Annotated in this window: 29 protein-coding genes and 3 pseudogenes; 14 read left to right on the forward strand and 18 right to left on the reverse strand. The window is 47.3% G+C overall.

The annotated features are described in order from the left end of the window. Positions 1-61: 61 nt before the first annotated feature. The 6 genes from HMPREF0670_RS09110 to tig all read right to left on the reverse strand — a co-directional run bounded on the left by HMPREF0670_RS09110 (position 62) and on the right by tig (position 10,600). A complete protein-coding gene (locus HMPREF0670_RS09110) occupies positions 62-1,627 on the reverse strand; it encodes a hypothetical protein (RefSeq protein ID WP_009230866.1) in 1,566 nt (521 codons plus the stop codon). Between the two features lie 46 nt (positions 1,628-1,673). Further along, positions 1,674-2,630 (reverse strand): PorV/PorQ family protein, encoded by a 957-nt coding sequence (locus HMPREF0670_RS09115; RefSeq protein ID WP_009230867.1) that lies wholly within the window; start codon positions 2,628-2,630, stop codon positions 1,674-1,676. Between the two features lie 11 nt (positions 2,631-2,641). Beyond that, positions 2,642-5,401, reverse strand: a complete 2,760-nt coding sequence (locus HMPREF0670_RS09120; RefSeq protein WP_044078025.1) for a S8 family serine peptidase — start codon at positions 5,399-5,401, stop codon at positions 2,642-2,644. Positions 5,402-5,434: 33 nt separating this feature from the next. After that, the gene (locus HMPREF0670_RS09125; protein WP_044078026.1) at positions 5,435-7,039 is read right to left on the reverse strand and encodes a BACON domain-containing protein; all 1,605 of its coding nucleotides are present in this window, start codon (positions 7,037-7,039) and stop codon (positions 5,435-5,437) included. A 39-nt stretch (positions 7,040-7,078) separates the two neighbouring features. Next, the gene (locus HMPREF0670_RS09130) at positions 7,079-8,698 is read right to left on the reverse strand and encodes a BACON domain-containing protein (protein ID WP_009230870.1); all 1,620 of its coding nucleotides are present in this window, start codon (positions 8,696-8,698) and stop codon (positions 7,079-7,081) included. A gap of 540 nt (positions 8,699-9,238) precedes the next feature. Further along, entirely contained in the window at positions 9,239-10,600 is a 1,362-nt protein-coding gene (tig, locus tag HMPREF0670_RS09135) for a trigger factor (RefSeq protein WP_009230871.1), read from the reverse strand. 512 nt (positions 10,601-11,112) lie between these two features. Here tig and HMPREF0670_RS09140 point away from each other — a divergent pair. Together HMPREF0670_RS09140 and HMPREF0670_RS09155 are read left to right on the forward strand one after the other, a co-directional pair. Beyond that, positions 11,113-11,790: a hypothetical protein gene (locus HMPREF0670_RS09140; protein WP_009230872.1), complete on the forward strand. Its 678-nt coding sequence runs from the start codon at positions 11,113-11,115 to the stop codon at positions 11,788-11,790. A gap of 1,967 nt (positions 11,791-13,757) precedes the next feature. Further along, positions 13,758-16,115: a carboxypeptidase-like regulatory domain-containing protein gene (locus HMPREF0670_RS09155; RefSeq protein ID WP_009230873.1), complete on the forward strand. Its 2,358-nt coding sequence runs from the start codon at positions 13,758-13,760 to the stop codon at positions 16,113-16,115. A gap of 270 nt (positions 16,116-16,385) precedes the next feature. Here HMPREF0670_RS09155 and HMPREF0670_RS15310 read toward each other — a convergent pair whose 3' ends face one another. Next, a complete protein-coding gene (locus HMPREF0670_RS15310) occupies positions 16,386-17,393 on the reverse strand; it encodes a FecR family protein (RefSeq protein ID WP_009230874.1) in 1,008 nt (335 codons plus the stop codon). A gap of 630 nt (positions 17,394-18,023) precedes the next feature. On the opposite strand from HMPREF0670_RS15310, the pseudogene HMPREF0670_RS17095 reads away from it, so the two are divergent. Continuing rightward, a pseudogene (locus HMPREF0670_RS17095) lies at positions 18,024-18,402 on the forward strand (group II intron maturase-specific domain-containing protein); the annotation flags it as partial. A 125-nt stretch (positions 18,403-18,527) separates the two neighbouring features. Here the strand turns inward: HMPREF0670_RS17095 and HMPREF0670_RS09170 are convergent. The 3 genes from HMPREF0670_RS09170 to HMPREF0670_RS09180 all read right to left on the reverse strand — a co-directional run bounded on the left by HMPREF0670_RS09170 (position 18,528) and on the right by HMPREF0670_RS09180 (position 23,668). Then, a complete protein-coding gene (locus HMPREF0670_RS09170; protein WP_009230876.1) occupies positions 18,528-20,126 on the reverse strand; it encodes a hypothetical protein in 1,599 nt (532 codons plus the stop codon). Between the two features lie 118 nt (positions 20,127-20,244). After that, positions 20,245-20,454: a hypothetical protein gene (locus HMPREF0670_RS09175; protein ID WP_009230877.1), complete on the reverse strand. Its 210-nt coding sequence runs from the start codon at positions 20,452-20,454 to the stop codon at positions 20,245-20,247. 895 nt (positions 20,455-21,349) lie between these two features. Continuing rightward, positions 21,350-23,668, reverse strand: coding sequence for a TonB-dependent receptor domain-containing protein (locus HMPREF0670_RS09180; protein ID WP_009230878.1), 2,319 nt, complete (start codon positions 23,666-23,668; stop codon positions 21,350-21,352). A gap of 360 nt (positions 23,669-24,028) precedes the next feature. Here HMPREF0670_RS09180 and HMPREF0670_RS09185 point away from each other — a divergent pair. From HMPREF0670_RS09185 to HMPREF0670_RS09220, 7 genes and pseudogenes are all read left to right on the forward strand, one after another. Beyond that, a pseudogene (locus HMPREF0670_RS09185) lies at positions 24,029-24,784 on the forward strand (helix-turn-helix domain-containing protein). Between the two features lie 1,865 nt (positions 24,785-26,649). Then, positions 26,650-28,512, forward strand: a complete 1,863-nt coding sequence (locus HMPREF0670_RS09195) for an alpha-L-fucosidase (protein ID WP_044078031.1) — start codon at positions 26,650-26,652, stop codon at positions 28,510-28,512. Positions 28,513-28,948: 436 nt separating this feature from the next. Then, positions 28,949-30,271 carry an MFS transporter gene (locus HMPREF0670_RS09200; protein ID WP_044078032.1) on the forward strand — a complete coding sequence of 441 codons (1,323 nt, stop codon included), beginning with the start codon at positions 28,949-28,951 and terminating at the stop codon, positions 30,269-30,271. Positions 30,272-30,520: 249 nt separating this feature from the next. Then, entirely contained in the window at positions 30,521-31,495 is a 975-nt protein-coding gene (locus tag HMPREF0670_RS09205) for a glycoside hydrolase family 130 protein (RefSeq protein WP_009230884.1), read from the forward strand. A 303-nt stretch (positions 31,496-31,798) separates the two neighbouring features. Then, positions 31,799-33,427, forward strand: coding sequence for a beta-N-acetylhexosaminidase (locus tag HMPREF0670_RS09210; RefSeq protein ID WP_009230885.1), 1,629 nt, complete (start codon positions 31,799-31,801; stop codon positions 33,425-33,427). Positions 33,428-33,566: 139 nt separating this feature from the next. Continuing rightward, positions 33,567-35,627, forward strand: a complete 2,061-nt coding sequence (locus HMPREF0670_RS09215) for a family 20 glycosylhydrolase (RefSeq protein ID WP_009230886.1) — start codon at positions 33,567-33,569, stop codon at positions 35,625-35,627. Between the two features lie 541 nt (positions 35,628-36,168). Continuing rightward, a complete protein-coding gene (locus HMPREF0670_RS09220) occupies positions 36,169-37,788 on the forward strand; it encodes a sialidase family protein (RefSeq protein WP_009230887.1) in 1,620 nt (539 codons plus the stop codon). Positions 37,789-37,881: 93 nt separating this feature from the next. Here the strand turns inward: HMPREF0670_RS09220 and HMPREF0670_RS09225 are convergent, their stop codons facing one another. The 7 genes from HMPREF0670_RS09225 to HMPREF0670_RS09260 form a co-directional block, all read right to left on the reverse strand. Next, a complete protein-coding gene (locus HMPREF0670_RS09225; protein WP_009230888.1) occupies positions 37,882-38,490 on the reverse strand; it encodes a GNAT family N-acetyltransferase in 609 nt (202 codons plus the stop codon). After that, complete coding sequence (locus HMPREF0670_RS09230; RefSeq protein ID WP_009230889.1) at positions 38,478-38,645, reverse strand: hypothetical protein; 168 nt, start codon at positions 38,643-38,645, stop codon at positions 38,478-38,480. The genes HMPREF0670_RS09225 and HMPREF0670_RS09230 overlap by 13 nt, the downstream gene beginning before the upstream one ends. A gap of 1,419 nt (positions 38,646-40,064) precedes the next feature. Further along, on the reverse strand, positions 40,065-41,156 hold the full coding sequence (locus HMPREF0670_RS09240) for an ABC transporter permease (protein WP_009230890.1): 1,092 nt from the start codon (positions 41,154-41,156) through the stop codon (positions 40,065-40,067). 217 nt (positions 41,157-41,373) lie between these two features. Next, positions 41,374-42,477 carry an ABC transporter permease gene (locus HMPREF0670_RS09245; protein ID WP_009230891.1) on the reverse strand — a complete coding sequence of 368 codons (1,104 nt, stop codon included), beginning with the start codon at positions 42,475-42,477 and terminating at the stop codon, positions 41,374-41,376. Next, complete coding sequence (locus HMPREF0670_RS09250) at positions 42,474-43,934, reverse strand: ATP-binding cassette domain-containing protein (RefSeq protein WP_009230892.1); 1,461 nt, start codon at positions 43,932-43,934, stop codon at positions 42,474-42,476. The genes HMPREF0670_RS09245 and HMPREF0670_RS09250 overlap by 4 nt, the downstream gene beginning before the upstream one ends. After that, positions 43,931-44,824, reverse strand: a complete 894-nt coding sequence (locus HMPREF0670_RS09255) for an HlyD family secretion protein (protein ID WP_009230893.1) — start codon at positions 44,822-44,824, stop codon at positions 43,931-43,933. Before HMPREF0670_RS09255 ends, HMPREF0670_RS09250 begins: the two co-directional genes overlap by 4 nt. A gap of 311 nt (positions 44,825-45,135) precedes the next feature. After that, on the reverse strand, positions 45,136-46,422 hold the full coding sequence (locus tag HMPREF0670_RS09260; RefSeq protein ID WP_044078035.1) for a TolC family protein: 1,287 nt from the start codon (positions 46,420-46,422) through the stop codon (positions 45,136-45,138). A gap of 159 nt (positions 46,423-46,581) precedes the next feature. Between HMPREF0670_RS09260 and HMPREF0670_RS09265 the strand changes: the two genes are divergently transcribed. The 4 genes and pseudogenes from HMPREF0670_RS09265 to HMPREF0670_RS16335 form a co-directional block, all read left to right on the forward strand. Then, the gene (locus HMPREF0670_RS09265) at positions 46,582-47,481 is read left to right on the forward strand and encodes a helix-turn-helix domain-containing protein (protein WP_009230895.1); all 900 of its coding nucleotides are present in this window, start codon (positions 46,582-46,584) and stop codon (positions 47,479-47,481) included. Positions 47,482-47,622: 141 nt separating this feature from the next. Next, positions 47,623-47,940 (forward strand): type II toxin-antitoxin system RelE/ParE family toxin, encoded by a 318-nt coding sequence (locus HMPREF0670_RS09270; protein ID WP_009230896.1) that lies wholly within the window; start codon positions 47,623-47,625, stop codon positions 47,938-47,940. A gap of 6 nt (positions 47,941-47,946) precedes the next feature. Beyond that, positions 47,947-48,258 carry a HigA family addiction module antitoxin gene (locus HMPREF0670_RS09275; protein WP_009230897.1) on the forward strand — a complete coding sequence of 104 codons (312 nt, stop codon included), beginning with the start codon at positions 47,947-47,949 and terminating at the stop codon, positions 48,256-48,258. 258 nt (positions 48,259-48,516) lie between these two features. Then, a pseudogene (locus tag HMPREF0670_RS16335) lies at positions 48,517-48,657 on the forward strand (IS5/IS1182 family transposase); the annotation flags it as partial. A gap of 7 nt (positions 48,658-48,664) precedes the next feature. Here HMPREF0670_RS16335 and HMPREF0670_RS17435 read toward each other — a convergent pair. Next, the gene (locus HMPREF0670_RS17435) at positions 48,665-48,790 is read right to left on the reverse strand and encodes a hypothetical protein (RefSeq protein ID WP_009230899.1); all 126 of its coding nucleotides are present in this window, start codon (positions 48,788-48,790) and stop codon (positions 48,665-48,667) included. Positions 48,791-49,459 lie beyond the last annotated feature (669 nt).

A 49,459-nucleotide genomic window follows, 5' to 3' on the forward strand; every position in this document is an offset into this window, starting at 1 on the left:
TAAGTAGATGTGTTGTTGGGTTTGTGGATGTATGGCTAATGCCGTGTATAACCTTGGACGGTTACTTTACCAGAACCTTTTTGGTTGTTCCGTCTGAATACTTCACGATATTCAGGCCTTTTTCGAGCTGCTGACGACGGCATCCATCAACAGAATAGTACTGTTGGGCGGGGGCGTTGTCGATGGTGGCGTTGTCGATACCCGTAGAAACAACTTGGGTTGTCATGGGTTCGCTTGAATACTTCTTGCCGTCTTCTGCCTCGTAAACCATCACTACTGACAGTTTTTTGATAGTCTCGTCGTAGAAGTGCAGGATGCGTTGGTTGTCTGCAACCTTGATGTCGTCGTTCCTCTTGTCTTGATAGTTAAAGGGGATGTCGGTCATGTCCTTTTCTATGTTGTGGAACTTGGCACGTGTAAACTTGAAAGGCTCTTGGTTGTCGTTGATGTAGACGTTGTAATACATCTTGTTGGGGTCGAGATAGTTGCCGTTTATGTCGGCACTTCTTACATAGAACGCCAAGGTGATGGTGGTCGTCGAGTAGTCGTAGCTTGGAACAGCCGAGCAGTAGTGCAGCGTTGGCTTTTCGGGTTTGCCGGCTTTTTGCTCGTATGGCGTGAGCACTAAGTTTTGAAGTGTGCCGAAATCTTCCTTGGGCATGTTGGTTGAACTGCTTTTTCCCAGCACCACTTTGAGGATTTTGTCGTTGGTCAATGCACCTGTTGCGGGGTCTATGTTAAATTCCAGTTTATCTGCAACGGTGTTCTCGTCGTTGAAGGCTGCTGCGTAAGCGTGATACTGAGCCATATCGTTGGAGAAGCGTTTGAAGTAGGTCTTTACCGCTGTGCCCAGATACTGGTTTGTAGGCAAAACGGCCTTGTTGCCTTCCTTTGTGAGCTTTACCCACAGGTTGGCCAACTTTTCGTTTGCGAATATACCTTTGACGTAGATGTCGTTGTTGTGTGTGGCAACCTCAACGATACGCGGAGAAGTTTCTGTTTTGGAGGTGAGCATGTATTGCTTTTTGGGGGCAGAAGCAGGTGGCGTAAGGGGTTTTTCGTCGAAGGTTTCGATGGTGACATTCCAGTCGCCATATTGGCTGTCCCATGTTTTGTCGTTGAACACGGCTCCAAGCATATCGTTTTTGGTGCCTGTGCCCAACATTTTAAGCGTTTTCCCATCCCATGAAAAGTCCATGAAATTCTTGTCTGCCACAACAACCTTGTACTGATTGTCGGCAATGGCCGACATGCGGTTGAGCTTAAATATGCGTTCGGAGCTGCCGCCTTCGTCGTCATCATCGTCGCCGTTGTTGTCTTTGTAGATTACTTGGGGCAAATTGGCCCTGTATTTGCCATCGGCAATCTTGTCTAGTTTAAGCCACGACTTGCTGTCGAGGCCCGACAGTGGGTTGTAAACGTAAAGGCAATTGTCGTCGCCCACCACTATTTTAGAAACTAAACCCTCGTACCTGCCAGGTTCAGTGCTTGTCCAATTCCGCTTTACCCACGAGTCGCTGGTGCGATACATGTTGTCGATAAGCTTTCCTTTGGGCGTGTCTAGTTTCTGCGCAAAAGCAGTTAGGCTCATTGCTAGGGCGCAAATTGCGTATAAAGTTCTTTTCATCGTTTATTGATTTTAGATAAGCTGTTGTTTGTAATTGTGCTTTTTATTAGAAGTCGTAACCTAGGCCAACGCTGAAATAGCTGCTCCCCGCATCTGCTGTTTTCAGCATGTAGGCTCCGTTAAGGCGCAGACCGGCGTACTTAAAGCCTGCACCCATAGTGAAGTGGCTGAGGTTGCGGTCGCCATATTCGTAGCCGGCACGTAAGGATATGTCTTTATTATAGGTGTATTCTAGTCCGCCACCCAGCATAAGTACCTTATATTCTGATGGACGGAAGAAATAACGAGTGGACCACGCGCCTGCAACTTGGTGCTTGTTGGCCACGTCGACGGTTAATGCACCGCCCACGGCCACATACGTAGGCATGGTGTTTTTGTTGCCGTTGCCGTAGTCGAGCTGCGGACCTATCGCACCAACCTTGGCATCCAGCATCAGGTGGGTGGGCTTATTGCCTGCCGTGGTGCTGCTCTTTTGGTAGGATGCGCCTATGGTAAAAGCACCGCCAACGGCATTTTTAGAGAGGTGACTGAAAAGGATATTGCCCATGGCATAGGCAGAAAAGCCGTTGCCAAGCATGTAGGCATAACCCAGGTCGATGGTCCAGTTGTAGGGTTCGTAGTCTTTGGTGGGGTTGCCAAGCATGTCGTAGCCTTTTAGCTTTAAGCCACCAGCGTAACGAAAGCCTGCAAATGCCGCGTGCCGACGGGCAAACTTGTAGCCCAGTGCGGCGGTATATAGTCCGAATGTACCTTCGTAGCCTTCGGTTTTCTCGTAAATGGAGGCCGATGCGTCTGCCGAGAACCGCTTGTTTGCACTGAGAAAAGCAGAAGGATTGTTGTATAGGTACATCCCATCGGCCGCAACAGCTGCGTTACCCATAGCTGCTGTTCGGGCATCGGGATTTGCAGTCAACACGGAAAGGTCTTGTCCTTGGGCGTTGGCCTGCGCAACACCGAGCAGTGCTGCGCAAGCTATGATGATGATGACATGTTTTGAATTCATACTCGTTTGGGTTATCGTTTAATGAACATTTGGGTGTGATTGCCCTTGCTGGTGTGCACGGTAAGCTTGTAAGTTCCGGGGCGCAGCTTGGAAAGGTCTAGCTTAGCAACGTTGTTTTTGTCGGGCGTTACGGTGGCACTCATCAGTTGTTCGCCTACGGTAGAGCTGATAACGAACTCTGCCTGCGTAACTTCGGGATTGAGTAGGGCGTTAATGTCTTTCTTTGCAGGGATGGGATAGACGGCATAGACGGGTGCCGACTTTCTTTCGACGACGCGAATTTGGAACGAACCGTCGGAAGATGTTTGGTGACCATCTGATGCAAGCACGCTAACACGTGTGACACCTCTTGCGAGAGGTTTGATTTGCAGTTGGTCGTTGCTGACTTGCACCGAGGCGATGCCGCCGTTAGCTACATTGGCTTTGTAAGAAAGCTGGTTGCCGCTGCCGGTGTAATGCCCTTTTAGGGAAATGTTCAGGGGGCCTTCGTCTAGGCCAATAATGTAGTGGGCGAAGGGCTGTTCTAGCTTAGGCGGCATGTACGGGATGACCTTAAAGGTAAAGCTTTTCTCCGACTTGGCACCAAGATCGTCTGTGAGAACAAACGTGCAGGTGTAGCTACCAGCTTGCAACACAGGGACGATACTTACGGTTACTGTGGCTTGGTTGATGCTGTACGATACGCCTTTGGTTTCGCCTATGGCCCTTATGTCCCAGTTGTGTCCGTCGGGGTCGGCCACGTTGAAACTGAATGTTTTACGCTCGTTGTTGTTCAATTCGATAACCTCTTCGGGGAAGTTGGTCACTTCGGGGGCATGATTAAGCTTGGTTGTGCACTTCTGGATGGCGGGTTCTGAAAGGTTTCCCCAGCGGTCTACTGCCACAACGGCAATGCTATACGCCTTGTTGTCTTGCAGATTGTTGAAGGTAAACCTAAGCTTTTCGCCCAAACTGTGCCCCATGCCGTTGATTTCTTTAAAGCTCATGTCTTTGATGTTCTCGGCTGTTAGGTCGTTAGGACTGATGTATAAGCGATAGAAAGCCGCGGTTTTATCCTCGTCTTTTGCGATGCTCCATTCGGCAGTGATGTCTACAAAGTCGGGAGTAAGGGTGAGTGTACCAACCTTTTCGGGCGCAATCTTTGTGTCGGATTCGAATGCAGCCTCGGCATCAATGTACCCTTTGCCTAGTTTTCCTTTGTAAGCGGGGTTTAGTTCGTCGATGTTGAAAGGCCTGTATGCCGTGATTAAGCGCGATTTCAACTCGTCGTTGGTGAAACCTTGTCGGCCAAAATAGGATGCAATGAGGGCGGCAATGCCCGAAACATGGGGGCAAGCCATTGATGTTCCTTGGAAATAAGCATAGCCCGAAGGCACCTTACTCTTGGGAACAGTACTAAGAATACCGCCTTCTGTGCCGAATGTGTCTTGGTCGCCGCCTGGTGCCATAATCGTAATCCAGCGTGCATAGTTGCTGAAACTGGCCTTAGCGAAGTTCCACGCCATAGCAGAAACCGAAACGGCAGGGGGATAACAGGCTGGATAGGCTGCGAACTCCTTGTTTTCGTTGCCAGCCGCGAAGACAACCACGCCGCCTTTCATGGGCGAATTGGCGCGTTGTTGGCCGTTTTCGTCGCATCCGGCCATCTTAATGAAGTAGTCGACGGCCTCTTTCAGCAGTTTGGGCATCGCCGTAACGCCCGATGTTGACGAGTAACCCCACGAGTTTTGGCAGATAACGGCACCGTTGTCTGCCGCATATTTAATGGCGGCGGCCGCGTCGCCCTGCTCGTCTTTGCCCCTGAAAATCTGGCAACTCATCAGTCGTACGCCGCTGTCTGGCGTACCGTTGCCGCCAGCCACGCCTGCAACACCTTTCCCATTGTTGTTGCGTGCGGCGACGGTACCTGCAACGTGCGTGCCGTGTCCGTCGTTATCGGGTTGGATTGTGCCGCCAACCACGTCTTTTGCCTCAACAAAGTTGTAGCCGTAAACGTCGTCAACAAAGCCGTTTCCGTCGTCGTCCACACCGGCTTGTCCGTTCTTTTCCTTCTCGTTGATGTAGAGGTTGTCCACCAAATCTTCGTGCGTAATGTCTATTCCGCCGTCAACAACGGCAACGATAACGTTGCTTTTACCCGTTGTGTACTTCTCCCAAACGGGTTTGAGGTTGCAGTCGGCCCCCTTTTTTGCATGCGGACTTACCGAACCATCATTGTAATAATGCCACTGCTTGGCCAAAAGCGGGTCGTTAAAGGCCGAGGCTGTGGGCTGATTTCTTGTTTGTGGGGCTGGGCCTGTATAGGGTTTAGCCGTAAATTTGGGGCGTGCGATGGGCAGAACCCGTTCGGCATATTCCACGCCTGCGGCCTTGTTAAACTGCTGCAACACCTCGGCAACATCTTTGCTTTCGTCGAAGTAGATGGTGTACCAGCGGTCGAGTCCTTCGGCAATGGTTCGTTTTTCGTAAATTCCAGCAGGCTTAAACACCCGCTCCATCTTGTAGGCGCCCGCGTATTTCATGGCCGATGCCATGGCCGAAGGCACGCTTTGCATCTCTACATTGCCCTTGGCAGAGGTGGGCAGGGCTTGGTTGGTGTCCTTTTCCAGCTTTACGTTGATGCGACCCCGTACGGCAAAGAGGTCCTTATCAATGGCAACGGCGCGCGTTTTGGAGTTTGGGTTTTCCATCTCCATGCTTTCTTGGCACGATGTAGCGAGCATCAAGCCAGAGATTGCACACGCACACATATATATAATAGTTTTTTTCATCACTATTGTTTTTCGTTTTGTTTCTTTTCAGTGTTATTTACTTGGACGATGCGTTTTAAGCATGCTTTCTATCTTTTGCATCCGCTGTTGCTTACTTCCTGCGAAGACATTCTTTTTATAAAGCACGCTGATTTGCATTACTGGCTGTCCGCCGTTCACGTCAGCAAACTTACCGCCAGAGATGGCCAATGTAAGATAGTCTGAGCGGCGAGCATATACATGATGCTTGCCGTTGTAGCCCACAAACTCGAAGTTGTTCGACGTGAGCAGCTTGTCAAACTCGCGCGTAACGAACCATTCTCTGCCGTATTGCCAAACACCCAGGTTGGGTTGACTGAAACTTAGGCTGTATTGTTCTACACTTCCCACCATGTCTTGTGGGGCGGGATTGTCTCCGCCGCGCGTGAAGAAGAAGTAAGTGCGGGCAACCAGCAAGGGGTCGTTGGTTTTATAGGCGATGGCCTCGACGTCTCTGTTCTTCGAAACCTTCCTCGTAATCTCTTCGCTGTGCAGGCTCGCCTCGTAATCCTCCACGTCGCTCACCTTCTTGTCGGCCTTGTTCAGCAACGCAAGCGGACCCAGGTCGAGCGTTTTGAAGGTTTCGTAGTCACGATCCTGCGTATGTATTTGGTAAAAGAACAACACAACGCTATGATTGCTCTCCAAGATGTCCACATCCATCGTCATCTGTTCCTTCACGTTAATGTAGTGGTTAGGGTCTTTTTCGTCCCGAACATAGCCGTTGGCTTTTACGAAATCTTGAAACGCCTGCGATTTAACGGCATCCACGCCAGCTTGTTCTAGCGAGCGTGTATAGATACGTGTCGGTACGAAATGCTTCGTATCATGCACATATACCACATCCTTAAACAGCGGAGAAGTGGTTTTGAAGAAGTAGCTTTCCTCGTATATGCCGTTGGCATCATCGGGTGCGCCATACTCTTTCAACATACCTCCGCGGCGATATTCAAAGTCCATCATCTTATGAAGGCTGAAAGGATTGCCAGGATTGCATGCCAAGACGAAAGTAGACACGCCAGGTTGCCTTACAACCACCTCGTTGTTCTTGCCCGCATAGCTTATGGTAAGCTTTATCGTTCTTTCCGTTGTGTCGTAGTTGGGCTTGGAAATAAACTTCAAGGCATGTTTCTTCCTTACGATTTGCAGCCATTCGGGCTGTTCGCTTTGTTGCAAATCATACAGGCCACTCTCGATGTTTACGTCTACGGTAGTGGTTCCGCCAGCCTGCGGCAACACCAGTTCGCCGTTGGCAATGTTCAGCGAAATGTCGGCCGCGCTTTGCTTTACCATTATTTTTTCAACCGCCAAGCCGCCGTCTACCAGCACATAGCTACTTCTTTCGGTGCCCGTTGTGTTGGCATCTACCTTCACAACAATCTCGTTTCCGCTTTGAGTGAGGTGTACCCACTGTTTAGGCGTGGTTGCAACCCACTCTTTGCAGTTGGTAGTAACGGTAATGGTTGTTTCGCCCACTTGGTTAGCGAACTTCAATTCCTTGTCCGAAACGCTTAGTTGTGGCTGTTCAAAGTCGTCGCTCTTGGTACATCCCGCCACCATTACCACCAGTAGGCACACGGCAGAGAGCTGCAACAGCTTATATAAATTTATTATACGCATACTAGGAATACAATTTAAATAAGGTATCACCGCTTTATGTTAAAACTTCAACGCATCCTTTGCTTTCAACATGTTGTGCACCATCCGCTCTTGTGCTTTCAACGCTTTGCTGCCTGCGCCAGATGCAGACGCGTCGTAATTGTAGAGCAAGGCCATAACGGGCGTGTTGTTGTCGGCAACGCGTGTAATGGCGATGAAGAGGTGATCGCTTTCGCGTGCAAAGAAGTGAGTGGTGCCAGCTGTGCGCACGAAAGAGAAACCTTCCTCTCCAAGTTTCTTCTGCAATTCGTTCGTAACGAGCCATTTGTTGCCGTACTTCCAAAGCCCAAGGCTAACGTCTTTGAAGAGTAGCGCGCCAATTTGCACACTTCCAAGCTTGTCGGGCGCCTTTCCGTCCTTGTCTGTGGTATAGAAAATGTGGATACGGCCATAAGCATCCTTCGGTCCTGGCGTGCCTTTCAGCGTGTATTGAAGTTGCGAAACCTCGGTTTGCTTGTGTTCGTTCATGGTGCGCTCCTCTTCCTTGCTGCCGGCATTCTTTTCGTATTGTTCCACTTGGGCCACCTTTACGGCCTCTTTTTGCAACAGTTCGAGGGGATAATAAGGCACTTTGTCGAACGTCTTATATTCTCCAACCTGCTTAACTATGGGCTTAAACGTGAGGTTTACGCCCTCGTTGTTCTCCTTTTCAGATACATAAACTTTCAGCGAGAGCAAGTCTTTTTCGTTCACATACTCCCTGTCGGATTCCGAATTGCTGCGCACATAGCCGTTGTTGGTAAGGAATTTCTCGAATGCCTTGTCCTTAACTGCTGCAATTGCCCTAGAACCATCGCCAATGGAGATGATTTGCGAAGGTGTAACACCATCGGGACTGCAATATTGTATCAACGTGAATACGGGTGAAGGAGTAATAAAGGTGTAGGTCTCTTCCAGTCCATAGGCCGGCATGGCCGATTGGTATTCGCGCAAATAGCTGCCGCGACCCAGCTCGTATTCCATAATCTTGTGCACGTTTTGTGGAGCACCTGGGTTGATGGGGAGGATGTAACGCTGTATGCCCGACTGCGAAACAACTATCTCGCGGGTTACATGGCCGCTCTTTGCATACAGTTTCACTTGGCGGTCTTGTTCAGTATCGTTGCGTTCGGCCACCAACTTTATCTCTTCGTCCGACTTTATTATTTTGAGCCATTTAACTTCTTCGCTGGGCGTAACGTCGTAAACCGAAGTGTTCGTCGTTACGTCGACAATCTTTTCGCCGCCCATTTGGGGTAGGTATATGGCCGTCGGCACAACGTCTAGCGTTACGTCTGCTGCACTTTGCCTCACTTCCACCTTTCCCGTGGCGCCGTTGGCGTTCACCAGCACATAGCTTGTGCGTTCGGTGCCCATCTTGTTTTCGGCAACTTTCACTTTCAAAACGTTGCCATCTTGTACCAACGACAACCATTCGCCCTCTTGTGGAGAAGATGCAACCCAATTACTTTGGTTGGTTGTAACGCTGATGTTCCTTTCGCCAACGCCTCTTTCAAAGCTAACGCTGTTCTCCGAAAGAACCAATGTAGGCAATTCAAATTCATCTTCCTTTGCACACGATAACAAGCAAAGAACAAATCCGCCTAAAATTAATGAGTAAAATGTTTTCTTTAAATCCATACTCTTCAAGGTTTTGCTGGGTAAAATAATATTTATAGTTAGAATTTCTATTCTGAAAAGAATGCGGAAACTTTTGTATTGTTAATGTGAATAAATATTTCAAGCTGTGCCCACAAACTTAAAAACGTTTAAATTTACGCTGCAAAAGTACTAAGATAATGAGGATATAGGACAAGCCTTTGTGTTAAAACGTGCTAATGCGGGCATCACCATTTGTAGGTATTTTTCAATGGGTGCAGGCTTAAAAACATCACCTCCTGTGTGTTTTCCAACCTTATCTGTACATGTTTCTCCTACACCCTGATGGAATAAGTGGAACTATGCCACAGACAGGGCGAGATAAAAAAGAGGGCGGGTAAGGACAAAAGGTAGAGCAGGGCAACCCCAAAGCGAGCCCATGACATCTGCGTGGAGCTTTTAGAACGCACCTAAAAACAAACGGGCTTACAAGGCATCTAGCCCTGCAAGCCCGTTCTGTAACATCGAGCTGGCAACTGCAAACAGGTAAAAAAGCTTGCGTTGCCACATGTTGTAGTGCGCTTATTTCTTTGCGTCTTCTTCCATCATCTTGTTGAAATCGTCGAGCGAAACCTTCTTGTTTTTCAGTTTCACCACCTTTTTCATTGCCTCAACCAGCTTGTTTTCAACGGCGCGGTCGACAAATCCATCCAGTGTTTCGCGGTTTTTGAGCATTTCGCGAGCATAGTTGTCCACCGTTTCGTCGGGCAAGTTGTTCATACCATATTGTGCAAACTGAATGCGTGCTTGCAAACGAGCGGCGTCAAGCACGTCGTCGTCGCTCACCTTTATTTCGTTGGCCTTCACCAAGTGCTCCTTAATAAGGTGCCATTTCAGTTCTTCGATGCTAGCCTCAAACTTCTCGTCAACCTCTTTTTCGTCTTTCACGTTTTTCTGCATGATGCGTTTGAGCATCTCTTCGGGGAATACCAGCTTGCCCACCTTCTTCTCGCAATAGGCGCGAAGGTCTTGCAACAGTTTGAAATCGCTGTTGCTAACCAACTGGTTGGCAATTCCTTCGGCTATTTTCGAACGGAAGTCGGCCTCGTCTTTCACTGCGCCTTCGCCGTAAATGGCGTCGAAAAGCTCTTGGTTTACGGCTGCTTTGGCGTAACGAGTAATCTCCAATACGTGGAAAGCGAAGTCAGAGTCAACGTTGGCAGCCTGTTCTTTGCTGATACCCAACATCGATGAAACCTCAATTTCGCTGTCGGGGTAGGCCTTCTTGGGGTTGAACACCACCACTTCACCACGTTTCACACCGTCGAACAGTTTCTTTTGGTCCTCAACTTTAATGTATTCGGGCATCAACACCGCACCTTCTTTCACGATGCCGCCTTCTTTCTCGCTGCCATCAGCGTTCAATTCCTTCATGTCGCCCTTCAACATGTCCTTTGCTTGGTACTCTTCCACCTGCTCGTACTTCCCTGCACGCGATGCAAACAGGTCTACTTGCTCGTCTACCAGCTTGTCGTCTACGGTTATTTCATAGTAGTCAAGCTTGTCTTTGTCCGTCAGTTCGAGTTTAATTTCAGGAGCCACGGCAATATCGAAGACGAAGGTGTAGGGAGCGGGTTTCGACAAGTCTTGTTCTTCTTGCTTAGCAGAAGGCATTGGCTCACCCAAGAATTGTATATTGTTCTCTTTAAGATAGTTAAAAATGGTATCGCTCACAAGTTTCTGTATCTCTTCTGCCTTTACATGTTCGCCAATCTGTTTCTTTATTAGCGAAAGCGGAGCTTGTCCAGGACGGAAACCAGGGATGTTGGCTTTTTTGCGATAGTCTTTGAGTGTTTTCTCTACTTTTTCGTTGTAGTCGGCCTCTTCTACGGTGATGGTAAGCAGGCCATTCACCTTGTCGGCGTTTTCAAATGAAATCTTCATCTTCTATATATTTATTGTATTTGTTATCTTAATGCTCAGGTTTTGCAAGCCAATTTATTGGTAACCATTGGGTTGTTTTGGCTAACACTCGCGCCCATTTATGTAAGAGTTAGCGGCCAATGCCTTATCTCCCTTTGCGCTTGCGCCCTTGCCAAAGTTTTGTTCACAGGCTTACAATGAAGTGCAAAATTACTTATTATTGCCGTAATTACCTAATATATATGGTGAAAAATGATTTTTGTGCGCTTGGATTGTTGCAAAAGTGCAGCGTGGGGAGCGATGGATTAGATGCGTTGTGTGAGAGTGTAATGGGCGAAATGCAACATCGTTTTTAATGTTTTGTAGCAGGATGTAGGCCGATGAGGTGTAAATTAATGGGCAAACGCTTTTTCTATATAAATTTATTCCGTAAATTTGTTGCGTTAGTAACATGTCTGCTCTCAACAAAGCATCGCATGTTGGCTCGCAAACTCATAAACTCACCAACTTATCAACTCATAAACTAACATAACATGAAAAGTAAATTAATTGTAACTTTATTGCTGTCGATGGTCATCGTATCATCAACATGGGCAAAAGAACGGCCCGAAGTGAAATGCGTATTAACCCTTAACGACGGCAAGACCGTTGAGGGATGGTTCTTAAAAGAAGGTTTTAGCACCTACGGACCCGACCGTTTGAAGAATGTGGACGAGATAACCATCACGCCAACAAAAGACGGTAAGGAAGGCACCACCTACAAGGCCGACGACGTGAAGGTACTTAAATGTATCTACGAGAAAGAAGGACAACAGAAAGAATACCGTTCGCTCTATGCCTTAAAGCCCATGACACGCCCGCTTAACCTCAAACACTCCAATCATAAGTTCTTTTGGATGGTGGGCTATCAGGGTAAGAAAGTAATTGGTTTCATTTCTGATGCCAGTCTAATCTTTCACGCCTCGCCCACGCAGCGACAGACATCCAAAACAGCGGCTTATAGCTATTGTGTGGAGGGCGACGAAGTGGTAGTAACTTATTATGCGCCTTCGGGCGGCATCGACATTGGCTCGAAGTCGGAACAGAAAATGAACTTCGAACGCTTTCCAGAGATGGTTGAGCTAATCAAAAGCAAGGATTTTTCTGTTAAGGAAATGAAGGATAAACCCTTCGCCATGCTCGAAACGCTCGACCAATATTTGGCAAAATAGGCCTTAGCTTATCTTTGGCATGATGCAAGGTTGGGCAGTGCCCGCTCTGTTTTGTAGATTTGTTGTGCGACATTGCCAACCTTGCATCCCTAATTCCCTTTTATCTGACACGTATTTAAAGGTGAAAAGGTGAAAAGATGAAAAGATGGCTGCGCCACCAGTCTCGTTAACTTGTTATTTGTCGGACTTTTCAGACTTTTCAGACTTGTCAGACTTTTCAGACAGGTCCGACAGGTCAGACTTCTCCGACTGGTCCGACTAGTGTAACTAGAAAAACTAAAGAAAGACTAGATACAATAAACTAGCCCCGCTAGTTTAATTCCAAATGCCTGTAAACCCATTAACCCGTCAACTGGCATCTCTTCTTTTGTCCGCTTTTCCGTATAGATTTTAACACTATGGCTGCCCTTTTTCTCCACCAACCGCCCACTTGCCCAAAAAAATCGATTCTCGCGAGGGTTCGTTTTGATGCTAAAAGGGGTTAGCTTGTGCGTGCGGCATAATGAATATTTATTACAGGCAACAGCCATTTGCACCTATTTGGGGGCTGTTTGCAGCGAAAAATAGTGCAATATGGTGCAAAATGCAGTGCAATATGCCGCTAAATGCGATGCGTTTTGGTGCAAAATGCAGTGCGTTTTGATGCTAAACGCAAGGTAAAATGGTGCAAAACGCAGTGCAAAATGGTGCTAAATGCGAGGCGAAAAGCATAAAAATACGCTACGATTAGTATAAATATAAACTTCTAGAGCATGATACACATGGCTAAAAAGGGCAAAATACCCATCAAAAAGTGGGATTTTAGGGTCTAAAAGGGGGTATTTGGCATCGACAAAAACACGATCCGAGCACCAACTAGAAAGGCTAAATGGTGCAAAATGCACGCAATATTCTTAAAATTGGACTAAAAATGAAGCGTGTAAGGCTGAAAATAGCGGCTAATTTCATGCTTAATGACCTAAATTTACGCTAGAAGGGGGTGGAGGATAGGATATGTTTTGTAAAATAAAAGAAACAAAATTAAGCCAAGGATAGTGTGAGCCTATGAGTAATCAAGTTCGTGAGTTTATTGTGTTTGTGAATTGGGCTTTCTTTTTTGGGGAGTGTAAAACAGAGTGGAATGACTTTAATGGCAATGAATAGTACAGGAATAAGGGCAATTGAACAGGTTTGTTGGTAGTGTCTTTTGACCTGTTACTCTTTCTTGCTTTCAACAGAATTCGTATAAATGCGATATGGTTCTATCCACGCTATTAAACAATGCTGGACAGAACTTGTTTGAACCTTTTTCTGGAAATTACCACCTCCTGATAGCGGTTTCTAAGACACAATCGCGTTTTGCCACGACAAATATGGCTAGATTTTAAATTCTATTGCGCCTTTTCTTCGCTGAAACCGAAAAGTTTTTATCTACACTAACTCGTAAATCGCGATTTTTATGTAAATTTGTCCACTACTTAGTATGTGCGGGAAGTGTTATCTTGACTTGGTCATGCAAAGGCTATAACTCCTCTCCTCTACGATAAGATATTTAAAGGTCAAGATGACTTCAATAGAAACAAATCTAACTCCAATAAGTCTAACTCCGATAAAATCTAAACCCTATGAATGTTGAAAAGAGAACAGAAGTTACAGATTAAGGTTTTTAGAAGACTTTTCCCCATAAACATTTCATTCTATCAGAAAGGAGAAAATGACGAAAGTTTTTGGGGATGTTCGTACATAAAAACTCTGATGGCGTATCGTGACCTAGACAATGCTGCCAGGGAAAGCAAGGCACTGTTTCCCGTCTGAAAGTGCTCCTATGGATGTAATGCGTTATTATTCCTTTTCCGATGTATGCGCACTTGGTGCATGTTGGCAGGTGGCCTCCAAGAATGTGATTTACGGTTGGAGGGGTAAAGGCCGTGTTTTCTTAGATGGGGGATAGCGTATAATGATGGCCATGAGGCTAAAAGTGAAACTTTATGAAATGTACAAAACTAAGGATTTTCATTAGATGTCTTTGCACCATTCTGTTTAGCGTTGTCTGCTTACAATGCAAAGCCTATGGCTTGCGTGGACGAGTTGTTGATGGTTCAGGAATTAACCCCCTAGTGGGTGTTAACGTCAAGGTGAAAACAGACTCGGTAACCGTTTTGTTGCAAACCCAAACCGATGTAGACGGTATGTTTGTGTTTGCCAATTTGTCGCAAGAAAACATTACGATAGAAGTGTTGTGCATGGGATATTCTCCGTTTAGTACCAGCGTTCGGGGTAACAATACAGACCTCGACCTTGGTGTCATCTCGCTTAAGTCCAGCTCTATAACACTAGGCGAGGTGACGGTTACGGGTAACAGAACCATCGAATTAGCCGACAAGTATCTTATTTTCCCAACAGAACAAGAACTGAAAAGGACATCTGAACTTATCGAACTGTTGAACGAGTTGAAAATAAACATGCCCGGACTGAAAGTAAACGAATCCCAACAAACCCTTTATGTTGACGGCGGCAAGCCCATCCTTATGTTAAACGGAAAGGAAGTGGGTATGGAAAAGATACGAAATATTGACCATAGGCGCATACAGCGTATAGAATACAGCAATGTTTCTGGCATTCGCTATCTAGACCGCGGTGCAACGGGTGTGATAAATTTCATCATGAACGGCTTGCAAGATGGCGGTTTGGTGTCGGTAAACACCAATAACGCACTGACGACGTTTCGTAACCGGGCGAACATAAATGGCACTTACCATGTAGGAAAGTCGGAGTGGAGTATTAATTACAATACATTATGGCGGAAATCGGGGCACGAATACACCGACAAGGACGAGCGATTTGTGGGGCGGACCGATGATATCATACGTAGCCAGACAGGACTTCCCTCGGCAATAACCGACTTCGACAACAGCTTGACGATGGACTATACCTACACGCACAGCCCTTCTACCGCCTTTATGGCCATGTTTGGACTGAAGTATCACGACAAGGACGATAAAGAGGCATACCGCATTGTTGAGCGACAAGGCGCGAATACCGAAACGTTTGAAAGACGTTACTACAACGAAAGGAGACTATTAACTCCCTCGCTCGACCTCTTCTTCAAGACTGCGGTGGCAAATAACCAAACGTTAGAACTCAATGCAGTGGGCACGATGTCGGCTGGCGATTACAATCGCGGACTTAACGATGGTGGGATGTATGCACAGCGAAATGTAACCACAAACAAAAGCATCAACGTTAACGGTGAAGCCCTCTATACCCTAACGTTTAAGCGCGCCACAGCCAAAGTGGGGTTGAGCTACACGCACAGCCATGCGCAAAATGATTATTCGGAAAATGGTGGGGCAACCCTGATAGACAAACTGACCAAGGATAACGTTTATGGATATGCAATTGTTACGGGGACATTGAGAAGAATAGGGTATAACCTGGGGTTTGGCCTGAAACATTACCGCATTGGCGACCTAAATAAAAGCAAGAACTTCTTTAATGCAAAGACAACGGTGTCAATTAATTATCCGTTAAGCAAGGGATGGAGCGTTGGCTACCTTTTTATACTCGACTCTTCACTACCTCCATTGTCCAGCTTTTCAGATGTTGTGCAAACCATAGATAAGGTGTCGCTGCAAGTGGGAAACATGAATGTGCAGCCAAGTGTTGTGACCAGAAACCGCCTTTCGATGAACCTGCACTTGGATAAGTTTACCATTTCGTTGCAAGGCAACTACAATTACACGTGTAAACCAATTGTTTCGGCCTGGCGATATGTTGCAGACCCATCCCATGTTTACCACAACATGTTCATCAAAAAAACAGAGAACGGAGATTATGACAGTCGTTTGAATGTGGAATGCGCCATTGGGTGGCAAAACGTGTTCAATCATTTCACCTTTCAAACCGTGATGGGTTGGGACCGATTCCGAATGCAGGGTGAAGGCTACCATAGTCAAATCTCAAAGCCATACGCCTCTGTCTCGCTAAGTGCTTACTGGAATAAACTGTCGGTTTATGCCAACTTCGACATGCTGCCACAGTACAGTTTTTGGGGAACCAATGTTTATCGGGGAGTGAGATACAACTATGTGGGCATGCGTTACAACATGAAACATTGGACGTTTGGTTGTCGTATAGACAACCCTTTGAATAAAGGCGGTTTTGTGCAAGTGTCTGAAAACATCTCGAACATCAATCCCACACACACAGAATACCGTATCGTCGACTTAGCCAATATGGTAGAACTCTCAATGCAATATCGCATTAGGTATGGCAAGGAATATAAGAAAGGTAATCGTACACTGATGAACCGTAGTTTTGATTCGGGGGTAAATAATGATTATTAAATACGACGAAAAAGGGAAAGTCGAGGTGGTTTCAATGTTTAAAGTCTGTTTTGCCCAAATCGGACGTTGACCGCTTATCAATTGTTTTAGTTTGTTTCTACCGCTTTCTGTCCATCTTTCGTTTGCTTGTCGGCAGTTAACTGTCTTCTTCTCGCGATGTAGCCCGCTACACTTCAAGGCTAAGACAGGCAATATGCCCAACAATAAAACAAAATCTGTACAAGCACAACGGTCGATTTGGGTTAAAACCGCTAGGGAGGTTGCTGTTTCTCAGTCAATCGTTATCTGCCCATCTTGATAAGTGAACTTGGCTTTATTCAACCTGTTCAACATTTCAACAATCTCTTCGATATTCGCATCCCTGAATGCAGTAAAGCCGACACGGATATGCATCTTGGAGGGGTCTTGGAAGACAACGCTTACGTTATACCACCTGCCAATATCCTTGCCAATGTCTGCCAATGTTGCGTTATCAAAATAAAATTCGCCTAGTGTCCACGCCACAAAGCCCTCGGTTTCGACCCTATTCACTTCAAATTTTTCAGCCACGAGAGCTGCATCCTCGCCTGGCCTCAAACACTTAGTGACCGAACCCGCACACACCTCAACGAAACCTTGCAGCAAGGTAACGTGCATGTTGTTCTTATGGTAAGCGCGAATGTTAAACTCGGCATCAAACACTTTGGTGGTTATGCCGTTGGTTTTCACCACGAAGGGATGGCGAACGTCGCGACTCACCTTGAAATATGCCTCACCTTGCAACTGAACTTCACGCGTTTCATCCTCGAAACGTAATGGGAAAGACAGCTTACTGTCAGCGTTGAGTGTTACTTCCGTACCATCGCCAAGCGTAATCTCGGCTGTTGCATTCTGCGGAGTGGATAATACATTGCGAATACCTGCATCAACATCCTTGATTATATGCGACACCTGCAAATACTTATCGGGCACCACAACAGGTTTACCGTTATCCTGTTGCCACGTAACTGCCTTTTGCGCAGCCTTGGTGTTGGCTTGATACACCACAATTGGCTCTCGATGCGCATTAAGTATGCCCATGCCAAAACCTAGAACAATGGATAAAAGCAAGGATGTTAGCACGACAATCGACACACCAACACCTATAATTAAGGTATGCCTGCTTTTTGTCTTACCCTTGCTGGGCAAAACATTGTCTGGCTCTTCTTGCACATTCTGTGTAGCATAAGCCTGTTTTGGCAAATGGTTTCTGATAATTTGCTCTTGATTAAGGTCGTCAACATCGTTCTCTTCATTCATCGTTCTTCATTTTAATTTGTGTTACTCCTTATATGAAGTCGTCTTGACTTTTATAAATTGAGAGAAGTTTATACTTAATTCTGCAACGTTCCAACCAAAGTGTTAATATAAGTGCCTGATCAACAAAAGTTGTCCAGGATTTTGTCTTGTCGCAATATTCACTTAACTTGGTGCTGAAATCAAAAGTGTTAAACCAAGCAACAGACAGTGGCAAAAGTACAAATAAAATCTGATATTCTCACCGCTTATGGAGGAATATTCCTCGTGATGGAGAAGTTTGAACAGGCTGTAAACCCGATCATTAACCAGTTACTCGGACAGTGTGGCTCATCCTCAGCCTATAGTCGCGGTGACGTTTCCCGTATGCTGATGGCCGTCTACTTCTGTGGTGGCACACATATAGCGGGCATATCCAACCATCTGCTGCATCATTCTGGGCGTCATCTCATGCTGAAGGGCTGCTCGTCAGGCACCATACCGAGGGTCGTTAAGGAGCAGGTCGTCGCCAATACGACATACATGGCAGACAACAGTGGCATGAGTTATGACTTCAACACGACAGACAGGATGAACGGGAAACGGGGGAAACAACCTAAAATAATTGATAAGCGGTATAACGACCGGTGGGGGTTAAAGCTGTTGACATGCCGCAGCAACGGTTGGGGACATGCCGAAAGGAAACAAAAGCTGGAAGGAAGCATAAAAGGGTGGGTTGGCTACTATCATCTCGGCAACATGAAACGTTTCCTTCTTGAGGCCGACGAGTGGCTAAAGTGCCGTATCCGTATGTGTATTTGGAAATCTTGGAAGAAAGTTAAGACGAGAGTGGAAAACCTCATCAACTGCGGTATCAAAAGTATAAGGCATGCGAATGGGGCAATACCCGTAAGGCTTATTGGGGCGCATAGCTAACGGCCCAATACTGCATCGGGCAATCTCCAATGGGAAACTATGCCAAGCAGGTTATGTCACTTTAATGGTAGCGTACCTCGAATGGCATCCAAAATAGGAACTGCCGTGTGCGGAGCTGCACGTACGGTGGAGTGGAAGGTCGGTAAATGTAAAAGTAAGAGGTAAATGCCTTTTATGATTAGCATTTACCTCCTACCCGATTTTATCCCGCAATAAAGAAAATTACCGAGTTACATGCTGGTAGATTCCATTCCAGCGGTCACCATAACCTGTATGCACTTCGTACCTTGATATATAAAAGTTGTAGCCTTGCGCCACTTTAGACGAGCTCTGTGCGCGTGGCGTTGACGACCAAATATAGCCTCGCGAGCTGATATGATAGAGTCTGCCATTGTTATAGAAACCAGTGGTAGGCAAGAAGAAATAGCCGTTTGTGGGCCTAGGTCTGTGAGGGATAATGTTGTTGTTGGTGTAAACGAAGGCACCAAAGTTGTCGTACTGTGCGTATGCAGTGAAGTCGATACCCTTTGGCGAAACGGCCTTCATTCTCTCTCTCGTAGTCTTTTGGGTCGTGGCAATAACGTCAAGGTTTCTAAGCCACATACCACCTGCATATAGATGCCCCATGATAGTCCACATGGAAGAATCCCAATGTGGAACTCCATAGTAGGCCAGCCACATCAGCTCGTTGGCATTGAGGTTGTTTGTTGCCAAACGCGAGGCCTTACCTGGGTGGGCAACGGTGTTGTACCATCTTGGGTCGGCTCCTACTTTTGCATAGCTGTCACCGTACTTGCCATTTAGATAAGGTTGTTTGGATGCACCTTTCCAATAATGCTCGCCTGGCTGGGCATCCCACATGTAATATTGGTCGCTGGCATAGTAGCGCACGTCAAGGTCGGGCGACAAACGTTTGTTTCTTCCTTCTTTTAAGATAACGTGGCCCAGTTTCGTAATCACCGTCCCGCGAACTTTCGTCTCTTGGTCGTACAATGTATACTCAATGGTGAAGTTGGTGTACTCGCCAGGAGCGACAACCATGATGCCCGCATTGGTTTCTGGGGTTGACACCGCGGGTATGGTGAACCCGTCGTTGCCTCCGCCATTCAACGTTAACGTGATGTTTCGGTTGCTTGGTTCGGCTAGTGGGCGCGAGTCAAGGTCTAAACCGCTGTCCTCAATGTCGTATGTGCCCGCGATGGCCTGGTCGGCCGACACCTTTATCTGGGTTAACCGCACTGACGGCGCAAAACCCTTGCTGAAAAATGGTGTGAAAGTGAGGTACGATGCACAGTGCTTGAGGTAGAAACTGTAATTGCCATCAGCACCCCTAGTGAAAGAACCCACACCGCAGTCGCCATCGGTTTTGATGTGTTCGCCCTTGTTTGGCTTGGCTTGGTTTTGGGCAGCTTTAATGGTAACCTTATCTACAGCGGGTGTAGGATAGCCTGTGTATCTTACAGGATACGAGGCTTTGTTGAGGGGGGTTGGGAAGTAGAAACCGGCATTGCGTACCTTGTCCTTGCCGGAAGCGTTCAGCTGATTGTCAATGTTATCCCCTGAGTTCTGTACAAATTCGGGTGTTTCGCCTATGTCGTGTAGCCAAACTTTGTCGCCCCTTGTCCAATAGAATGCAAGTTTTGTTGTTTCGTATTCGGCTGTGGTGCGTGTCGATGTCGATTCCATGTAGGTTGCGACGGTAACCCCTCTTAAATCGTTTGATTTGTTTTCTTGTGTGTATAGGGCTGGATTTTCGTTGTTGCAGCCAACCAATGAAACAGCCGCAACAGCAGACAGCGCAATGATATGTATGTATTTCATTCCTATCTCTTAAATCTTGTTTTTGTTTTTTACTTTCTTGTTTGTGGCGTTTTTTTGTAGCTTTACCTGAAATACTTGTGCTAAGTAACAAAGTCTTTACTTTGAACTCACAGGCATCTTAGGTAAGGGGCTGGCCATCGTCTTGGGCAGGCAAGTGCCCGCCTGTGCCAGATGTGCCTTGTCCTTCGTCATTGTCATCCTCAGCATCTTCATGTCCGCCAGTACCTCCGTGTTTGCCAGATCCTGCTAAAAGAGATTCTGCTTCAACTTTTACGACATAACTCTCAGGCTTACTATAAGCCAAATTACTAACTCTGATTTTTTTCATTTTTACCAATTAAAATTTATAATACCTAACTGAAAATTTAACCAAATCAACATAACAAGTATCGGCCTATGATCCGTGGATATTGGCCTGTAGTACATTTAATAGTTCCTGGGCACATCTATATACGCGCTTGATGCGGTAACATCGTTAAAGAATGATTGTATTTTCGGCAACGAAGTTGTTGTCTGCGCGGAATTCTATTAGGAAACCCTCTATTCGTTGTTGTACGGCGCATCTGCGAACGATTGCGTCAATTTCATCCTAAATATTTTTGTGCAAATTCACATTGTTTCTTGCAATTTGGCAAGCGTTTCTTTTTGTAAAACTTATTGTATCCCTTTGTAACTCGTTGGTTTGTAGCAGATTGTACTTTGTTTAATGGTCTTTATTGGTACGTGAATTAAGAATATATAACATTTATTCTCTAATACAAGAGCGCCGTTAACATTTTGCTGTATAATAAATTACAATTTTATGAAGACTTAAACGCAAATCGGTTCATTGAACCGTTTATCAGCCGTATTAAGTTGTTTTTCATTACGAATTTTCAAAAGCAAAGTGTTAGGGTAATCTTCCTCTGATATTTGAAATGCGACCAGCGAGTTAACTATTTGTGCGTGTTCAGTGTTCTTTTGGCAAAATGAAAGCATTTTTTTCAACGGCCGATTGGGGTTAATTCTATTTTGCCCAAGCTGTAACTTAGTTTTAGCATCAGCTGGCGCGTGTTGTGGCTAGTATGCCTGGTTGTCTTCAAGTTGTTATATTCCATTGACTAGTTGTTGTCGCTGGCCGTATGGAAGATGTAGTTGAAAGCAACAACCAAAGTAAGTTAGTCTTTGAGCAAGCAGTGCATGATGTAAGGGTATCTCATAAAGATGTACTTATGTGGTAAGCCTTACATCCTGCTTCTTTGTGATTGTCCGGCGCTTGATCCTTTGTATTTACTGTTTGTTACGTTAAATTGATAGCGTATAGTGAGGCTTAACGAACTTGAAGAGTAACTTTTATAATATGTAGAACGTCTTGGCCCAGAGTAGAATATGCGGCATGCGTCTGCTGTCCCAAACAAGTCGCTTGCATATAGTTGTAGCGTGAGCCGATTGTTCATCAAAGATTTGTAGACAGACAGGTCGGCGCTGAAGAAACCTCTACGCACAAACTTATTGCCCATGTTTCCTTCCGTTTGTGCAGATACTAACACTGAGGCCGTAATCCACTTTGTATCGGAAGTGTTGTTTAGTCGGAAAAAGGCAACGGGGTGGTTAAGATACGTTTGTTTGTAAGTGTCCATGTGGAACCATTGTTTGAAGACCGTCACTTCGAGCATTGGTTTCCAAAATCCAAACTTCGGGTTTACAGTTACAGATGCTTGCATGGTGTTGTAAGATGGCATGTTCTCTGGTCTGGCCAACGTGGTTTGCGGCTCGTTTTTATATGTCTGAACCAAGGTGCATATTTCATCCGACAAATGAGTGTACATGACAGAGAACTGCATCCACTGCCAAGAGAAGGCGTAACCGATGTTCCTACTGATGGATGGAACGAGGAACGGGTTGCCAGAATCGTAAGTGTAACGGTTGTTGTATTGCACCCCATCGCGGAGGTCGTAATACGAAGGGCGGTAAATGTCGGTGGCAAATGTCAGTTGCATTTGTGTGTTCCCAATAGGCATCGACAGTGCCAATGAGGGAAAGAAATTGCCGTACGACTTGCTTTGCTTTGCTATAAGCCTTTCTTGGTAATAATAGTTAAAACGGATGTGCTCGTATCGCATCCCCGCTTGTACATGTAGCTTGCCAAAGGTATTGCTGTATTCCACCAATGCAGACGTCATGTTCTCTTTTATCCGGCTGTCGTCGTCGTTTACCAAAGCTCTTGGCAATAGGCTATAACGACTTTTACGTCTGGATGTAGAAAACTCTCCGCCAAACGAAAGACTGCCAGATGCCAAAGGAACGGATAATACCAACTTCGAGGCAAGTAAACGATTGTATGTTGCACGGTCGGAATGAATGTTTTGGATGGATTCGGGAGAACCCACTTCGGTAAACCTTTCCATGTTGTGCATCTGCTCTTTCTTTCCCGACCAGTAATAGTCTGCATTGAAGTCGACATTTACTTTCCCAATCTTTCCCACATAGTAGACATTAGACAACACGGCTTTTGAATTGCCAGGGCTTTCGAAAGCAGATAGCGATTGCTCTGTTTGAACATTATTGCGCATGGCCATTCCTACAGCGTTGCCAACAGCCAAGTTCTTTGCATATCGGTCGTAACTTATGCTGGCACCAATAGAGTTGTCTGCATCAAGCGCGTAACTTGTTGCCAATCGCACATAGGGGTTAACGTTGGTGTATTCTTGAGAAATGGCTGTTGTTTGTTCCCAGATGTCGTCTAGATAGGTCATTTGGCGGATTAGCTTGTCGTCTTGCTTGTGTGTATAGGCTCCGTATAGGTGCAAGCTTGTGTCCCATTTGCCTTTGCGGTAGTTCAATCGTAGGCTTTCAGTCCAACTCATCCGCTTTTGTTCATTCACCTTCGAATTGGTTTTCGTGTCGATGCTGAATCCTTGGCCGACGGGTTTCTTTGTCGTGATGCGTATCACGCTCTTCACGCTGGCATTATAGCGTACTCCTGGATTGGTAATAACTTCTACATTCTTAATCTCATCTGGTTTCAGGCGTTCCAATTCCATTCTGTCGCGCATCTTTCTTCCGTTAATGTAAATTTCGGGAGAACCTCTTCCCAACACCACGACACTTCCATCTTTCGCAGACAGGTTTGGAATCAAGTCGAGCAGGCTCTCCATAGACAGTGTTTTCTCTAACACGCTGCCTGCAACGGTAGTTATCATTCCCTCGCCCTTGAATACGGTCTTGGGCAGTTTTGATTTTACAACGACTTCGCTTAGCAATTGAGCGTCTTCGTTCAATGTTATGGTAATGGGCGAAGTTCCATTATAGACTATAAATTGGCTTTGATAACCAACGGATGAAACCCTCAAGATGCACCCTTGATGAATCTCGGCTATTGAGAACATGCCCTCTGCGTTGCTCGTTGTGCCGCCAATCAGTGTAGAGTCGTTGGCAGACAATACCGCAACATTGGCAAAAGGGATAGGGTGTTGCTTTTCGTCTACAAGCTTTCCCGTTAAGCCTTGTGCCATTGTTTGCAAGGTAACGAGTGCGAGTAGGGTTGTAATTATACTTTTCATGTCAGACGCTTTTAGAAATGTAGATAACAATTTTCGTACAAACCGTTAGGTTAATTGGCAATTTTATTGATTGCCAAGGCTAATGAAACAAGAAACGCGTTATAATCATTCCAAGAGGATTTATTCGTGATGAACATCCGTAGGCTTTGAATGGTAAGACGACCTTTCTCCTTGCATTCTTGGCGTTTAATAGCCTATGGCAAATATAGTAATTCTTTGGATATGTTGGGCTATTGGTTTGGTGTTTTATTACTTTCCGTTATTGTTTTTACACTTTTGGGTAGTGTTTAGGGCGTTATTCCTAAAAAGTAATGCGTGTTTGCCGATAAATTAAACATTACGAATAAACATGTTTAGCCTATGCCAGATATGAAAGACTTCTTTATCTCGTCGAATATGGCGTGCAATGCGCCCGACTACAATCCAGATGTGCTGTCTACATTGACTCGCACTGCGGAGGCTTTTGCCCGCGTTACCTATCAAGGCATTTACTTGATAGACTATTACAGGCAGGAGTTTTTTTACGTGTCGGACAATCCTTTGTTTCTTTGCGGACACACAGCAGAGGAAGTGAGGGGCTTGGGATATAGGTTTTATCTGAAACATGTGCCAGAGAAAGACCAAAAGATGCTTGTTGAACTAAACCGCAGTAGCTTTAAACTGTTTGGCGCTTTTGATGCTGCTGCCAAGTGCCAATGCTATATATCATCACATTTTCATTTGAGTAATGGGGCGAGGCGCAAGCTAATCAACCATCAGCTTACACCCGTGTTGTTGACCGATGAAGGTAAGATATGGATAGGAATGGGCATTGTGTCGCTGTCTTCGCACAGAACGGCGGGCCACGTTGAGTTTCATAGGAGGGGTAGCGGCACGTATTGGACCTATTCGTTCGAGGGACATTAATGGAATGAGTGCAGTGGCGTGTTGCTTAAAGAAGAGGAACTTGAAGTGCTTAGGCTGTCGGCGGCAGGTCTTACCATGGTAGAGATTGCGGGCAGGATGTGCCGCTCGGTGGATACGATAAAGTTTTATAGGCGTCATGCCTTTGATAAGTTGGGCGTGGCGAGCATTACAGAGGCTGTTTCGCGAGCGACTTTAAACAAATTGTTCTGAAACATGCTGTCCGCTTGCTGGGAAAGCGAGAGGAGAAAGTACTTCTGAACGATAGTTTATGTTTTTGCACGTGGCAACGTGGGGTGTGGCCTTGTTGCAATGCGAGATTTCTCGCGCGTACACGCGCGCGCATATATTATAAGGTGTTTTGGGGGTATGAATTCGTGGCAGGTCCGTTTCTTTGTGCAAAGTCGTCTTGACTTTTAATGTTTCTTTAAGTTGAGGGGGTACAGTACAAGTCAACGCATTGGCTTTTAAACTAACGAAAAGCCAACAACTCCCGAAGACATCAATCCCCAAACTCACAAACTCAAGAACTCACAAACTCGAAAGCTCATCAACTCAAAAACACACAAACTCAAGAACTCAAGAACTCACAAACTCCAAAGCTCATCAACTCAAAAACACACAAACTCAAGAACTCAAGAACTCACAAACTCCAAAGCTCATCAACTTATCAACTCAAAAACACACAAACTCATCAGCTCAAAAACTTAAATCGTTATCTTTTATTTTACAATATCGCTCTAAATTTCGCTCCGTTCTAGCGAAAATATAGGCCATAATGTAGGTAAATCGCCTCTTTTTCTGGCCTTTCACGCCTTACAATATGTTCAATTTTAAGAAAACTACCTGCATTTTGCACCATTTAGCCTTTCTAGATTGGTTGCCAACCCATGATTTTTGCAGCCCAAAAACCTACTTTTAGCCCCCAAAAAACCACTTTTTAACGACCATTTTGCCCTTTTTGGCCTTGTATTTCATGGTTCTTAAAGGTTTTGTTTATACAATTGCAGCGTATATTTATGCTTTTCGCCTTGCGTTTAGCGCCATTTTGCACTGCATTTAGCACCATTTTACCTTGCGTTTTGCACCAAAACGCACTGCATTTAGCATCAAAACGCACGCTATTTTGCACCAAAATGCACGCTATTTTGCACCTAAACGCACTATATTTTGCTATAAACAGCCCAAAAGTTGGTGCAAATGGCGGCCTTTTCAAATAAATATTCATTTCACTGCATTCACATGTTAACCCCGTTTTGCATCAAAACAAGCCCTCGCGAGAATCGATTTTTTGCGGCCAAGTGAACGATTGGTGAGAAAAAAGGCGCCCATAATGTTAAATTTTCCACTGAAAACATGACAAAAATGATTATGCTGCATGCACGCGCAAGTGCGCAACGACACCGAAAGGACGTACGTTTACAACAGCCAGCGCGAGCGGTTGCAGGGCATGCTGCTCACATACAACGGCAACAGCATCGTGGAAACGCAGAAGTAATAGGCCATCGACAAGCGGTTTTCTGCTTGTGGAGACTGCATTGAATAGCTTCCGCCCATTCACTTTTTGAGGCATAGCCATGTTTTACCACAGACGAATGGGGCATAATTTCTGATTTCATCATATCCTTGTTCGGCACTTCGTACATGAGCGGGGCGTTTGTCTTGGTTTTACGGCACAAAGACATAAACGCCTCTCTGTTTGTAGAAAGATTAAAAGTAAAGCCTACTTCTGCTTTGTGTTCCTTGCCCTATCGTGGCTTAAAAGGCTTTAAAATAGGGGGCATTAACGAGGAGGAGGGGGGTAAGGCGTGGCGTTCACAAAGTGAAATGGTTAACCTATGCGATGGGGGAGAGGGGGATATGTTGCGCCGATTGGTTGTTTGGTAGAGCCGACAGCGTTTTATTGGCTTTCTGTTTATGGCGTATATGCAGCTCGATGTAGGTCGCCGTTAACATCTAGAAGTACTAAAATGCGCAGAATTGCCACATTTTTATTAAACAATGCAAAAATATATGGCGTATTACGAAAAAACGTTGTACCTTTAACCCTGTATTTTCCTAAACTTCTTATTAATGCGATGAGAATAAACAAATTTACCGCCTTAGCTGTGGTTCTGGCGATGACCGTGGGAGCTAACGCACAACGTAAGGTAACTGCGCCCGCTCCGTGTGGCCCACTGCCTAACGCCAACCAGCTGCGTTGGCATCAATTAGAGACTTATGCTTTCTTGCACTACTCGCTCAATACCTACACCGATCAAGAGTGGGGCTTTGGCGATGAGGACCCTATGTTGTTCAATCCCGCCAACCTAGACGCACGTCAATGGGCGCGAACATGCAAAGAGGCAGGCATGAAAGGCATCATACTTACGGCCAAACACCATTGCGGCTTTTGCCTATGGCCATCGAAATACACCGAGTTCTCGGTGAAAAACGCGCCGTGGAAAAACGGAAAGGGCGACGTGGTGCGCGAACTGGCCGACGCTTGTAAGGAGTATGGGCTGAAGTTTGCCGTGTATCTGTCGCCTTGGGACCGTAACCACGCCGAGTATGCACGCCCCGAGTACGTTACTTATTTCCGCAATCAGCTTGAAGAGTTGCTTACGCAATATGGCGAGATGTTCGAAGTGTGGTTCGACGGAGCAAATGGCGGCACGGGATATTACGGCGGAGCAAACGAGGAACGCAAGATAGACGGCGCCACATATTATGATTGGCCCAAAACGTTTGAGATGATACACAAGTGGCAACCCAAACTGGCCATCTGGGGCGACCGTGCCGAACTGCGATGGATTGGTACGGAGAAGGGTTACGCCGGATTGACAAACTGGTGTACGATAGACTATGCGTTTAATATGCCGCAAGACACTTTGATGCACGGACAGGAGAATGGTAAGCACTGGTCGCCAGGCGAGTGCGACACGTCTATACGTCCGGGATGGTTCTATCATGAGAATGAAGACTCGAAGGTAAAGAGCCTTCGCAAGTTGGTAGACACCTATTACGAGTCGGTTGGCCGTAATGCCTCGCTGTTGCTGAACTTCCCCATCACGCGCGAAGGGCGCATCCATCCCATCGATTCGGCTCATGCCGTGGCTATGGCGCGCGTTATCAAGGCCGAATTGGCCAACAACGTGGCGCGCCAAGCCAGCGTAACGGCATCGCAAGTGCGCGGAGGTAGTGCTAAATATAATGCACAAAAGGCCGTAGACAACAGCACCGAAACCTATTGGGCCACTAACGATGGCGTTACGCGGGCATCGCTAACGCTTAGCTTTAAACGCCCAACCAACATCAATCGCTTTATGGCGCAAGAGTATATCGCACTTGGTCAGCGCGTGAAGAGTTTCTCGCTCGAAGCGTTGGTGAACGGCAAATGGGTGCAGCTGCGCGACGAACGCGCGCCCGAAGGTACAACGGGACTAACTACCATTGGCTATAAGCGCATCGTTTGTTTCCCCACAGTGAAGGCCACGCGCCTGCGTTTCACCATCAATAGCGCAAAGGCTTGTCCGCTGATAAGCAACATTGGCGTGTATTGTGCACCCGCATTGCCCGAAGATGCCGTGCAACTACCTGCCTCGGTGCTTGCAAAGGCTAACGAAAAGCAGGAAGAACCCGAACGCCTCCTTATTTCTGTGGGTTATGATAGTCCGCGAGAGCTGCTCATTGACGTGCAAGAAAAGCGTGTGTGCCATAGTCTTACCTATGTTCCCAGGGGGGATACGAAAGACGGATTGGTGCTTAACTATGAGATATATGCATCGGACGACCTCGTAACATGGAAACGTTGGCTGGGCGGAGAATTCTCGAACATCGAGAATAACCCCGTACCCCAGACCGTGAAGTTGCCTGCAATACCCACACGTTACCTTAAACTGGTGGCCACAAGGTTGGCACAAGGTGAGAATATGGCAAGGAATGATTTAATTGTGAGGTAGATATAAGTGGTAAAGGAGTAAGTAGTAAAAGGAGTAAGTTCGAGGAGTAAAGGAGTTATGGAGTAAAGGAGTTAAGCCGTATGCTTGGTTGCAGAGGGGTAGACATCCTTGTTAACTCGTCAACTTGTCAACTTGTCAACTAACAAAAGCGGCCTCACCCCCAACCCCTCTCCAAGGGGAGAGGGGCGTAATATGCAAGGCTACAACAAGGCTAACTAACGCAACAACGAATGTTTTAACAAAGCCACAATGGCAACAACGAATGCCTTAACAAAGCCATAAGGCCGACAACGAATGTCTTAACAAAGCAAATATAAAAGCAACAACCCAATCCAAATAAGGCATACCACTCCCCTCTCCCCTTGGAGAGGGGTTGGGGGTGAGGCCAGTTGGGCCAGTTAGGAGCTATGAGTAAGACTCCTTAATTAATAAGAACATGCAACAAACAAATTCAAAACCAAACGCTACAAGAACAAACCCCATCGCATGGGTGCCTTCCGTCTACTTCGCCATGGGACTTCCATTCGTGGTTCTCAACATGGTGGCGGTGCTAATGTTCAAAGGTTTGGGCGTGAGCGACAGCAAAATAACCTTTTGGACCTCGCTCATCATGATGCCTTGGACCTTCAAATTCTTGTGGAGTCCGTTCTTGGAGCTATATCGCACCAAGAAATTCTTCGTCGTAACCACCCAGTTAGTCACGGGTGCGGGGTTCGCCCTCGTGGGGTTGGCACTACAATTGCCCCACTATTTCACCGTGTGTATAGCCTTGATGGCCGTCATCGCGTTTAGCGGAGCCACCCACGACATCGCAACAGACGGCGTTTACATGGCCGAATTGAGCAAGGAAGACCAAGCGCGCTTTATCGGTTGGCAAGGCGCTTTCTACAATATAGCCAAGATTGTGGCCTCTGGCGGACTGGTTTGGCTGGCCGGTTGGTTGCTGAAACACTATGGCGGCGTTAAAGGTGCGCCAGAGTCGGTGATGCATTCGGCAGCCGTACAAGCATGGATGGTGGTGATGATTGCTTTGGGCGTACTGATGTTTCTATTGGGATTGTACCACACGCGCATGCTGCCCCAAGGCGGAACACGCACGGAGAAACGTATGACTGCGGCCGAGACCTTCAAAGAACTGGTGCGCGTGCTGAGCGATTTCTTCACCAAACGCCACATCGTTTACTACATCTTTTTCATCATTCTCTATCGTTTTGCCGAGGGGTTTGTGATGAAGGTGGTGCCCCTCTTCCTCAAAGCAGGGCGCGAAGTGGGCGGATTAGGGCTTAGCGAAGAAGAAATAGGACTGTATTACGGCACGTTTGGCGCGGCCGCCTTCGTGCTTGGCTCGATATTGGCGGGCTATTACATCTCGCACTTCGGACTTAAACGCACGTTGTTCTCGCTGTGTTGCGTGTTCAACTTACCCTTCGTGGCCTACACGTTGCTATCGTGGTATCAACCCGAAAACGGCTTACTTATTGGCGGAGCGATAACGCTTGAATACTTCGGCTATGGCTTTGGGTTCGTGGGACTAACCCTTTTCATGATGCAACAGGTAGCACCCGGCAAACACCAAATGGCACATTACGCCTTTGCATCGGGCATTATGAACCTCGGTGTGATGTTGCCTGGCATGGCTAGTGGGTTCTTCAGCGACTGGTTGGGCTACAAACATTTCTTCATTTTCACCCTCGTGGCCACTATTCCGGCATTCCTCATCACCTATTTCGTGCCGTTTACGTGCGAGGATAAGAAATAAAAAAGCCTCACCCCCAGCCCCTCTCCAAGGGGAGAGGGGAGTAATATGCAGGGTTACAACAAAACAATATAATAACATTTGCAAAGCCAAACAACAACCATAAACAAAGCAACAACAAGGCATACCACTCCCCTCTCCCCTTGGAGAGGGGCTGGGGGTGAGGCCGTAAAATAAATTACCCATAATTCCCAAGTCCTCTTGTCGCGCCACAGCCGCAAGTCAAGGCGCGAAAAGAGGCATTATAAAGATATGAAAGAACTAAAAGACATCATGCCCTGGGAGGAACGTCCCGCCGGTTGCGCCGATGTAATGTGGCGTTATTCAAAGAATCCGGTCATCGGACGTTACCACATCCCCACATCAAACAGCATTTTCAACAGTGCCGTAGTACCCTTTGAAGATGGTTTCGCAGGCGTTTTCCGTTGCGACAACAAAGCCGTGCAGATGAATATCTTTGCCGGATTCAGCAAGGATGGCATCAACTGGGACATCAATCACGAGCCAATCGTGTTCGAGGCAGGCAATACTCAGATGATAGAATCGGAGTATAAGTACGACCCACGCGTTACTTGGATAGAAGACCGCTACTGGATTACATGGTGCAATGGCTATCATGGTCCCACTATCGGCATCGCATACACCTTCGACTTCAAGCGTTTCTACCAATGCGAAAACGCCTTCTTGCCTTTCAATCGCAATGGCGTGCTCTTCCCACAGAAGATAAACGGCAAGTTCGCCATGCTTTCGCGCCCCAGCGACAATGGTCACACGCCCTTCGGTGACATATATCTAAGCTATAGCCCCGATATGAAATACTGGGGCGAACATCGCTGCGTGATGAAGGTAACGCCTTTCCCCGAGAGCGCATGGCAATGCACTAAGATAGGTGCAGGCTCTGTTCCGTTCCTTACTGATGAGGGTTGGCTGATGTTTTACCACGGCGTTATCACCACATGCAATGGTTTCCGCTATTCGATGGGTGCCGTATTGCTCGATAAAGATAATCCCGAACGTGTGCTTTATCGCACAAAGCCCTACCTGCTTGCGCCTGCCGCACCCTACGAACTGCAAGGCGATGTGCCCAACGTTGTGTTCCCCTGCGCTGCTCTTAGCGACGGCGAACGCGTGGCTGTGTACTACGGAGCCGCTGATACAGTGGTGGGAATGGCCTTTGGGTACGTAAAAGAGATTATCGAATTTGTGAAGAATAACTCAATTGTGTAAGGAGTAAAGGAGTAAGTAGTAAAGTAGTAAGGAGTTGTTTTTGAGGAGTTAAGGAGTTAAGGAGTTATGGAGTTAAGCCGTATGCGTTGTTGCAGAGGGGCGAACCTTCTCGTAAACTCACTAACTCTTCAACTCATAAACTTATAAACTGAGAAACTTATCAACTCATAAACTCAATAACTCACCAACTCATCAACTAAAAAACTCATCAACTCAAAGACTCATAAACTCACCACCTCACCACCTCATCAACTTTTAAACTCAATAACTCACCAACTCAATAACTCATAAACTAAAATAGAAATGAAACGTCTTCTATTAGCCGCAGCATTAGGTTTCTCGATGCTAAGCGCCCATGCAGCCGACGCCAACTACAATGTTGTGCCGTTGCCAAAGAGCGTTGTGATGGCCAAAGGCAAGCCCTTTAACCTCACAAGTGCAACAACCATTGTGTACGAAGGTACTAATCCCGAGATGAAACGCAACGCGCGGTTCCTCTCCGAATACATCCAGCAAGTTTCGGGTATACGTACCAGCTTGCTAGACAAGCGCGATAAGAACGCTGCTGCCATCGTTCTAACCATCGATCCCAAGGTAACGGGTGCCGAGGCCTATCGCCTTACTGTCAACAACAAGCAGGTAACAATCGCCGCAAGCACGCCGGCGGGCGTGTTCTATGGCATTCAGACACTGCGCAAGTCGTTGCCCGTGCAAACCAATGGGGCCGACGTAACCCTGCCTGCCGTGACTGTTGCCGACGAACCACGCTTTGGTTATCGTGGTATGATGCTCGATTGCGCACGCCATTTCTTCCCCCTAAGCTTTGTTAAGAAGTTTATCGACATCTTGGCTTTGCACAACATGAACGTATTTCACTGGCACCTAACCGAAGACCAAGGCTGGCGTTTGGAGATAAAGAGCCATCCCGAACTCACTGCTAAGTCGTCGATGCGTTCGGGAACGGTTATCGGTCACAACGCAATGGTAGACGATAGCATCCCTCACGGCGGTTTCTACACGCAACAAGAGGCGCGCGAGATAGTGGAATATGCACGCCAACGCCACATCACCGTTATCCCCGAGATAGACATGCCGGGCCACATGTTGGCTGCTTTGGCTGCTTATCCCGAACTTGGATGTTCGGGCGGACCCTACGAAGTGGGGCATCGCTGGGGCGTATATAAAGATGTGTTGTGCCTTGGAAAGGAAAGTACGTACAAGTTTGTGCAAGATGTTATCGACGAAGTGGTGGACATCTTCCCCGCAAAATACTTCCATATCGGTGGCGACGAAACGCCAACCATCATGTGGGAGAAGTGTCCCAGGTGTATACAAAAGGCAAAAGACGAGAACACCGACATCAAACACCTGCAACAATACTTCACCAACAGAATTGAAAAGTATCTTAACAGCAAGGGAAAGAGCATCATCGGATGGGACGAAATCTTAGAAGGCAAAATCAACCAAAGTGCTACCATCATGGCGTGGCGTGGCGAAAAGAACGGATTTGATGGTGCCATAAAGGGGCACGACGTTGTGATGACACCCAGTTCGCACGTTTATTTCGACCATTATCAGGCCGAAGACCACGCGCATGAGCCTGATGCCATCGGTGGTTTCTCGCCTGTTGAGAAAGTTTATTCTTACGAACCAATACCCGAAAGCCTTCCTGCCGATGCCAAAAAGCGTATCTTTGGTGTGCAGGCTAACCTCTGGACCGAGTACATTCCTTACACCACACAGGCCGAATATATGATTATGCCGCGTATGGCAGCCTTGGCCGAGGTGCAATGGACGCCCGCTGCGAAGAAGAATTTCGATGATTTCAGCAAGCGCGCACACCGTCTTAGCGACCTTTACGACCGCTATGGCTATCAGTATGCACGCCATTTGTGGAAAGACAAAGCCATACCCACCTCTGCTGTGTGGTAAATAACATACTGCTGGCAGTCATTTCGCCGTAAACCCTAACTTGTGGGTTGTGGCGAGATGGCTGCCGCTTTTCGTTATCGCTACCACGGCGTTTTGTATATAAAGGCATATCACACACTCGCTTAATAACATCCAACACATGCACAGAACATTACTCGTCTTACTGCTTTTTGTGGTTTCGCTCTGTCCCAAACGGGTGCAGGCTCAACCCGTTATCCCACAACCCAAGGAGATAATCATGGGCAAAGGCTTCTTTACCATCAAGCCCAACACACCCGTTGAGCTGGATTTCGAGGGCGAAGAGGCACGCCAAATGAAGGCCTACATACGCCAAACTTTGGGTTTGAAGGTGTTTAAAGGAAAAGTAATCAGTAAGGTTCCATCCATAAGACTGAACTTGTTGCGGATAAAAGAGCCGTCTTGCTACGGGAGAACGTTCCCCGAATATTATACCCTAGATGTAACGCCCAAGCGAATAACCATCATGTCGCATACCACAACAGGTTTGTTTTATGCCTTGCAAACCCTTCGACAGCTGATGGTAGACGGCAACAAGGTGGCTTGTGCCAAGGTGAATGACCAGCCACGCTTTCCTTATCGCGGTATGATGCTCGACTGTTCGCGCCATTTCTTCACGCCCCAGTTCATCAAAAAGCAACTCGATGCCATGGCTTACTTTAAGCTTAACCGCTTTCATTGGCACCTAACCGATGGCGGAGGATGGCGTTTGGAGGTGAAGAAATACCCCAAACTGATTGAGGAAACGGCCTACCGAACCCAAAACGACTGGACTAAATGGTGGCGCGAACACGACCGGCGCTACTGCCACGCCAACGATTCGGGGGCTTATGGCGGATATTATACGCAAGATGAGGTGCGCGACATCGTGGCATACGCGGCCAAAAGGCACATCACCGTGATACCCGAAATAGAGATGCCAGGCCATAGCAACGAGGTGTTTGCCGCCTATCCAAACCTCACTTGCGAGGGTAAGGCCTATACCAGCCCCGACTTCTGCCCCGGAAACGATAGCGTGTTTACCTTTCTCGAAGGTGTTCTCACCGAGGTGATGCAGCTCTTCCCCTCCGAATATATCCACATCGGGGGCGACGAGGCTTGGCAAGAGAAGTGGAAAACCTGCCCCAAGTGCCAGCAGCGAATGAAAGACGAGGGGCTGAAAGATACCCACGAGCTGCAAGCCTACTTCATCATGCGCATCGAAAAATTCCTTAATGCCCACGGCCGAAAGCTGCTGGGATGGGACGAAATCATGCAAGGTCGCTTAGCACCCAATGCTGCCGTGATGTCGTGGACGGGCGAAGAGGCTGGCTTGAAGGCTGCAAAGGCTGGTCATCACGTGGTGATGACGCCTGGCGCATATTGCTATCTCGACATGTATCAAGACGTTCCGTTCACCCAACCCAAGGCTATGGGCGGCTATGTTCCGCTAGAAAAGGCTTATTCTTACGAGCCAATAGCCCATAAAGAGTCGGCCGACACGCTGGAAAAATACATCGACGGCGTGCAAGGAAACCTTTGGACCGAGGAAGTGCCTACGCCCGAACATGCCGAGTACATGCTTTATCCGCGAATGTTGGCCATTGCCGAAGTGGGTTGGACCCGCAACCGTCCGCCTTACGCCAACTTCCGCCACCGCACCATACAGGCACTCGACCGCATGAAGGCTATGGGCTATAACTTCTTCGACTTGCGAAACGAACGCGGACGGCGCGAAGAATCGCTAACGCCCGTAACGCATTTGGCTCTTGGAAAACCCGTAACTTATCTCTCGCGTTACACGGAGAAGTATCGCGGAACGGGCGATGGCACACTTACCGACGGACGTCGGGGCGACTGGGTGTTTAAGGGCGACCGCTGGCAAGGCTTTATTGGCGGCGAATGTATGGACGCCGTGATAGACCTTGGGGCGGAAACCGAACTGCACGAGGTATCGGCCGACTTCCTACAATCGATGGGTGTAGACATCGCTTTCCCCGACAGCGTAGAGCTGTTGGTGTCTGCTGATGGGCAGAACTATACCTCGTTGCAACGCCGCGACGTGGAACGACACGACAAACGCGAGTATTTCATCGAACCCTTCACGTGGAAAGGAACGGCCAAAGCACGCTACGTGCGCTTGCGGGCCAAGCAAGGTGCCGAAGGCGGATGGGTGTTTTGCGATGAAGTGAAAGTGTGGTAGAGGAAGTATTTAAAGGTGAAAAGGCTTTTAAAGGTGAAAAGGTGAAAAGGTGAAAAGGCTTTTAAAGGTGAAAGGGTGAAAAGTTGAAAAGGTGAAAAAATGGCTAACGCCACCTCTGCATTTGGCTTAACTCCTTAACTCCCTAACTCCTTAACTCTTTAAAGGTGAAAGGGTGAAAAGGTGAAAAAATGGCTAACGCCTTTAAAGGAGAAAAGGTGAAAAGGTGAAAAAATAGCTAACGCCGCCTCTGCATTTGGCTTAACTCCTTAACTCCCTAACTCCCTAACTCCTTAAAGGTGAAAGGGTGAAATGGTGAAAAGGTGGCTAACGCCCTTTAAAGCTGTCTATCGGTTCCTAGATTTCTAGTTCAGTCTAGCTTTCGGACAAGTCGGACAAGTCGGACAAGTCAGACCTGTACAATTAGCCTAACGCCACCTCTGCATTTGGCTTAACTCCCTAACTCCCTAACTCCCTAACTCCCTAACTCCCTAACTCCTTAACTCCCTAAACAACTCCATATAACAAACTCAAACAACAAATTATGCGACTATTTCTCATTGCCGTTTTATCGGCCATTACTTTTGCCGCGCAAGCTAGCGATACGCTTTTTGTGCAGCAGCCGCAATACCCTATACTCATCGAACGCCACGACAACATCCTGATGTTGATGCGTATCGATGCCAAAGAAACGGGCACGCTGAACGCCCTAACATTAGACTTGTGCAACACACCGCGCCAGCAGATAAAAGCCTTAAAGCTATATTATGGCGGCACCGATGCTCGGCAAGAATATGGCAAACGCCGTATGAAACCCGTGGAGTACATCACCAACTTCACCCCAGGCCGAACAATGGAGGCCATTCCTTCGTACTCGGTGAAACAAGACGAGGTGCAACCCACGCAATCCACTGTTACCCTGCGTAGCAAACAAAAGCTTTTCCCCGGCTACAACTTCTTTTGGGTGAGCATCGAAATGCAACCCACAGCCGCCTTGCACACCACTTTCAACATCGCTTTGCGCGAGGCTCTGGGCGATAACAGGCCACTGACGGTTGAAAACGTGGGCCAACCTGCACCACTTCGCCGTATGGGCATTGGCGTTAGGCATGCCGGCGACGATGGCGTGGCCGCCTATCGCATACCCGGACTGGTTACCACCAATCGCGGAACATTGCTCGGTGTGTACGATGTACGCCATAACAACAGCGTAGACTTGCAAGAATATGTAGATGTTGGGCTTAGCCGCAGCACAGATGGCGGTCGTTCGTGGGAGCCAATGCGCCTCCCCATGTCCTTTGGCGAAACTGGTGGACTGCCCAAAGCACAAAACGGCGTGGGCGACCCCAGTATTCTGGTAGACACAAAGACCAACACCGTGTGGGTTGTTGCTGCCTGGACGCACGGCATGGGCAACGAACGTGCATGGTGGAGCTCGCAACCGGGCATGGATTACAACCACACGGCACAATTGGTTTTGGTGCGAAGCGACGATGATGGCCAAACATGGTCGGAACCGATAAACATCACTTCGCAGGTGAAACAGCCCGAATGGTATTTCCTTTTGCAAGGGCCAGGCCGTGGCATCACCATGACTGATGGCACTCTGGTGTTCCCCATACAGTTTATTAAGGCCAATCGCGAACCTTCGGCAGGTATTATGTACAGCAAAGACCGTGGAAAAACATGGCACATCAACAAGCCTGCACGCGACAACACCACAGAGGCGCAAGTGGCCGAAGTGGAGAAAGGTGTGCTGATGTTGAACATGCGCGATAACCGCGGAGGAAGTCGTGCCGTGTGTACAACGCGCGACCTAGGTGCCACTTGGACCGAGCATCCCTCTTCGCGCAGTGCCCTTATCGAGCCCGTTTGCATGGGTAGCCTTATCAGCGTTAAGGCTAAGGACAATGCCTTGAAACGCGACATCTTGCTTTTCTCTAATCCCAACTCTACCAAGCACCGCAACAACATCACCATTAAGATGAGTCTTGATGGCGGAAAAACGTGGTTGCCCGAACATCAGGTGTTGCTCGACGAGGGTTTAGGTTGGGGTTATTCGTGCCTAACGATGATAGATCGTGAAACCATTGGCATTCTCTACGAGAGTAGCGTTGCGCAGATGACCTTCCAACGCATTCCGTTGAAAGACTTGATGAAGTAACAATGGGTGTGCTTTAACCCGCAACAAAGTTTCGGCCGAGAACCATATTCGCAGTTCTCGGCCGTATTTTTGTGCTGTATGCGTGTCGGTATGTTATTCCTTAGCAGGCAATATTCGCTTATACATTCTAACAGTAAGTGGCAAGTCCCCAAACCTTTCCATGTTCTCATTTCTTGTTTTTCCTACCTCGCTAAGGCTAAATCCACATTTCTTGTAAAACTCAATGGAGTTTTGTTCCTTGCTGTTTAAAGCTTCCACCGTAAGGAATAGGGTTGAAGAGAGTTTGTCGTTTCTTGCGTATTCTTCAATGCTTGCAATAATAAAACTTCCTATTCCTTTTCTTTGTTTTTCTTCGGCAACAACAAGATAGTCTATTTCTATCGCAGCGTATTTTTCTTGGATCCAAAAGTGTTCTTCATCGAAATGGGGAAAGAAATCGGTCTTTTGGCGCATCTCTATCATGTGTTTGTCTTCGCTGTTTAGTGTTAGTGCGTCTTTACTAAGGGCGAAGAAGGCTATAACCTTTTCTTTTTCGTACACCAACCACAGATGCGATAGCCCCAGTTCTATGTGTTTTTGCAGGCCTTTGTATTTATTGCGGATAAAATCATCCATCTGTTTTATGCCGCATTTAAAATTTAAAAGGGCTGAAATATCCTCAGCCCTTTCACAATAGATATCATAATTTTCTAGAGTTCCCATCTCATTTTGTATTTTTCCAACGCTTTTTTTAAGCGTTCTTGAACTGCCTTCTCCTCTTCATTAAGTTGTCCCTTGGCAACACGAACAACGGCATCGCGAATCTCATCCGCAATGTCTCCCTCAATAGGAGGTCGGTGCGACTTAATACCTAACATGTTAGTAATCTCTTTGTTTGTTACTTTGCAAAGTTAGCTTTTTTTGTTTATAGTGCAAAACAAAAGCGGGAAAAAGGCGTTCATATTGACTTCTTTCAGTGAAGTTGTCTTGACTTTTAATGGTTCTATAAATTGGGTGGAGTTTATTTTCTTTGTGTGGTAAAACCAAGATAAACATTCTGCTCATGCACAAAGTACTGGACGAAGATACGATAAAACCTGAAATATTGCCCCAAGCTGTCTGTGGCAAAACGTGGTTATGTTTCAGAAGACGACTTGGCGGAAGTTATTCCATGTGTTCTCTACAAGTTGAAAACCGCTTGTCGACGGCCTATTACGTCTGCTTTTCCATGATGTCGTCTTGGTTGGTGGTGAGCAACATCCCCCACAACCGTTTGCGCTGGCCGTTGCAAGCCTACATGTTTTCTGTGTCGCTGCCCACTCGCGCGTGTTTACGATATAATTCTTTTTGTATGGTTTTTAGTAACAGATTTAACATTATGAGTGCCTTTTTATCCACCAATCGCTCACTTGGCTGCAAAAAATCGATTCTCGCGAAGGTTTGTTTTGATGCAAAAAGAGGTTAGCATGTGAATGCAGCGAAATGAATATTTATTTAAAGAAGTCGCCATTTGCACCAACTTTTGGGCTATTTACAGCAACATATAGTGCATTTAGGTGCAAAATAGCGTGCGTTTTGGTGCTAAACGCAATGCGTTTTGGTGCTAAATGCAGTGCGTTTTGGTGCAAAACGCAAGGTAAAATGGCACAAAATGCAGTGCAAAATGGTGCTAAACGCAAGGCAAAAAGCATAAACATCCACTGCAAATGTATAAACAAAGCCTTTAAGAACCATGAAATACATGGCTAGAAAGGGTAAAATGGTGGTTAAAAAGTGGGGTTTTGGGGTATAAAAGTGGGTTTTTGGGCTGCAAAAATAATGAGCTGGCAAGCAAAATAGAAAGGCAAAATGGTGCAAAATGCAGGTAGTTTTCTTAAAATTGAACATGTTGTAAGGCGTGAAAGACTAGAAAAAGGGGTGATTTACCTACATTATGGCCAATATTTTCGCTAGAACAGAGCGAAAATTAGAGTGGTGTTGTAAAATAAAAGATAATGATTTAAGATTTGAGTGGATGTGTTTGTGAGTTTTCCAGTTTGTAAGTTGATGTGTTCGGGGATTGTTGGTCTTTCGTGAGTTTATAAGCCGTTGGTTTGGTTTGTTCTGCACTTCGTGTTTGAGAATGGTGTTTGTCTTGTGTTGGCATCACAGAGAGAACAAACGCCTCTTAATGTATAGAAACATTAAAAGTCAAGACGGCTTCAGTATAAATTCTTGTTGGGCAGTCTGGTTTGGCTAGTTCGTCTAGTTGCGCTAGTTCATCTAGCCTTCTAGAAAATCTAATTCTCCCAGTTAATCTAGCTGTTCTTCTTATAACTCCACACTGCCCATACGCTCATGATGGTGGCCATTGCGGCGAGGATGGTGAGTTGGGTAGTTAGTCCGCTTAGTGCCGTACCGCGAATAAACACCGAACGGGCGGCGTCGATATAGTGGCGCACTGGCACAATCCATGTAAGCGTTTGTGCCCAATTGGGCATGCTGCGAACAGGCGTGAACAAACCACTGAGCAACATCATACAAGTCATGATGAACCACATTACGAGCATGGCTTGCTGCATGGTGTCGCTGTAATTGCTGACGATAAGTCCGATGCTGCTGAATATTACGGCTAGCAGCACCACAAAAAGGTAGAGCAAGGCCACATTGCCCACGGGCGTGATGCCATAAATGCCCCAGGCGAGCAACAAACAAAGGGTATAGATTACCAAGCCAAAGACCCAATAGGGTATGAGCTTGGCCAAAATAAACTGCGTTTTGCCAACGGGCGTTACGTTTATCTGCTCGATGGTGCCCGCCTCTTTCTCGCCTACGATGTTAAGTGCGGGCAAAAAGCCGCAAACCATAATCATTACCATAGCCATAAGTGCCGGTATCATGTTTACCTTGTAGCTCTTGTGGCGGTTGTATAGGGTGCTTGCGGTTATGGTTTGCTGATGGGGCGAGGGTAGGGGGCGACTGTTCAGGCTTGTGCTTGTAACGATGTTGGCTAGGTAGACGCTGCCCAAGCCGCCCTTGGTGCCGTTTGTGGCGTTGGCGGCAACAAACACTTGCGGACTTTTACCCAGCGTTAGTTCTCGCTCAAAGTGCTGCGGAATAACCAATACCACGTCTGTCTGTCCCCTCTCCACACTTGCCAAGGCCTCTTTATACGATGAGGCCATGCCGTTGAAGTGGAAATAGGTGGAGTGTTCTACTTTACCAACGAGTTGCCGCGATAGCGTTGAGCGGTCGTTATCTACGATGCTCACCGTTATGTTACGCACTTCCATCGTGGTAATCCATGGTGCAATGACCATGATAAAGATGGGATAGACCACCACAAGTCGGATAACAAAGGCGTTGCGACGTATCTGTATCCATTCTTTTTGTAGGAGAGATTTAAACATAGTTAAGGAGTTAATGGAGTTAAAGGAGTTAGGGAGTTAAGGAGTTAAGGAGTTAAGCCGTATGCCTTGTGGCAGCGTGGCTAACAATCTTGTTGCTTGTTAATATATTTAAGGGGATTAAGGGCGCAGAACAATTGGGTTCTGCTTACAAGTTAAAGAATGTAGCAGCCATACTATTGGCTTAACTCCTTAACTCCTTAACTCCTTAACTCCTCGACTATTCAAGCCTAATATTAAACTTCTTCAATGCAATACCGAGTATCAACGCTGCCATTGCAGCGAGTATCATCACTTCTTTTGCCACCATATCTAGCCCCACGCCCATAATCATTAGCTTGCGAATGGCGGCAGTGAACCATCGTGTGGGAATGATACATGTTAGCCATTGCAGTACTTGTGGCATGCTTTCGATGGGATATATCATGCCCGATAGCAGGATGCTGGGCATCAACATCACCATACCCGATATGAGCAGGGCTTGCAATTGGGTGCTGGCCAACACGCTGATGAGCAAACCTATGCACAAGGCTAGGAAGATGTAGAGCAGACAGAGGGCGAAAATGGCGGACAGGTTGCCTGAGAGCGGTACGCCCAAAACGAAATGTGAGATGCCTAAGATGATGCACAAGATGGCAATAGACAACAGAAAATAGGGCACGGCCTTGGCGATGAGCATCAGTAAAGGGCGCGCTGGCGAGACGAGAAGAACTTCCATCGTGCCGCGTTCTTTCTCGCGAGCGATGCTTACCGAGGTCATCATGGCGCAGATAAGCAAGAGCAACATGCCCATGATGCCCGGAACAAAGTTGTAGGCACTTTTCATTTGCGGGTTGTATAGCAGTCGGGTGGTCACCATTGGTGTGCTGCCGATGCTTACTTTGCTGCCCTGTTGCAGGGCTTGGACAATGATTTGCGAGGCGTAGGCGGCTTGTAAACTCGACATATTGGGGTCGGTGCCATCGGTAATAAGCTGTATGCGCGCGCCGCCATCGTAACGATGGTCGGCAAAACGTGGCGAAAACACCACGGCGAGGTCGGCTTTCTGGTCGCGAATAAGCTGTTTGGCCTTCTCAACGGTGGGTGCGTTGTAGGTGTGAACGAAGTATTCGGAGGCGTCGAGCCGCTCTACAATCTGCTGCGCGACATTGTCCCACGGCGTGGTTACAACCACTAGGCGCACGTTTCGCACGTCTGTAGAGATGGCAAAACCAAAGAGCAACATCATTACCAGCGGCATGCCGAAGAGTATGAGCATGGTGCGGCGGTCGCGTAGGATGTGCCGCACCTCCTTGTTGACGAATGAAAAGAAGGTCTTCATCATTCACTCCTTTCTGCATTACGGGCAAGGAGGGTGAACACCTCGCCCAAATTGTCTTTCGCGTATTGGCGTTTCAGCTGTTCGGGCGTATCCAATGCGCGTATCTTTCCATCCACCATGATAGACAATCGGTCGCAATATTCGGCCTCGTCCATATAGTGTGTGGTTACGAATACGGTGATGCCGCCCTGCGCCGCCTCGTAAATCAGTTCCCAAAACTGGCGTCGGGTGTTGCCGTCTACGCCGCCCGTGGGTTCGTCTAAGAACACAACTTCGGGCCGATGCAGTATGCTTACCGAGAAGGCTAGCTTTTGTTTAAAGCCCAAGGGGAGGGTTTTAACTAGTCGGTTGGCCTCGTTTTGCAAGGTCAGTCGGTTGAGCAACTGTTCGGTTTTGCGTTTGATGTCGGCCGAACTCATGCCGTAGATGCCGCCAAAGAGGCGGATGTTCTCTGTTACGGTGAGGTCTTCGTAGAGCGAGAAACGCTGACTCATGTAGCCGATGCGCCGTTTGATGGCCTCGTGTTGCGTGCTAACGTCTAGTCCGGCCACGGTAGCCTTGCCGCCCGACGGCTGACTAAGGCCCGATAGAATGCGCATGGCAGTGGTTTTGCCTGCACCGTTGGCACCGAGAAAGCCGAATATTTCGCCCCTGCGAACATCGAACGAAATGTCGTCTACGGCATTAAACGTGCCGAAGGTTTTTACCAAATGGCTCACGTGGATAATGGTTTCGGCTTGGCCCAGGTTGCGTGTGGCGTTGTCGGTGGTGGGATTTTTCGTTGCCTCGCACACCTTATTAATATATAAGGGGCGTGTGGGTGGCGTGTGGAGAGCTTGTGGCAGGGGTGGCGTGGTTATCTCGTCGCATCGTTTTATCTCCTCTTGGTAGGGCGTAGAAACAAGGATGGTGATGCCTTGTTGTTTCAATCGGGCAAGCATATCCCAAAACTCGGTGCGCGAAACGGGGTCGACACCTGTGGTTGGTTCGTCTAATAGCAGCACGCTGGGTTGGTGAATAAGTGCGCAACTAAGGGCCAGTTTCTGCTTCATGCCGCCTGATAGCGCACCGGCGCGCCGCCGTTTAAAGGGTTCTATCTGTCCGTATATGTCCTTAACGTTATGATAACCGGCCTCAATGGTTGTGCCGAAGAGGGTGGCGAAGAAGCGTAAGTTCTCTTCAACGGTGAGGTCTTGATACAAACTGAACCGCCCCGGCATGTAACCCACGCGCTGTCGAATGTGTTTTAGTCCGCTCACCACGTCGAAACCATCTACCGATGCCGTGCCGCTGTCGGGCAAAACCAAGGTGGCAAGGATGCGAAACATCGAGGTTTTGCCTGTTCCGTCGGGGCCGATAAGTCCGTGCAGCGACCCTTTGGCCACGCTAAACGAGAAGTCTTTCAGGGCTTGTACCTCGCCGTAGCTTTTGCAGATGTTGTTTACTTCGATGGCGTTCATAACTTCACTTCTCCATACATGCCTATCTTGATGTAGCCGTTGTTCTTGACGCTGACCTTTACGGCGTACACCTGATCGGCCCTTTCGTCGTCGGTAAGAATGCTTTTGGGTGTAAATTCGGCCTTTGGCGAAATCCATGTAATGGTTCCTTCGTAGGCATGTCGGGTGTCGTCGCCATAGTCGGCGAACACCTTTACGCGCTGTCCCAGGCGCACTTTGGCCAGTTGGATTGAAGTGATGTAGGCGCGGAGGGTCATGTTACGGATGTCGGCCACTTTGAAAAGCGGTCGGCCGATGCTGGTAAACTCGCCTTGTTCAGCGTATTTCTCCAATACCGTACCCGTTATTGGCGACTTGATGTGGCATTTTTCCAATTGGTCCATCACCTCATAGCGTTGTATGTCGGCACCGCTCATCTGGCTGTTAAGGCTACGGGTGCTGTTTTGCAGCAGAGATATTTGCCCCTGCAATTGCTTTTGCAGCACGGCCACGGCGTTTTCGGCATCGTCTAGTTGCTTGCTGGTGGCTGCACCTTCTTTCAGCAATGCTTGTGTGCGACGTTGCTCAACAAGAGCCTTGCTGATTTGTTGTTTGGTGACGGCAATCTGCGCTTGTATGTCGGGACGTTGGTTAGCGAAGACTTCGCGTGTGGCTCCCACCTGCCTAGCTTTCAATTGTAACTGCACGGTATCGATGAGTCCTACCTGCTGTCCTGCCGTAAGCGTTGAGCCTTCGTTGATGTCGAAGGCCATCAGTCGCCCCGTTCCTTCGGCCGAAACCGTAACTTCGGTCGCCTCGAAGATGCCCGTTGCATCGTATTCTTTTTCGTTTCCACCGCAGGCAGCGATTAATAGCGCAAGTGCGGCGATGGTTATTGATGGATGTTTCATGTTAATTGTGTTGTTTCGGCCTCACCCCCGACCCCTCTCCAAGGGGAGAGGGGAGTGAAATGCCTTGTTGGTGAACTGCAAAATTGAAGTTGTTAGGAGTGCTTGCAATGCCATTCAAAATTTATTGACTTAACTACTAAGAGTGGAAAGGTGAGAGATTGAAGAAGTGAAACAATGGATGACGTCTCGTTTAGTCGCGTTTCTACGTCTAAATTATGAGAGATTGAAGAAATGAAACAATGACTAACGCCACCTCTGCATTTGGCTTAACTCCTTAACTCCTTAACTTCTTAACTCCTTAACTCCTCAAATCAGTTCATTCCCTTCACATACTTCAAGTTATATATCCCTTGTAACATCTCCACTTCGTGTGTAGAGCGATTTATTTTCGCGTTGTTTTCGCGCGTTATCTCTTGCAGCAGTCGGTCGGTGTCGATGATGCCGTGCGCCAATTTGGCCTCGGCAGCTCGCCTAACGCTCTGTCTAAGCGCAACAATCTCGTTGTCGGCAGCCATCGTTTGGCGCTTGCTTGCAATGGTTTCTTGCTGTTGCACCGTTTCCAACCGATTGTTGAAGAAGAACAATTCGCGGGCATTTTCTATCTCGGCCTGTGCCACCGACAAACGTTGCACGTTGTTGCGATGCGTGTATAGGTTGCCAATGTTCCACGCAAGGCGCACGCCAGCCAAAGCATTGAACGAAGGCGAGCGGCTGTTCATGTCTTTAAACATGTCGAAACCGGGGTAGCCATAGTAGGCTTGGCCGAACACACTCAGCGTGGGGAGCAGCGAAGTGCGCAGTGCGCGCTGTTGCGAAGTGATTAAACGCAGGCGTAGGTCTATGGCTTTCAGCTCTGGCCGAACGTCTTCCGCGGTCTGTTCGGTGGTTGCGGGCATCGGTTTTACAATGCTGTCTATGCGCTCAACGTTGCAAAACAGGGCCAACATACGGCAGAGCGCGGCGCGCGTGTGCTGCAATTCGTTGGCCATTTGCATGGCCGTTAGGCGTTCGGCTTTCACTTGGTCCACGTCGCTTTGCATGGCTACGCCCTGTTTTTGCAGCGCAGCGAGCTTGTTTTCGTTGCTTTGTAGCAGCGTTTGCAGGTCGCGATTAAGTCGCAAACGTTCGTCAACAAGCAAGATTCCGAAGTAAAGGTCGTTCACCCTTTGGCGCACTTGGTAGAGCGAAACGTCGGTTTGCGCCTCGTCTACCTGCTGTTGTAGCTGTGCCACTTCTTTTTGTGCGCTAATCCTTCCGCCGTCCCACAGCATCTGATTGACGTCCACTCCCACGCGATATTGTTCCTTCGCCAGTCCGCGTGTGCTTTGTCCCAGTGCCGCCATCATGTTAGATAGCTGTTCGGGCAGTTGCGCCACGCGGTTTTGCACCGTGCCTTGCGCCGCCACTTGCACCTGCGGTAGCCATCCTTTCTTGATGTTGGCGATGGTGTAGGCCGTGGATTGGGCATAGAGTGCGCGCCGCTTGATGAGCGGATAGTTCTGTTGTGCCTGCTGTTGACAGGCCTCTAACGTGGTTTGCGCAGGGCAAGCGGCGGCACACAACAGTGCGATGACTATTAATAATGTATGCTTCATCATTCCTTTCGTTTACTTCTCTTGATGCAAAATTACGCCGTTTTGCTTACATCCTTGTTATCCTTTACGGCCGATAAATGTTCTTTTAGTAGCTTTTTGCGCTTAATCAGGGTTTTTATGGGCGGTTTTTATTATCTTTGTGGAAATAAGAAAGGACGTGTTATGAACAATCAGACAATCGAAACTCTTACCATGGAGGAGATAAGAAGTAGGCTCAGCGTGCATGTTGCCGAACACGACATGCCCATAACTGAAGACGGTTTCACCATGCTTTATAATGGTCGAAACACCTTTGGCTTGGCCGTTGTGGCCCATTGTCCTTATCGCCTGCCTGGTATTCGTATCGGATTATTGAAGAAAGGCGAGATAAAGGCAACGCTTAATCTGCTTGAACGGAGTGCGCAAAGTGGCACATTAGGGTATTTTTGCGATGGTACCATCTTTCAATTCGACCAAATTCCGCTCGAAAGTGAGGTGGAAGGGGTGGTGATTGAGCCGTGGCTGATGGACGAATTGTTTCCGCAGGGCGTGCCAACGATGTTTAACGGGCAGGCGAAAGACGCGCTTATGCCTGCCAACGATAGGGACATCGCCAAGGTGGAAAGCCTTTACGAGAGCCTGATGCTCGTGCTTAGGGACAGACCTTACAACCGACAAGCGGCCTTAGCCATCATTACCGCGCTGTGTTATGTGTATAACGAGTGTTACGTTAGGGCCACAGAGCATCCCGCAGAGAGTCCTTCGCGGCAGCGTGTGGTGTTTGATAGGTTCATCGCCTTGGTGAACGAGCATGCCAAAAGCGAACATAACTTGGCCTTTTATGCCGATAAGCTGTGTCTGTCGCAACGCTATCTTAGTAGGGTTGTGTGGCAAACAAGCGGCGTGTATGCCAAAGAGTGGATAGACCGAGCCGTGATTACCGAGGCTAAGGTGATGCTGCGGCATGGACAGCTAACGGTGGCGGCCATATCAGAAGCCTTGAATTTTCCCAATCCCAGCTTCTTTAACAAGTACTTTAAACGGCAAACGGGACAAACACCCTTGGCGTTTAGGAATGGGTAGCATGTGTGTTTTTGGTATGTACAACAGAGAGTGAGTGGAACAGAAATTGGAACAGAAATAGTTGTAATGCCTGCAAAATGTGTTCGCATAAGTTGCGAAGATTAATAATTCTGGCTATCTTTGCAAAAAGAAACAGCAAAGATGGAAATAACCTTTGAGCAAGAATATTTGAGGGAGCTGTTTTATTTGGGTAAAACTCGTGATAAGAAACATCGTTTTCAACCGCAAGTTATACGGAAGTATATTAGTGTGTTGAACCTGATGAGCTCGCTTAATAGTACAGAAGACATGTATCGCTTTACCTCTTTGCATTATGAAAAGTTGGTAGGTGGCAAGGTCGGGCGTGAGTCTGTGCGAGTTAATGACCAATATCGTATTGAATTTCGCACGGAAATTAAATCCGGAGAACGGATTGTTACCGTTTGCAACATATTGGAATTGTCAAACCATTATAAATAAAATGATATGTCTAGTTTAGGTTATGGCTTTTATGCCACACATCCTGGCGAAGTGCTTAAAGACGAATTGGAGGCAAGGGGCATATCCCAGCGTAAGTTCGCCGAAAGTATCGGCATGGCTTATTCGGTTCTAAACGAACTATTGAATGGGCGTAGGCCGTTGAGTACCACTTCTGCCCTTATGTTTGAAGCGGCTTTGGACATTCCGGCCGAGCCCTTAATGGAATTACAGATGAAGTACAACATGCAGGTTGCACGAAAAGATACTACTTTGGCAACCCGTTTGAAGAAGATAGCAAAGGCGGTGGCTAGGCCTTAACAGGCGGCAAGGTGTGACGCATGCGCGTAATAGTTGTCTGCGATGTCGCTCCGCATGCGCTCTACGTATATCATGGCATATAATGAAGTCGCCTTGTCTTTTTAATGTTCTTTTCTCGTTCCTCGAAAAGTGCGTTTTCTCGCCATGACGATGTTCGAGCAAGCTCGGCATCGTTCATTTGGCTTAACGAAAACGTTCCTATAAATTGAGAGGAGTTTATTGTCTTTGTGCTGTAAAACCAATATAAACGTTCCACTCATGTACGAAGTGCTGGACAAAGATACAGTGAAATCTGAAATTCTGCCCCATTTGCCTGCGGCAAAACGTGGTTATGTGCCAAAAGGTGATCTGGCAGAAGTCATTCAATGCTTTCTCTACAAGTTGAAAATGGGCTGTCAGTAGCAGATCACTTCTGTGTTTGCATGATGCTGTTTCCGTTGGCCGTGAGCAGCATGCCCTGCAACCGCTTGCGCTGCTGGTCGTAAACGTACCTGCTTTCCGTCGCCGTTGCCTTTACGCGCGTACACAGCATAGTCTGTTTTGTCCTGTTTTTAGTAAGAAATTTAACATTATAGCTGCCCTTTTTATCCACCAATCGCCCGCCTTGCCGCAAAAAATCGATTCTCGCGGAGGTTTGTTTTGGTGCTAAAAGGGGTAGCAGGCGAATGTTGGCAGAATGAATATTTATTTGGATAGGGCGCCATTTATGCCAGTTTTCGGGCTATTTGCAGCAAAATGTAGTGCGTTTTGGTGCAAAATAGACTGCGTTTTGGTGCAAAATAGCGTGCGTTTTGGTGCTAAACGCAAGGTAAAATGGTGCTAAATGCAGTGCAAAATGCCGCTAAATGCAAGGCAAAAAGGCATAAAAATACGCTGCAATGGTATAAATAAAACCTTTTAGTGGCATGGAACACATGGCGAAAAAGGGTAAAATGGTTCTTAAAATGTGGTTTTTTAGGGGTAAAATGTGGGTGTTTGGGCTTGAAAAATTACGTACTAGCAACCAAACTAGAAAGCTAAAATGGTGCAAAATGCAGGCTTTTTCTTAAAAACGGACATATTGAAAGGCGTGAAAAACTTGAAATGATGGCTTTTTACCTACATTTTAGCCTATATTTTCGCTAGAACGGAGTGGAATTTTGAGCGGTATTGTAAAACAAAAGCAATAATTTAAGGTTTTGAGTTTCTGAGTTTGTATGTT

The organism is Prevotella sp. oral taxon 317 str. F0108 (assembly GCF_000162415.1).
GTDB classification, from domain to species: domain Bacteria; phylum Bacteroidota; class Bacteroidia; order Bacteroidales; family Bacteroidaceae; genus Prevotella; species Prevotella conceptionensis.

What these genes read in the sequence shown, in the direction of transcription:
- HMPREF0670_RS09110 (WP_009230866.1), bottom strand. Translation starts at nt 1,627, where the DNA reads ATGAAAAGAACTTTATACGCAATTTGCGCCCTAGCAATGAGCCTAACT.
- HMPREF0670_RS09115 (WP_009230867.1), bottom strand. Translation starts at nt 2,630, where the DNA reads ATGAATTCAAAACATGTCATCATCATCATAGCTTGCGCAGCACTGCTC.
- HMPREF0670_RS09120 (WP_044078025.1), bottom strand. Translation starts at nt 5,401, where the DNA reads ATGAAAAAAACTATTATATATATGTGTGCGTGTGCAATCTCTGGCTTG.
- HMPREF0670_RS09125 (WP_044078026.1), bottom strand. Translation starts at nt 7,039, where the DNA reads ATGCGTATAATAAATTTATATAAGCTGTTGCAGCTCTCTGCCGTGTGC.
- HMPREF0670_RS09130 (WP_009230870.1), bottom strand. Translation starts at nt 8,698, where the DNA reads ATGGATTTAAAGAAAACATTTTACTCATTAATTTTAGGCGGATTTGTT.
- tig (WP_009230871.1), bottom strand. Translation starts at nt 10,600, where the DNA reads ATGAAGATTTCATTTGAAAACGCCGACAAGGTGAATGGCCTGCTTACC.
- HMPREF0670_RS09140 (WP_009230872.1), top strand. Translation starts at nt 11,113, where the DNA reads ATGAAAAGTAAATTAATTGTAACTTTATTGCTGTCGATGGTCATCGTA.
- HMPREF0670_RS09155 (WP_009230873.1), top strand. Translation starts at nt 13,758, where the DNA reads ATGAAATGTACAAAACTAAGGATTTTCATTAGATGTCTTTGCACCATT.
- HMPREF0670_RS15310 (WP_009230874.1), bottom strand. Translation starts at nt 17,393, where the DNA reads ATGAATGAAGAGAACGATGTTGACGACCTTAATCAAGAGCAAATTATC.
- HMPREF0670_RS09170 (WP_009230876.1), bottom strand. Translation starts at nt 20,126, where the DNA reads ATGAAATACATACATATCATTGCGCTGTCTGCTGTTGCGGCTGTTTCA.
- HMPREF0670_RS09175 (WP_009230877.1), bottom strand. Translation starts at nt 20,454, where the DNA reads ATGAAAAAAATCAGAGTTAGTAATTTGGCTTATAGTAAGCCTGAGAGT.
- HMPREF0670_RS09180 (WP_009230878.1), bottom strand. Translation starts at nt 23,668, where the DNA reads ATGAAAAGTATAATTACAACCCTACTCGCACTCGTTACCTTGCAAACA.
- HMPREF0670_RS09195 (WP_044078031.1), top strand. Translation starts at nt 26,650, where the DNA reads ATGAGAATAAACAAATTTACCGCCTTAGCTGTGGTTCTGGCGATGACC.
- HMPREF0670_RS09200 (WP_044078032.1), top strand. Translation starts at nt 28,949, where the DNA reads ATGCAACAAACAAATTCAAAACCAAACGCTACAAGAACAAACCCCATC.
- HMPREF0670_RS09205 (WP_009230884.1), top strand. Translation starts at nt 30,521, where the DNA reads ATGAAAGAACTAAAAGACATCATGCCCTGGGAGGAACGTCCCGCCGGT.
- HMPREF0670_RS09210 (WP_009230885.1), top strand. Translation starts at nt 31,799, where the DNA reads ATGAAACGTCTTCTATTAGCCGCAGCATTAGGTTTCTCGATGCTAAGC.
- HMPREF0670_RS09215 (WP_009230886.1), top strand. Translation starts at nt 33,567, where the DNA reads ATGCACAGAACATTACTCGTCTTACTGCTTTTTGTGGTTTCGCTCTGT.
- HMPREF0670_RS09220 (WP_009230887.1), top strand. Translation starts at nt 36,169, where the DNA reads ATGCGACTATTTCTCATTGCCGTTTTATCGGCCATTACTTTTGCCGCG.
- HMPREF0670_RS09225 (WP_009230888.1), bottom strand. Translation starts at nt 38,490, where the DNA reads ATGGGAACTCTAGAAAATTATGATATCTATTGTGAAAGGGCTGAGGAT.
- HMPREF0670_RS09230 (WP_009230889.1), bottom strand. Translation starts at nt 38,645, where the DNA reads ATGTTAGGTATTAAGTCGCACCGACCTCCTATTGAGGGAGACATTGCG.
- HMPREF0670_RS09240 (WP_009230890.1), bottom strand. Translation starts at nt 41,156, where the DNA reads ATGTTTAAATCTCTCCTACAAAAAGAATGGATACAGATACGTCGCAAC.
- HMPREF0670_RS09245 (WP_009230891.1), bottom strand. Translation starts at nt 42,477, where the DNA reads ATGATGAAGACCTTCTTTTCATTCGTCAACAAGGAGGTGCGGCACATC.
- HMPREF0670_RS09250 (WP_009230892.1), bottom strand. Translation starts at nt 43,934, where the DNA reads ATGAACGCCATCGAAGTAAACAACATCTGCAAAAGCTACGGCGAGGTA.
- HMPREF0670_RS09255 (WP_009230893.1), bottom strand. Translation starts at nt 44,824, where the DNA reads ATGAAACATCCATCAATAACCATCGCCGCACTTGCGCTATTAATCGCT.
- HMPREF0670_RS09260 (WP_044078035.1), bottom strand. Translation starts at nt 46,422, where the DNA reads ATGATGAAGCATACATTATTAATAGTCATCGCACTGTTGTGTGCCGCC.
- HMPREF0670_RS09265 (WP_009230895.1), top strand. Translation starts at nt 46,582, where the DNA reads ATGAACAATCAGACAATCGAAACTCTTACCATGGAGGAGATAAGAAGT.
- HMPREF0670_RS09270 (WP_009230896.1), top strand. Translation starts at nt 47,623, where the DNA reads ATGGAAATAACCTTTGAGCAAGAATATTTGAGGGAGCTGTTTTATTTG.
- HMPREF0670_RS09275 (WP_009230897.1), top strand. Translation starts at nt 47,947, where the DNA reads ATGTCTAGTTTAGGTTATGGCTTTTATGCCACACATCCTGGCGAAGTG.
- HMPREF0670_RS17435 (WP_009230899.1), bottom strand. Translation starts at nt 48,790, where the DNA reads ATGCTGTGTACGCGCGTAAAGGCAACGGCGACGGAAAGCAGGTACGTT.